This is a genomic window from Corallococcus aberystwythensis, assembly GCF_003612165.1.
GTDB classification, from domain to species: domain Bacteria; phylum Myxococcota; class Myxococcia; order Myxococcales; family Myxococcaceae; genus Corallococcus; species Corallococcus aberystwythensis.
In genome coordinates, this window is the sequence record NZ_RAWK01000023.1 from 1 (window position 1) to 50,973 (window position 50,973).

The following is a 50,973-nucleotide window of genomic DNA, read 5'->3' on the forward strand; positions in this document are numbered from 1 at the left end:
TCATGTCGGCGCACAGCCAGCGTTGATCACGTCCGACGCTGACTGGCAACCTTCTGAAGTTGGGTCCAACTCGGGTGTTTGATCCACCAGGTTGATTTTCGGGCCGGAGATCAGGGACAGCCCCTAGCAGCGGACAGGTGACGAGCAACGAGCCGGGAGCGTGCGCGTTGCCCGTCACGACCCGGGCCTCGGACACCTCTGTCTCCAGCACCGCGTCCACGCGCGGCAGGAAGTCACGCAGCGCGACGGCCGCGAAGCCGATGTCCGTGAGGGGCCCGGGGCACAGCGCCTCGGCGAGTTCCTCGGGCCGCAGCGGAGCCTCCCCCTTGAACACACCGGCGAGTGAGTCGACCGAGGGTTCGCCGTGATGGGAGAGCGCTTCGAGAACGGCACCTTCGAGTCCGGCGAGCGTGGCTTCCGCCCGGGCGAGGAACTCACTCTTGGAGAGGGTCATGTGCGCGCATCCTATCCACCCACCGTGCTCCCGTAACGCGCGGCGCGACCTCGGAGGCCCGGATGCCACGCTTGAGCAGCTCCTTCGCCCGCGCGATGCGCAGGTGCGTGAAGTACTCGTCATCGTCTGGCGAGACTTCGCTGGCCCGGAAGCGCTTGCCCTCGGGCGTGACGAGGAACCAGCCGGTGGCGACCGCGGGGTCGTCCGCGGGGGGCGAGACAAGAACCTCTTCGCCGAGCAGGGCCGCGACCCGGGCGGCCACGTCCAGCGAAGTGGGCTTGAGGGCTTCGCCGGTGCGTGAAGCATCGACGTAGAGGGTCACGTCCGTGCGGAAGCCGGAGGACCGGAGCACGGTCGCGACCAGCACCACCGCGTCGGCGGGGCCGTCGACATCGAAGCGCGCCACCGCTTCGGGAGGGAGGCCAAGCGCGCGGACGATGCTCCCGAGGAGTCGCTGCTCCTCCACGGCGCCACGAATGATGAATCCAAGAACCTGTCTTTCCGGTTGCATGACTCTCGCTCTCAACCCGCTTTGTGTGCCTTGAGTGCGGCAGCCCTGTCGCTCGGCGACGTGCCCATCTTGTCCAGGATCTCCTTACTTCTTCCGTGCGGCCTTCGCCGGGCCGTTCAGCGCCACCGCGGCCTTCACGAGCGCCTTGAACGCGCGCGCGTCGACCTTCTCCCCTTCCGCGATGTCGATGGCCCGGCGCGTGTTGCCCTCCAGGCTGGAGTTGAAGAGGCCCTTGGGGTCCGGAACGCTGGCCCCCTTCATGAAGGTGAGCTTCACGGCCTTCTTGTATGACTCGCCGGTGCAGACAATCCCGCCGTGCGACCAGACCGGGGTGCCCATCCACTTCCACTCCTCGGTCATCTCCGGGTCGGCCTCCAGGATGAGCGCCCGCATGCGGGCCAGGGTCTCCCCGCGCCAGTCCCCCAGGTCGAGGATCCGCTGGTCGATGAGCTTGGAAGCCGCCGCTCCGGTGGCCTGATCACCGCTAGGCATGGGCGGCCTCGAGCGGACGGGCCAGGGGGCGGGCCTCCAGCTGACGCCAGAGGACATACGAAATCCCCCAGAGCACGCTCGTGCCCGCCGCGAAGCCCCACGCCTCCGGGCCAGCCTTCACGGCGAAGTGGGCGATGAGCGCGGAGGCCAGGTTGAAGGCGAAGCCCGCGTAGGCCCACTCCTTGAGCCGCGCCGGCACCGGCGCCAGCAGCGCAGCCACGCCCAGCAGCTTCGCCCAGGCGAGCTCCACCCGGAAGTAGCCGGGGAAGCCCAGGTGGGTGAACCCCTCCGCCGCCTCCGGCAGGCTCAGCTGCGCGTAGGCGGTGAAGCCGATCTGAAAACAGAACAGCGCGGTGACACTCCAGAAGCCGATGACGATTCCCTTGGTGCGGGGCATGTTCAGGTCCGGGGGGTAGAGGGGAAGTGGGGAGGTTCGACGCCAAACTGCTGCGCGTACTCGGCGTTCAGCCGCTGCCAGCCTTCGAACTGCATGGCGTCGGGACCGACGATGCGCCCCAGGCGCTCACCGGCGAGCAGCTGATCCAACACGTCGAAGCAGATGTGCCAGCCCGCGGCACCCATCGAGATGAAGCCCCGGTGGATGTTGTGCCAGAGCGTGAGCCGGGTGCCGCCGCTCTGCAGCGGCTCCAGCTCCCAGCGCATGTCGTTCCCGCCCCAGCCGTACTCGAGCAGCTTCGGCGCTTCCGCCCGCTTCACCTGCGACTCGGCGACGTGCTCCTTCGGCGCTCCCACGGTGGTGAGCTTCACGGCGCCAACGGAAGCCAGGTTCCGGTCGGGATCAAACGGCGCCCACTCGCGCAGATGCGCGGGGTCGGTGATTGCCTCCCAGACCTTCGCGGGCGGATGGCGCAGGTCGCGGACGAGCACGAGCGTCCACTTCTCCCCTTCCTTGTGGATCCTGGCTCCCGCCGCGGGGCCCGGCGTGTACTTCGCACGGTGGCTGCTCATCGCTTCTTTCCTTTCGTGGGTGTCTCGGGTGTCTTGTCCATCCGGTCGAGGTGGCGCTCGAGCGCGTCGACGTGGGCCGTCCAGAAGCGCCGGAAGGGCGTCAGCCACTCGTCGACCTCCATCAGCGGCTCCGGCCGCAGCCGGTAGACGCGCCGCTGGGCTTCGACGCGCGCCTCCACGAAGCCGGCCTCACGCAGCACGCGCAGGTGCTTGGACACGGAGGACTGCGGCATCCGCAGCTGGGTCTCGAGCTCGCCGACGGAGCACTCGGACGCCGCCAGAAGACTGAGGATGCTCCGGCGGTTCGGCTCCGCGATGATGGCGAACGTTGATTCCATGCGGTTCATATACCTATTGCTTCATATGCCCGTCAAGTCATATACAAGCCCCATGAGCAAGCCCATGCCCTCCTCCAAGCCGCATCCCTCCGACAGCCACGACCTGATCCGCGTCCAGGGGGCCCGGGAGAACAACCTGAAGGATGTGAACGTCGAGCTCCCCAAGCGGCGGCTGACGGTGTTCACCGGCGTATCGGGTTCGGGCAAGTCGTCGCTGGTGTTCGGCACCATCGCGGCGGAGTCGCAGCGGTTGATCAACGAGACCTACAGCACGTTCGTGCAGGGCTTCATGCCGTCGCTGGGGCGGCCCGAGGTCGACGTCCTGGAGGGGCTGACCCCCGCGATCATCGTCGACCAGGAGCGGATGGGCGCCAACTCCCGCTCCACGGTCGGCACGGCGACGGACGCCAACGCGATGCTGCGGGTGCTCTTCAGCCGCCTCGGCAAGCCGCACATCGGTTCGTCCAACGCCTTCTCCTTCAACGTCCCTTCGGTCCGCGGGGTCGGGCAGATCTCCATCGAGAAGGGCAACGCCGCCAAGAAGACGGAGAAGCGCGAGTTCACGGTCACCGGCGGCATGTGCCCGCGCTGCGAGGGCATGGGACAGGTCAACGACATCGACCTGTCGCAGCTGTACGACGACAGCAAGTCGCTCAACGAGGGGGCGCTCACCATCCCGGGCTACACGGCGGACGGCTGGTACGTGCGCATCTTCTCGGAGTCGGGCTTCCTGGACCCGAACAAGCCCATCCGCGACTACACGAAGAAGGAGCGTCAGGACTTCCTCTACAAGGAACCCACCAAGCTGAAGATTGAAAAGATGAACCTCACCTACGAGGGGCTCATCCCGCGCATCCAGAAGTCGTTCCTGTCCAAGGACGTGGAGGCGATGCAGCCGCACATCCGTGCCTTCGTGGAGCGGGCGGTGACGTTCACCTCCTGTCCGGAGTGCGGTGGCACCCGGCTCAACGAGGCCGCCCGGTCCTCCAAGATCAAGAAGATCAACATCGCCGAAGCCTGTGCGATGCAGATCAACGACCTGGCCGAGTGGGTGCGCGGGCTGGACGAGCCGTCCGTCGCGCCGCTGCTGGCGACGCTGCGGCAGACGCTCGACTCGTTCGTGGAGATTGGCCTGGGCTATCTGAGCCTCGACCGGCCGTCGGGGACGCTGTCGGGCGGCGAGGCCCAGCGCACGCAGATGATCCGCCACCTGGGGTCGGCGCTCACCGACGTGACCTACGTGTTCGACGAGCCGACGGTCGGGCTGCACCCGCACGACATCCAGCGGATGAACCGCCTGCTGCTGCGGCTGCGCGACAAGGGCAACACCGTGCTGGTCGTCGAGCACAAGCCGGAGGCGATTGAGATCGCGGACCACGTCGTCGACATCGGCCCCGGCGCGGGCACGGCCGGTGGCCAGGTGGTGTTCCAGGGCACCGTCGACGGACTGCGGGCCAGCGGCACGCTCACCGGGAAGCACCTGGACGACCGGGCGTCCTTGAAGCCGACGGTGCGCAAGCCGACGGGAACGCTGAAGGTGCGCGGCGCCAGCAGCCACAACCTGCGGAAGGTGGATGTCGACATCCCGATGGGTGTGCTGGTGGTGGTGACCGGCGTGGCCGGGTCGGGAAAGAGCTCGCTCATCCACGGCTCGGTGTCCGGCCGGGACGGCGTGGTGACGGTGGACCAGAGCGCGATCAAGGGCTCGCGGCGGAGCAACCCCGCGACGTACACCGACCTGCTGGAGCCGGTCCGCAAGGCATTCGCGAAGGCCAACGGCGTGAAGCCCGCCCTGTTCAGCGCCAACTCCGAGGGCGCCTGCCCCACCTGCAACGGCGCCGGCGTCATCTACACCGACCTGGCGATGATGGCCGGCGTCTCCACGGTCTGCGAGGACTGCGAGGGCCGGCGGTTCCAGGCGGCGGTGCTGGACTACCGGCTCGGCGGGCTCAACATCGCCGAGGTGCTGGACCTGCCCGTCTCGGACGCGGTTACCTTCTTCAGCAAGGGTGAGGCGAAGACGCCGGCCGCGCACGCCATCCTGCAGCGCATGATGGACGTGGGCATCGGCTACCTGCGGCTGGGGCAGCCTCTCACCACGCTGTCGGGTGGCGAGCGGCAGCGGCTGAAGCTCGCGACGCACATGGCCGAGGACGGCGGTGTCTACGTGCTCGACGAGCCGACCACCGGACTGCACCTGGCCGACGTGGAGCAGCTGCTCGGGCTGCTGGACCGGCTGGTGGACTCCGGCAAGTCGGTCATCGTCATCGAGCACCACCAGGCGGTCATGGCGCACGCGGACTGGATCATCGACCTGGGGCCGGGCGCGGGCCACGACGGCGGGCGCATCGTGTTCGAGGGCACCCCGGCCCAGCTGGTCGCGAAGCCTTCAACCCTGACCGGCAAGCACCTGGCGGCGTACGTCGGCTAGACACTGAGCAACGGCCCCCTCCTCTGCCTGGCGGGGGTCCCTCGCACCGTGGCGCGTGCTGCCGGCCGCGGCATGCCTTCGCGGCCCTGCGTGCCGAGACGACGGGACGGCCTGTGCTCTCCCGCTCGAAGGCGATGGCGTACTTGCAGGTGCGAGTCCCCACTCCGAGCTTGAGATGCGCGAGCAAAGGGAGACGGGCGATGGAGATCAAACCCCAGGCCATGGCGATACCCAGGTCGACGGACCACCTGGAGAAGGGGAAGTACGGTCCCATCTTCCCGAAGACCCCCGCCTGTTTTGGCTTCACGATTGTCGCCAACGTCAAGCCGGGGCGCGCCGATACGCTGCGCGGCCATGGCCAGAGCCTGGCCGAAGCGCTCAAGGGCACCCCGGACCTTCTGGCGCCGCTCAAGCTCCACTACCTCCGCTGGGTGCTCTTCGATAACGACACCCGGTTCATGTACCAGGGCATCTTCGACACCGATTTCGACAAATACACCGAGGACGCGGTCGTTCTCTTCACGAAGTCCGGCATCAATACCGCCTTCGAGAACCTCGAGGGTTTTCCCATGGACTGGAAGACCAACGCGCCTGCGTTCGTCAAGTTCATCCGGGACCACCAGTGCAACAGCTTTCTGGAATACGGCGAGTATCCGTACTTCACGAGCGATGAGATCAAGAAGGCCCTGAAGCTCAAGGCCTCGTTCACCGAGATGCTCGAGCAGATGCAGTAGGGACCCGCCATGAGCCAGCCATCCGGGCGGACCTACAACCAGAACCACGCGCCGAGGAAATACTCGAAGGGCCATCGGCGGGTCAGCGTCTACACGTCCTGGAGCTACCCCGGAGAAGCCAATCGCAGCCCTGAAGAGATGGACAATCGGTTCTCGACGATGACCGAGGTCCGCCGGGTGCTCTGGCCCGGCTACGAGTCCCCGCAGTGGGCGGATCCGTTGAGGTTCCAGCAGGGAATCGCGGGCTCGCTGGAGCTCTTCTTCTGGGCGTGGGTGAAGTTCCAGGAGGTCATCGAAGAGGTCACCGGGAACAAGGTCCCCATGTTCCAGCGGGTCGACCAGGCGGGCTTCCCCCTGCCGCTCGATGAGCGGGTCCTCGCGGATGCGGACACGCTGCTCGTCTTCGGTCTGGATCACAACGTCACCGAACAGGTGGCCGCCCCGGAGGAGATCGAGGCGGTCCGCGCCTTCCTCGAGCGCGAAGGCACCTGTCTGGTGATGGGCCCGCACCACGACGTCGGGCACTCACCGGACCTGGACGAGCGCGCCCTGGAATACGCCCACCATGGCGACGCGCTGGTGCCGCGTCAGCAACGCTTCGGCGGCTATACGCGCTCATTGATGAAGGGACTGGGAATCCCCGTGGAGAATCGCTGGGGGCTCCGTCCCGCCGTCGTTGAAGGAACGAACCGGAGCGCTCCACTGACGGTGATGGCGGACCTGGACACGCGCGGCTGGCTGACCGGGGTCCAGAGCTTCAACTTCCACATGCACCTGCCGCACTACGCGGTCACCCCGGAGGACTCCCGTTCGGCTCGCGTCCTGGCGAAGCAGCCCATCGACCGGACCCGGCCCCATCCGTTCACGAACGCGGGAAACACCGAGTTCAACGCGCTGGTGTGGATACCGCCGGGCGACGGCAGGGCTGGCGACGTGCTGGTGGCTGACTCCACCAACTTCAGCACCTTGTTCGGAGCGGACGAGAGCCTCGTGCGCTTCTGGAAGAACCTCGCCACGGCCCATTGAGATGCTCGAACTTGACGACATCCAGAGCGGAGTGCTGCGGCCCCGGCCATCTCCGTACGTCGCGACCTACATCCTCTTGCGCATCGACGAGCGGAGCGCGGGACGGGAGTTGATGAGGCGGCTCGGCGCGGCGGTGACCACGGCCGGCAGTCCAAGCAGCCCGCTTCCCGACTGCGGGCTCGGCGTCGCGCTCACGGTTCACGGGCTCGAGGCGCTGGGTGTACCGCGGGACTCCCTGGACAGCTTCGCGTGGGAGTTCCGGCAGGGCATGGCCGCCCGGGCGAAGGCCCTGTACGACGACGGTGAGAGCAGCCCCGAACACTGGGAACCTCCGCTGGGGACGAGCGATGTCCACGTCGTGTTGACGGCGCTGTCACCGGATCAAGCCCGGCTCGAAGCCGCGCTGGACCGCGCGTACACGGCCCTGCGGGAGCTGGGTGGCATCCAGGCCATCTGGCGTCAAGACTGCCACGCACCGAGCACGGGCAAGGAGCCGTTCGGGTTCCGGGACGGCATCAGCCATCCGGCCGTCGAGGGGAGCGGCATCCCCGGGAGCAATCCCCATGAGGCGCCGCTCAAGTCAGGCGAATTCGTCCTCGGCTACCCGGATGAGACGGGCGGCGTATCCCCGATGCCCCGGCCTGACGTCCTGGGGCGCAATGGAACGTACGTCGCCTTCCGCAAGCTTCATCAGCGGGTGGCCGCGTTCAGGCAGTACCTGAAGAACGCCGCGAACAGCCCGGAGGACGAGGAGGTCCTGGCAGCGAAGATGATGGGGAGGTGGCGGAGCGGCGCGCCGCTGGCGCTGTGCCCCTTCCACAACGCGCCCGGCCTGGGCGCCGATGCGTCGCGCAACAATGACTTCCACTATTCAGATGACCCGACCGGATACAAGACGCCTCGCGGGTCGCACATCCGGAGAACGAACCCCCGCGACGCGCCTGTCGCTGGCGTGGTCAGGCTCCATCGGATGATCCGGCGCGGAACCGCCTACGGCCCCGAGCTGCCCGACGGAGTCCTCGATGACGATGGCGTCGATCGAGGGTTGATGTTCGCCTTCATCGGCGCGCACCTCGGACGGCAGTTCGAGTTCGTGCAGGCGGAGTGGGTCAACGGCGGTGAGTTCCTGGGGCTGGGCGATGCGAAGGACCCGATCGCCGGCTCGCACGACGAAGCAGGTGTTTTCTCCTTCCCGAAGCGGCCCATCCCCAGGCGTCTGCAGGGCCTTGCGCGGTTCGTCGTCACGCGCGGAGGCGAGTACTGCTTCATGCCCGGGCTGCGCGCGCTGCGGTGGTTGGCGGAGTTGCGAACATGAACGGCGCTGCGAACATGGATGTGGTGGTCATCGGTGCCGGCCCCGCGGGGCTGCTCGCGGCGCTCCGCGCTGGCGACCTGGGCGCCCGGACCGCCCTGGTCACCCGCGACGAGTTCGGCGGCATGGCGGCCCACGACGGACCGGTTCCGGTGAGGACGCTGGCGCACGCGGCGCGGTTGCTCCGCGACGCACGGCAGCTGGGGCGCTATGGCATCGAGGTGTCCGAGCCCGTGCTGGACTACCCGCGGCTGCTTGAGCGCGTGCGCGAGGTGACCGGCGACGTCCGCACCCACGCGGCCCTGCGCGAGCAGGTCGCCATGGCGGGGGTCACCGTGCACGAGCATGCCGGCGACGCGCACTTCGTGGACCCACACACCTTGGAGACCCAGCACGGGCCGCGGCTTCGAGCGGAGAAGGTCATCCTCTGCTCCGGAGGCGTGAGCCGGCGCCTTCCCATCCCGGGATTCGAGCTCACGAAGACCCACAGCGATGCGTGGAGCCTGACCAGCGTTCCACCAACGATGGTGGTCGTCGGTGGTGGTGCCACGGGAGCCCAGGTGGCGTCGGTCTTCGCCGCGTTCGGGACACGGGTGCAGCTCTTCGAGGCGGGAGCACGCATCCTGCCGACCGAGGACGAAGACGTGTCCGCCGCCGTCGCGGAGTCCTTCCGTCAGAGCGGCATGGGGGTGCGCGAGTCCTTCGGCACGATTGAGCGGTTCGAAGCGACGCCAGGGGGCGTGCGGATGGTCTTCTCCAGGGACGGCGTGCGAGACAGCGTCGAGGCTGCGCTCGTCGTCGTCGCCGTGGGCTGGAGGGCCGACACCTCCGCGCTCAACCTCGCGGCCGCGGGCGTCGAGACCGACCCGCGAGGCTTCGTCCGCGTGGATACCCAGCTGCGCACCTCCGCGCCGCACATCTTCGCCGCCGGAGACGTGACCGGGCGCCTGATGCTGGTTCCCCAGGCGTTGCAGGACGGCTTCGTCGCGGGCTCCAACGCGGCACGAGCCCCGAGCATCTCCGTCGCGGACGAGGTGAGTCCGATGGGCAGCTTCACCGATCCCGAGTACGCGCAAGCGGGCCTGACCGAAGCGAAGGCACGCCAGGCGCACGACGTCGTGGTGGCGGTGGTGCGCTTCGACTCGACGACGCGGACCCTCATCGATGGCCGAACGACCGGGTTCTGCAAGCTCATCGTCGACCGCGCCACGCGGAAGCTCCTCGGTTGCCACGTGGTGGGTGAGCGGGCGGTCGACCTGGTCCAGACCGCGGCGATCGCCATCGCGGCGGGGATGCGGGTGGAGGAACTGGCTCGGGTCCCGCTCTCGTTCCCCACCTATACCGGCGTCCTGGGGCGTGCGGCGGCCATCGCGGCCCGCCAGCTCCAGGTCGACGTGGACCGGGCCCGCCTCGCGGAGCTGCTTTGACTCAGCGTGGGCGTACGGCCAGCACGAACGGGCGCAGCCGGTGCCCGTCGGGGTCCTCGACCACGAACGTGAAGCCGAACGGCATGTCCTTGGGCTGCTGGAGCACCTTCAGCCCGAGCCCGGTCCATGCCTCGTAGGTCTGGAGCACCGCCTCACGGCTGGTCTCGCTGAAGGCGATCTCGATTCCCCCGGGTGTCACGGGCCTGGGCTCGATGTCGCTCGCCGCCCACAGGCCGACCTTGATGCCATTGGGCAGGACGTACAGGACGAACGACTCCGAGTTCTCCACGGGCTTGCAACCCAGGAGCTGGGTGTAGAGCCGGGCGCTCTCCTGGGGGCTGCGGACGGGAAGCAACAGGTAGTTCAAGGTTCGCATCGGGTGCTCCTCCAGTTGGGGACACCCGAGAGGTAGCTCCTGGCAGTGTCAGTTCCTGGCAGGAGCCGGCTTCTTCTGCCGCTTCCGCCACTCCTCGACCAGGGTGTGCCGCCTGCCTGGATAGCGGGCGTCGGAGGGTTCGACGCGGGTGATGCGGTCGATGCGGAATGCCCGGAAGTCCGCGCGCAATTCGCACCAGGCGGCCAGGATCATCACCCGGTCGAAGAAGCCGATGAGGAGCGGCCACACCGTGCGCCGCGTTCCGGCTCCGGCTTCGTCCTGATAGGTGAGCGTGACCTTGCGCTCGGTGCGGATCGCCTCACGGAGCGCGGAGAGGTCGACGGTGAGGGGCTCCTCCACGACCGGCACTGTCAGCATCACTTCATCGATTTGATCTCGCATCGCCGTGGGCAGCACCGCGCGGATCTTCGCGACCACGTCCTCGGCGGCGGTGCGCAGTCGCGAGTCTCCGCGCGCGGCCACCCACCGCGCACCGAGCACGACGGCTTCAAGCTCCTCCACGGAGAACATCATCGGCGGCAGCGTGAACCCCGGCCGCAGCACGTAGCCAAGCCCGGGTTCGCCCTGGATCTCCGCCCCCTGCTCCTGCAGCAGCGCGATGTCGCGATACAGCGTGCGGATCGAGATTCCGAGCGTCTTGGAAAGCTCCTGACCGCTGACCGGCGTGCGCCGGCGACGCAGGAACTGCATGAGCTCCAGCAAGCGGGAGGCGCGCGGCATGGCGCCATGCTGCCTCGTGGCCGGTGCAGACGGAAATCCTTCACAGGGAGCGTGAGCCGCGGGAATGGTTGGGCGTGGCGCCGTCCCATCTCAGCGGAGGGCATTCTCCAGTTCCTCGCGGCTGAAGTCCCTCGAGAGGTTGTTCGGGTCCCAGAGGGCGGCCAGCTCGACGATGGCCGGCAGCAGGGCCTGGATGCGGTCCTTGAGCCTGGCGCGCACGTGCTCCTTGAACCGCTGGTTCTTCATGCGGGCCAGCTCGCGCACCTCTTCCGGGACGCGGTTGACCAGGTCGTCGAGGGGGCGCAGGCCCTGTTCGAGCGCGCTGTCGGCCTCGCTCTGGAGGTTGTCCGGCAGGGCCTTGAGCTTGCCGGCGGCGTCCTTGCGGGTGATTTCCTCGAGGTGCTGACGGAAGAGGTAGGACTCCGCGAGCTGCTCGAGGGTCTCGCTGCCCAGGGACTGGATGAAGATGCCCTTGAACTTGTCCCGGAACTTGTTGTCGAGCTCCTCGGTGAGCCTCCAGTCGGTGTCGATGGCCGAGCACACCTTGTCCTTGAAGCTGGAGGCCTCGCTTCGCTGGGCCGAGCTGGGCACGCGTGAGGCCCAGTCGGAGAGGTAGCCCTTGGCCTGATCGAGCATGACCTTGGCCTTCCCCAGGTCGTTCTTGTCACGGTACGTGTCGACCTCCGCCCGCGTCGCGTTGAAGAGCAGCAGGACGCTGCCCTTCTCCGCCTGCACCAGGCTTTGGTAGGCCGACACCAGGTTGCGGTAGTGGCCCTTCTGCACCTGGTAGACTTCGGAGCCACCCTGCACGGCGTCCAGCAGGTTGCGGTCGATTTCGTCGGGGATGTCGACATCGAACCGCGAGGCGATGAGCTTGGCCAGGTCCACGCCCTTGCCACCCAGGAGCTCGTCATCGAGCTTGAGGGCCACGCCGAGCGCCTTCGCGGTGGCGCGCGAGACGCCCTCGGTGGTGCGCTTGAGCACGCCCGGGGCGAGCTCGTCGACGATGGACTGCGCCATCCGTGAGACTTGCTGCACCACCTGACGCTGGTCGTTCTCGAAGGTGACGTCCTTGGACAGCAGGAAGGTCCACTTGTCCCACAGCTCGCCCAGCATCTTGTTGAGCAGGTCCTGGTGGACGAGCAGGTCGTCGTGGAGCTGGGGCGTCTGCACCTTGGCCAGGGAGTCGAAGAAGGCCATCTCGTGCTCCAGCGCCTGGTACCAGAAGAGCTGGAGGGCGGGCGAGAGCATGTTGTCCTTGGCGGCATCGCCAAAGGCGCGGCTGATGTCGGCCGTGGCCGTGGCGCAGCGCTCCTGCCACTTGCGCTGCGTCCCCAGATTGCCGGCGCTGGTGCGCTCGCTGGCGTCGAGCATGGCCGAGAGGGCTTGATCGGCCGCGTTTCCAACCTTCACGATGGCGTCGCTCAAGGCGCGCTTCACCGTGTCGGGGGCGCCCTCCGAGGCGCGGTTCAACTGTTCGTTGAGTTCAGAGACGCGGCTTGAGTACCAGCCCATGGAGTGCTCCTTACAGGCTCTGCTCGCTGGTGATGCGCCAGGGGCCACCGTTGCGGCGTTGGACCGTCCAGCGCCGGCGCACGTCGACTGAGTTGAAGGTGCGGGTCTGGCCCTCGAAGAGGCCGACGTGGTCCAGCTCCAACTCGACCTCCTCGACGCGCGGCAGGCCCGGGGCCTCGTCGCCCCGGATGACGACCCGCACCTCGCCAATCCAGCGCACCCGCACGTCGAGCACCTTGTCGAGGATGAGGCGCCGCGCGCGCACCCAATCGCTGTCGCGGCCGTTCCAGGTCCAGACCGGGTAGTAGATGGGCCGGTCGGCGTCTGGCACGGCGCGCCAGTCCGCGAAGAGGCCGTTCCAGGTCTCCTGGTCACCGCGCTTCACGGCCGAAATCATCGCGGTGAGGACCTCGCGCGGGCTCGCGTCGCCGGCCGGAGCGCCGAAGCTCTCCTGGCTGAGCGTCTCCTCTCCGGCGAAGCGCGGTCCGCCCTCGCTCGGGTCGCTGACATCGACGCAGACCACGCCGCCGACCAGAGCGGCGACGGGCTCCACCTCCAGGCCAGCGGCGGTGCGGCCCGAGCCCGCGAGCAGGCGGGGATCCGGAAGGATGCGGCCGAGCACGGCGATGTCGAGCCTCACCGACGGGGCAACGCGCTTCTGGTAGCGCTGCATGGCGGAGAAGACCTTGTTCATGGCCGGGGTGTTGGCGGGGCAGAAGACCCAGGCGCCGGACTGGTTCCAGGCCAGGTAGCCCTTGCCCATGTCGACCAGCCACTCCCGTTGCGTCAGCGTCGGCAGTGAGACCAACTTGCCGGTCACCGCCGAGCGGTCACCCCGGAAGGGGTCGACGACGGGGAAGGCGCCGAGCGTCTCCCCTGCACGCGCCTCCAGCAGGGCCTTCCACGCCGCCGCGGCCTGGAGGCCGATGGCCTTCACCTGCTCCTCGCCCCGGGTGCGGAACTCAAGGGCATCCGCCGGGAGCGTGACGAGGTCTCCTTCGAGACAGGCACGCACCGTCTCCCAGTCCTCGCGCATCGCCGTCGCTAAGGGGCCGGGATGATGCTCGACGAGGGAGTCGACGCGGGCCTTGTGTCGGAGGTGATTCGCGAGCTCCGCGCGCGTCCCTCGTGAGGTGCGCCAGACGCCGAAGGTGCTGTCGAGCAGGCGCTCCCAGTCGAAGACGCGCTTCTCGAGCCATGACATCCAGGTCTCGTCGAAGCCGTCGCGACCCATGCGCTCGGGTCCTCCCGGTCCGATGATCTGCCGCGTCGTATCGGCGATGCTCCAGGTGCGTTCATGGAGCAGGGCGCCGCTGAACTCGTGCTCCTCCCAGCCCTCGCCGGGCTCGCGCCGGCGAACGATTCGCACCTGGACCTTGTCACCCTCTTTTCGCCCCTGTTTGTCCCAGGTCTGGTTCTCGGCGTACTGGCCGAGCATGAAGGGCACGGTGCGCTGCGTGGTGGCCAGGTCGGGTGGCTTGACGACGGGCTGACCATCGATGGCGATGACCCGGTCGCCCACGCGCAGTCCCGAACCGCGGAAGCCGCTGTCCCAGGAGATCCACGAGACGTGGAGATGGGGCGTCAGGGCGTCGAAGCGCGCGTCGAGCTTGAGGCCGCTGCGCAGACCATCTTGGAGGTATTCCTTCTCGGCGCCACGTGGGTTCATGAAGGCGTCCCTGCCATGAATCCCCGCCCCCTGCGGAGATGAGGCGTCGTTCTCTACCTCGCGGGCCTCGGCGCTTCAAGGAAGGGGGACGCCGGAGCACCTTCGCCCGCGTCTCGACATCGGTGTCCGAGACGACTGGCTTGCTCGTCCACGTGGGGACTGATGCCTCGCGGTCACCGTGAGTGATGCGCATGACGCGCCGCCGGGCCTTCTCTCGTGCTTGATGTCGTCCGCGACAAACGGTGGCGCACCTTCGTGGAGGTGCTGGAGGTCGAAGGATCTTCGAGGGCGCGTGCGAGGCAGGTGCTCGAGCACCTCAAAGCGGTTTGAGGCTCCCGCGTCTCACCCGGTGACGGCCCTGCGCACCGCCGGGCGTTGGGAGTGACGCCGGACGTACTCCACCAGCCGCGGATGCCCATCAAGCAGCATCAAATGGTTCGCGAGGTGGAGGATGGACGCCATCACCACGTCGGCGGCGGTGAACGTCTCGCCCACGAGGAACTCACGGCCACCGAGTCCCCTCTGGATGACGTCGAGCACGGCCGTGAGCCGCGCCCTGTGCTTCTCGACCGCTGCGTCCGAGGGCTCGCGCTCCGCTGGCGCCTGCGCGTCCCGGTAGAACTCCATCACCACGGAGTCGAGGGTCGTCTCGGCGAAGACCATCCATTTGTAATAGGGACCGCGCTCCGCTGAACCCACCGGCGGCGCGAATGGCTTCTCCGGGAAGCGGTCGCCCAGATGGAGACAGCTGGAAAGGGAGTCCAGCAGCGTGACCTCTCCATCCACCAGGGCGGGGAGTTCGCCCAGCGGATGCACCGCCAGATAGGCCGGCGCGGTGTCCTCCTGCCGGGCGAGGTCGACCCTGACCAGTTCGTAGGGCACGCCGAGTTCCTCCAGCAGCCAGCGGGGACGGACCGCTCGGGTCCTGGGGGCGAAGTAGAGCTTCATGGATCACAAGATGCGGCGGCTGGGGCTTTCGGACAATGCGGCCTCCGCCGAACTCATTGTCAGGCTAGGCTTGACGGTCATGATTCCTCCCGCCGACATGGTCCTCTTCGTCCTGGTCGTTCGTGAGGAGAGCTTCACCCGGGCAGCCCTCAAGCTCGGCATCACCAAGCAGACCGTCAGCGAGCGCATTCGCCAGTTGGAGGAGAGGCTCGGAGTGCGGCTGCTGGAACGGACCACACGGCGCCTGCGGGTCACCGGGGCCGGCGCGACGTACTACGAGCGCTGCGCCGCCATCGCCGCGCAGATTGACGAAGCGAACAGCGAGGTGCAGCAGGGGCAGGCGGATCCCATCGGCCTGCTCCGGGTGTCCTCTCCCGTGCTCTACGGCCGGCGGTACCTGACGCCGGTGATCTCGAAGTACCTCGGCCGCTACCCCCAGGCGCGGGTGGAGCTGGTCCTCGCGGACCGCCGGCCTCATCTCATCGAAGAGGGCTTCGACGTCGCCATCCACATCGGCCCGCTCAATGACTCGTCCCTCGTGGCGCGGAAGCTGGGAGAGGGAGCGGTCCGCTTCGTGGCGAGCCCCCGCTTCCTGGCGAAGCACGGCACGCCGGACGCCCGGGAGCTCCGCTCCGCACGCTGCATTGGCTTCAGTGCGTTCGAGACGTGGGAGGCCGAGGGGGTGAAGTCCCGGATTGATCCGGTCCTGATGGTGAATGACAGCGAGCTCGCGTGCGAGGCGGCCATCGCGGGCGTCGGCATCGCGCGCGTCCCGGACATCCTCTGCCAGGAGGCCGTCCGCGACGGCCGGCTCAAGGTCCTCTTCGGTCCCCGGCCCGCGATGCTGCGAGCCATCCACGCCGTCTACCCAAGCCGGCTGAACCTTCCGAACAAGGTCCGGCTATTCGTGGATGCGCTGGCGACGCTGGCCGAGCCGGCTCCGCAGCGGCCCCGCAGCCGGAAGCGGAAGTAGCGCGCACCCGCGGCTTCATCGCAGGTGCTGGAACTTCTCGCGGTGGCTGCGGGCGACGCGCAGCTCCGCGCCGGAGGTGAGCACCACGATGAGGTCCCTGCGGCCCTCGCTGCGCAGCTCGCGGATGCGGCGCGCGTTGACGATGGCGGAGCGGTGGATGCGCATGAAGCGCTCCGGCTCCAGGCGGGCCTCCAGGCTCTGCATCGTCTCGCGGTGGAGGTACGCCTTCCCGCCCGCGTGGATCTGCACGTAGTAGTCGGCGGCCTCGATGTATTCGATTTCGTCCACGTCCAGGAACACCACGCGGCCCGCGTCGCGGATGGCCAGCCTTCGCACCCACGGGTCTGACGGCGTGGGCGTGGGCGCCGGAACGGGCGTGCCGTCTCGCTCGCCGTAGGTGGACAGCACGGACATCAGGCGCTGGCCCAGGTCGGACATCCGCGCCAGGCGGATCTGCGCCTTGGCCCGGCCGATGGCGTCGTGGAAGCGGTCGTCGCGGAAGGGCTTGAGGAGGTAGTCGAGCGCGTGGATGTCGAAGGCGCGCAGCGCGTACTGGTCATACGCGGTGACGAAGATGACGGCGGGCACTTCCGCGGGGCTCAGCCGGGCGAGCACCTCGAAGCCGTTGAGTTCCGGCATCTGCACGTCCAGCAGGACCAGGTCCGGCCGCTGCTCGCGGATGAGCCGCACGGCCTCCGGTCCGTTGCCGGCCTCCCCTACCACGCGGACCTCGGAGTCCGTGGCCAGCAGCAGGCGCAGGCCCTCGCGTGCCAGGGGCTCGTCATCCACGACGAGCGTGCGAATGGCGGCGGCCGCGTTCATGCCCGGAGCGCCTCCGGCGAAGCAGCGGCCTGGAAGGGCAGCTCCAGCCGGGCGCGCACGCCGCCTCCCGCGCGGTTCTCCAGCGTGAAGACATGGCGGTCGCCATAGAGCTGGTGCAGGCGGGCGCGCACGTTGGCCACGCCGATGCGGCCGTCCTGGCGGTCCCACCCCGGAGCAAGCCCGGGACCGTCGTCGAGCACCTCCAGCACCAGCCGCGCCCCCTCACGCGAGGCGCGCAGCTCCACGCGCCCCGCGCCGGAGCGGGTGGCGATGCCGTGCTTGATGGCGTTCTCCACCAGGGGCTGGAGGATGAGGCTGGGCACGAGCGCGCCCAGCGTGGCCGGGTCGATGGCGCGGACCACCTGGAGCCGGTCCTGGAAGCGGGTCTGCTCGATGTCGAGGTAGTGCTCCAGGAAGTCCACGTCCTCGTGGAAGGGGACGTGCTGGCGGCCCGTGGTGTGGAGGGCCATGCGCAAGAGCTCGCTGACGCCGGTGAGCATGCGGATGGAGCCGGCGGTGTCCTGCTTGCGCACGAGCACGGAGATGGCGTTGAGCGTGTTGAAGAGGAAGTGCGGGTGGAGCTGGGCGCGCAACGCATCGAGCTGCGCGTGCGCCAGGCGCGTCTCCAGCTGGGACTGGACCAGCTCTCCCTCACGGTAGCGGCGGTGGTAGTCGACGGCGTAGCCGATGGCGAGGATGCCGCCGTAGATGAGCAGGGACAGGACGCTGTACTTGGCCATCATCAAGGGCAGCATCCGCCCCCAGGAGCCCTGGAGCCATGTCTCTCCCGCGGCCCGGGCAGCGAAGTAGATGATGCTGACGTAGGGGACCATGACCGCGACAAGGCCCGCCAGGAGGACCGCGAGACTCCGGGGCCAGACGCCGCGCTCCAGGCGGAAGCGCCCTCCGAGCGCGAGGACGAACGGAGTAGCGAGCGCCCAGTACTGCCATTGCGGCACCTGCACCAGCAGCGCCCGGCTGAGCGGGTAGCCCGGGGCCTGTGCCTGGGCATAGACCCAGGTGTGGAGCGCGGTGACGAGGCCCGGCACGGCATAGACAAGCATCAGCACCGGCAGGCGGCGCAGCAGCGGGAAAAGCTCGGACGCGTGAGGAGGACGGGATTCCACGGCCCGTGGAGTCTACGTCCGAACCCGGGCCACTTCCGGACGGGTGCAGCCAAAGGGCTCCGGCGTGCAGCGAACGGGCCGCCCGCGCATTCAATGCTCACCGCTTCCGGGTGGGCCTCGCTCCCCGCCCTCGTGGCGTCTCGCCGGCGTACCGCTTGTATACGCGGCGAAACGCGGCCGCGTCGGCGTAGCCCACCCGTGCGGAGACCTCGTCGACCGACTCCCGGGTCGTCTCCAGGAGGTGGGAGGCGTGAGCCACGCGGACCCGCTGCACGAACTCGAGCGGCGTCATGCCCAGGCCAGCCTGGACCCGCCGCGCGAGTGTCCGCGTGGAGGTGGCGGCGGCGTGGGCGAGCTCGTCCAGCGTCAGCTGCCGGCCGAGGTTCGCCGCGACGAAGCGCTCGACCGCGCGCAGCGCCGGATCCGCGACGCGCAGATGCTCCATCACCATGTACCTGGATTGTGAAACGCGCTCGTCGAGCACGAGATAGCGGGCCACCAGGTGCGCGAGCGAGGGGCTCGCGACGCGAGCGACGATGGCCAACATCAAGTCCGCGTGCGCGAAGGCCGAGCCCGCGGTGAGGATGCCTTCGCTCTCGACGACCATCCGGTCCGCGCGGACGGTGACTTCAGGGAACCGGCGCGCGAACGCGGGCACGAGCCACCAGGTCGTGGTCGCGCTCCGTCCCGCGAGGAGCCCCGCCGCGGCGAGGACGAAGGTCGCGGAGCAGGATGCCGCGACCATCGCCCCTTTCGCCGCCGCGCGCGCAAGGAGCTCGATGCCGCGCGCGGTGTCGGCGCGGGAGAGCAGGTGTTCGATGGCGCGTTCGCTGGCCGCGGAGAGTCCGGGCACCAGCAGCACGTCTCCCGCCTTCACGCGCCGGAGGCTGAGCGCGCCGTCCACGGAGACGGGGCGCCCCGTGCCCGAGCGGACCGGACGGCCGTCGAGCGACACCACGCGCTGACGCAGCGGCTCCGCGCGCCCGGGCCCCGGGGAGAGGCCTGCCTCCACGAGCCGCGTGGCCGTGGCGACCACGTCGAGTCCGACGCCCAGCGGGCCTTCCGCCACGCCATCCAGGACGACATGGGTGATCACCCTGGCAAGAGTAGACCGAAGCTTGTCAATCCCGCCACTGGCCTGGACGGTGGGTTTTTCCGCATCGTCCAGGCATGCGAGCTTCCGCCCCTGAGTCCACCGTCGACGACCCGCTCGATGACTTCGAGCGACGGTCCATCACCCTCGATTCGGTCATGCGCCCGGTCTACGTCGCCGGTCGCGGTCCCGCGGTCATCGTCATGGCCGAGATGCCGGGCATCAGCCCTCACGTCGCGCGCTTCGCCCGGTGGGTGCGAGACGCAGGCTTCACGGTCTACATGCCGTCGTTGTTCGGAAGGGATGGTGCCTATCCGCAGGCGGAAGCAGGGCTGGCCGTGATGAAGCGCGCGTGCGTGAGCGCGGAGTTCCGCGCGTTCGCGGCGAATGAATCAAGCCCCGTGACGCAGTGGCTGCGTGCGCTCGCACGCCTCGCGCACGAGGAATGCGGAGGCCCTGGCGTCGGCGCCATCGGGATGTGTTTCACCGGCAACTTCGCGCTCAGCATGATGCTCGAGCCCGCGGTGCTGGCGCCCGTCCTCTGCCAGCCCTCGCTACCGCTCGAAGCCCCGGGCGCGATTCAAATCGCCCCCGGTGAAGCCGCGACCGTGAAGGAGCGGCTCCATCGCGAGGACCTGACGGTGCTCGCATACCGCTTCGAGGGAGACCGCTTCTGCACGGCACAGCGCTTCGCGGCCTACGCCGAAGCGCTGGGGCCGCGCTTCCTCCCGAAGGTGCTGCCCGCTTCGGCCGCGAACTCCAGGCCTCCACCGTTCTTCGAACGGGTCGTCGGTGGGGCCCACAGCGTCGTGACGGCGCACCTCATCGACGCGGCCGGAGAGCCGACCCTCGCGGCTCGCGACGAGATCCTGGCCTTCTTCGCCAGGAGGCTTCATCCGGATTGAGCGCCGGTGGCCTCACCGCGGCCCGGGCCGCGCTACATTGCAGGCCGCCAATGTCGTCCCGGTCCCGAATCGCCCATCGCGCCCCTGCCCTGGCGTGGCTCACGGTCCTGGCCCTGCTGCTCTCCAGCCGGGCCGCGCTCGCGGACAACCCGCCGTTGACCGGCTCGAACTACGCCATCGACGTGTTCCAGGGGCCCGTGCTGGCGCCGGTGCGGGTGTCGGGCCTGGCCGGCGCGTACGCGCCCATCGCCGAGGGCGTCGAGGGCATCGCCGTCAACACGGCGGCTCCGGCCGTGCGCTCGCTCTACTCGAGCGACCACGTCGACTACGACCTGTCGCTGGGCTTCACCTTCCCCAGCTCGGTGCGCAACACCGACTTCGACAACAACGGCTCGGTGGGTTTCACCTTCAAGGACTTCGTCTTCCCCCAACTGGGAGGCCTCATCCAATGGGGGCCCTGGGGATTCGGAGGCCTTGCGTCCGTGCAGACCTATACGCTGGGCCAGGACGCGAACGGGCAGACCCTGCTCCTGAACACCAGCCGCTTCCAGATCCAGCTCGCGCGCGGTTTCCTCGACGGCGAGCTGTCGGTGGGACTCGGCCTGCGCGCCGTCTCCCTGGACATCGACTCCGACGCGGCGCCGGAGGCGGGCCTCGCCTCCATGAGCGGCATCAGCGCGGAGGCCGGTGCCCTCTGGACGCCCATGGCCCTGCCGCTGCGCGCGGCGTTGACGTTCCGGGCCCCCGTCCAGGGCCGGCTCACGCCCGACAGCCCGGTCACCGCCGACGCGGAGGGCAACGTGAAGGTGGCCGACCTCTACCTGCCCTCCGTCATCAAGCTCCCCTGGGAGATTGAAGCGGGCGTCGCCTGGCAGTTCGGCGGCCGCCCCCTTCAGATGCCGTGGGGACCGGACCGCGCCGCGCGCTACCAGGCCCTGCCGCGCGCGAAGCTGCTGCTGACCGGCTCGGTGCTCGTCAGCGGCGCCTCTTCGAACGCCATCGGCTTCGAGTCCTTTCTTTCCCAGCAGCTCGAGCGCTCCGGACGCCGGCTCGTCATCTCCCCCCGCGTCGGCGCGGAGTGGGAGCCCATCGAGAACCGGCTCCAGCTCCGCGCGGGCAGCTACCTGGAGCCCAGCCGCTTCGAGGCCGTCGGGCCCCGCCTGCATGGCACCGCGGGCGCGGAGCTGCGGCTGTTCCAATGGTCCGTCTTCGGCCTGATGTCACCCGGCACGTCGTGGCGCATCAGCGGCTTCGCCGACGTGTCCCGCCTCTACTTCGGCTGGGGCTTCGGCGTGGGCACCTGGCATTAGCCCTCTGGCGTTTCGAGCGGCACCGCCGGTCCAATCCAGAGAATGTCCCGGAAGGACAGGAGCCGCTCGCGGTACGAGCCGATGGGCGCGCGCGGGTGGAGGAGGATGCCCTCCTCGGTGACTTCGAGCAGGGCCCCGAGGGCGTACCACGTCCCGTATTGCGTCTGGCGCAGCATCACCCCCTTGCCGAGATACGGCTTGAGGTTGTCGCGGCAGATGGCGGGGCCGTGGGTGAACACGGGGTCGGCCTTGTAATGATCCAGGGGCCAGGTGGGGGCCTGGTATTGCTTCAGGAAGCCCCACTTCCCGTGCCGGGCGTCTCTTGCTTCCAGCGTCTCGCCTTCGGGCACCGGGACGATCCGCTCCTCGAACGGCGCCTCCGCCTGGGGCGTGACGAGCGAGGGCCCCCCGTCCTCCCACCGCGCATGCGGGGTCCCGACGGCCCAGCGCCAGGGCCAGGCATGGCGTCCCCCCACGGAGAACATCAGCCGGGGCTCGAGCGCCTTGCGCGAGCCCGGGGGACACACCACGGTGCCGTCCGGCTGCACTCGCGTGAAGTCCCAGCCGTGCCGGGTCGGGATGAACCGTGCGTCGTCGTCCTCCGGCCAGGGATTCCAGTCGCTCGGGGGCGGCACGCGGCCCGGCTCCAATTCCAACGAGGACTGGAAGCGCGGCTGTCCGGTGTTCACGTCCCAGAAGGCGATGTCATGGTGCCCCGTTCCCACGAGCGTGTCGTCCGCGCCCCAGGCCAGTCCGTCGATGCCGCGGGCGCCCTCGAGCCTCCGGATCATCTTGGACGAGCGCCCCACCTTCCACAGCTCGATCTTCCCTCCCTCATGCATCAGGCATGCGCCCATGGAGCCATCCGGAGACCAGGCCCAGCGGCCCAGGTCGCCGCTCCGGGAAGGCAGCCCGAACAGACGGCGCTTCAGGTCCAGCTCGCACAGGAGCTTGCCGGCCTCGAAGACGACGACCCGGGGGTATGCATGGTCGTTGACGAGCACGGCCAGACGCCTGCCGTCGCGCGACCAGACGTATTCATCGACCGCGCGAATGGGCTCGTCGGCGATCTCGCTCAGGACGGACACCGTCTGGCCCGTGTGTCCATTGGCGAGCCGGGGCGGCTCCTCGCTGGAGGCCAGGTGGGCACCGTCCGGCGAGAACGCCACGGGCAGCCTCAGGTCATCGCAACGGTACTGGAGGTCGCCGCTGCGCACGTCGAGGGTGGAGGCGGATGGATGGTGTTCCTGCTCCAGGTGGGGGCCCGGTTCGTTCACGAACTCCGATTTGCAATAGCCATGGATGCGGGAGCCATCCGGGCTCCACCGCACCCAGGTATGCGGGCTCGATTTCGAAGGCTTTCCGTCCAACCGGGCCGGGCACCAGCGAATCCCTTCACTGTCCTCGTTGACCCGGGTCCCCTCCTTGAATGGAACGATGCAGCCCAGCGCGCCGTCCGGCCCGGGGGTGGAGATGAACAGGCGTGTTTCATCCGGAGACCAGCACCAGGCGGGCAGGTGCCCGGTGTTCGCCGCATGTGCGGGATGGAGCACGGACCACGACGGCGGTGAGCCCCAGCGCCGGGTGACGTCGGCGGTGAAGGAAGGCAGCATTCCGGTGAAGGCCCGCAGCACGCCGATGACGACCTTGTCCAGGACGACGCCGAGCCACGCCCCCGACGGCGACCACTGGAGACAGGAGGGCTCCCGCGTCGAGCCGACCAGCGTGCGCTCGAACCCGACCGCGTCGACCACGCGCCCCGTCGCCAGCTCCCAGATGCGCACATCTCCACCGTGCGATTCCTCGAGGCGGTTGCTGGCGATGGCCAGATGGCGTCCATCCGGACTGAGCGCGAAGCAGCGCTGCATGCCGGTGTAGCGCGGGGTCTCCACGAGCCGTGCCCCCGTGGCCAGGACCTTGTCGGAGAAGCGCCGGTGGAGCTCCGTGATGCCCTGCTCGCGCTCGAGCCGGAGGAGCCGCTCCCGCAGCGGCGCAAGGTCCCTGCTGGCCTCGAAGCCGCCGAAGTCGGCCTGCTCCACCAGCGTTTCGAGCTCCGCGTCGGAGCAGTGGGCCACTTGAGAGAGGTTCACGAAGGGTCCTGTCATCGGGCTGGAATCACTCCTTCCCGAGAGGATACCGCCCACGCGGCGAATATGCGGGCTGTAGCCTCGGCTCGCGCCCCCCCCTGCCGCCTGGAGCGCCATCGCGCTCGACGCGGCCTTCCTGCGCGTGCACCCGGAGGCGCTCTTCCAGTGCGCCTACGACCGCCTGCGCGGGTTCGGCGCGCCCGACGCCGCGCCGAACTCCCCGCCAGGCCCCTTCCCAGGGCCCTACTCCAGCTCCACGGTGAGCGGCCGGGGGCTGTTCCCCGCCACGCCATCGCCAACCTGGCCCGCGAGGTTGGCCCCCCAGGCCCAGACGGTCCCGTCCCCCGCCACCGCGAGGGTATGGTCGGCGCCCGCCGCGAGGGCCAGGACGCCGGAGAGCGAGGGAACCTGTCCGCGCGACTGGCTCTCGGACCCCTCTCCCAGCCCCAGCTGTCCGGAGCGGTTGAGGCCAAAGGTGACGAGGGGGGCGCCCTGCACGGCGGCCAGCGAATGGGTCCCGCCCGCGGCGATGCGCTGGACGCCCGCCAGCCCCACCACCTGCACGGGGGACCGGCGGGGTGCGCCGGACGTGGATTCCCCCAGCTGGCTCACCCCGTTGTACCCCCATCCCCAGACGGTGCCGTCCTCGCGCAGGGCCAGGGAGTGCTCCCGCCCGGCGGCCACGGCGACGACGCCCGTCAGTCCCGGCACCCGCGCCGGCGTGGCATGCCCGGTGTTCGTGCCATCCCCGAGCTGTCCCCAGTCATTGCGCCCCCACGCCCAGACCGTGCCGTCCTGGTGCAGGGCCAGCGCGTGTTGACCGCCCGCGGAGAGGGCGGTGACCTGCGTCAGCCCCGGTACCTGCGCCGGGGTCCCGCGCTTGGAGGGCGCCCCTTCGCCAAGCTGCCCGTCGGCGTTGTCGCCCCAGGCCCAGACGGTGCCGTCCTCGCGCAGGGCCAGCGAGGAATACCAGCCCGCGGACACGGCCTTGAAGCCGGTCAGCCCCGCGACGGGCCGGGGCGTGTCCCAGTCGTCCAGGAAGGACTCATTTCCCAGCTGCCCGTAGAAGTTGTCCCCCCACGCCATGACGGTGCCATTGGCCAGCACCGCCAGCGAGTGCTTCAGCCCTGCGGCGATGCCCGTGGCACCGGTGAGCAGGGCCCGGACCGGCGTCGAGCTGCCGCCGTGCGCCGTGCCAATCCCCAGCTTGCCGTTCTCGTTGCTCCCCCAGGCCCAGACCGTGCCATCCGCGCGCAGGACCAGGGAATGCGTGTCGCCCGCCGCCACGCCACGGGCCTCCGTCAGCCCCGGCACCTGCACGGGCGCCAGGCGATTCACGGCGTCCGGATGGGTCCCCAGCTGCGTGTACCGGTTGTCGCCCCAGACCCGCAGGCTCCCGTCCGCGAGCACGGCCAGGGCGTGGTAGGTGCCCGCCGCCACGCCCGTCACCTCCGCCAGACCGGGCACCGTCGCCGGGGCCGCATGGCGGGTGTACGTCCCATCCCCGAGCTGGCCATTGTCGTTGCTGCCCCAGGCCCGGACGGTGCCATCCTCCAGCAGGGCCAGCGCGAAGAAGGTCCCCGCGGACACGGCGACCACGTTGGCCATCCCGGGCACCCGGACCGGAATGTCCGTGGCCCGCCGGTCCTCGTTTCCCAGGACGCCGTCCACGTTGGAGCCCCACGAGGACACGGTGCCATCCGCGTGCACGGCGAGCGACAGGGAGCCGCCCGCGGAGACGGAGACCGCGTCCGTCATCCTGTACACCGGGGCCGGGGCGTAGCTGTGGGTCCCCGGGCCTTCCTGCCCCGTGCCGAGCTCGCCATAGGTGCCGTCCCCCCAGGCCCGGACCGTGCCATCCGCGAGCACGGCCAGCGCGTGCTTCGAGCCAGCGGCGATACGGGTGGCCCGGGGCAAGCCCGGCACCTGCACGGGCAGATGGCGATCCAGGGTCGTGCCGTCGCCGAGCTGCCCTTCGGCGTTGTCGCCCCAGGCCCAGACGGTGCCATCCGTGCGCAGGGCCAGCGTGAAATCAGAGCTCGCGGCGACGGCGATGATGTCCGTCAGTCCCTGCACCCGCACCGGCGTGGCGCGCGCAGAGGTCGTTCCAATCCCGAGCTGCCCCTGGTCATTGTCTCCCCACGCCCAGACGGTGCCGTCCTGGCGCACGGCCAGGAAGTGACTGTTTCCCGCGGCCACGGTCAGGACGTCAGCCAGCCCCGCCACCTGGCGAGGTTTGACGTCGCTGCCCGGGGAGAGATACCCGAAGGTCCCCCACGTCCAGACCGTGCCATCACGGCGAGCCACCACCGAGGTGACCGTGCCGGCCGCGACGACGGGCAACGAGGGGCACGCGACGACGGAGAGCGCGAAGCTGCGGGTGGTGGCGGGCGCCACGTCGTTGGTGATGGTCACCGTCACCTTGACGCGCGTTCCGGCGGGCAGACACGCCGGGCCCTTCCACTTCACGTCGCTGGCCGTCGCGGTGCTCTGGGGTGCCTCGAGGATGCCGTCGCTGGCCTCCCAGGCAAAGCCAAGGGTCCGCTGCGCGTCGTCCGTCGCGGCGACGTGGAACGACACCGTCTCGCTGGCCAGCACGTTGAGGGCGGACTGCGTGCTCTCCACCACCTCGGGGGACCCAGGCGGCGGTGGCGGCGGGGGCGGCGGCTCCGGGTCCGAACCACAGCCGGTGGCCAGGACCGTCAGCACGGCCAGCAATGCAAGGTTGAAACAAGGGAGTGCCCGGAGGCGACGGGAAGGAAAGCCAATCATGCGCGCTGTCTAGCATGGGCTGTCCACGGCTGGCATCTGGCGGGCCTCATCACGCTTTCGTGTATTCTGAGAACCCGTGCCCAATCGCTCTCCCATCACTGCCATCTGCCTTGGCATTGGCCTGTCGCTGGCCGCGTGCCGGGCCCCCTCCCCCACACCGGAAGGTCCTTCCATGCCCTGGGTGAGCATCCCCGCCTCCGATGCGCGGCTTCAGTACGTGGGCCGCACGTATCGCGCCGGCACCGGGGTCGTCTTCTCCCATCCTGGCGTGACGGTTCGCGCGAGCTTCTGGGGAGACGCCGTGCGGATGCGGCTGGACGACGCGGGCCTGGGTGGCGATGTGGGGACCAACCACTTCGATGTCTCGCTGGACGGAGCACCTCCCACGCAGCTCGCGGTGCATCCCGGCCAGGGGACCTACCCCCTCGCCAGCGGCCTTCCCGTGGGCCTGCACACGGTGGAGCTCTTCAAGCGCACCGAGTCGCTCGTGGGCGCCAGCACGCTCGTGGCGCTGGAGGTCCATGGCGAGCTTCGGGAGCCGCCCCCGCGCACGGGACTCCGGATGGAGTTCATCGGAGACTCCATCACCTGCGGCTATGGCACCGGCGTCACCTTCATGCCGGAGTCGTCCTCCTCCAAGGTGCCCACCTTCACGTCGAAGCATCAGAATCCCAGACGCGCCTATGGCTGGCTCACGGCGCGGCACCTGGGCGCGGAGGCCGTGTTCGTCTGCTATTCAGGCCACGGCGTGTACCGCAACCTGGACCTGTCCACGTCCGGGTTGATCCCCGCCCTCTACGAGCAGGCCGTTCCCGACCATCCCGCCGCGTGGGATTTCTCGAGCGGCCCGCCGGATGTGATTGTCCTCAACGCCGGCACCAATGACACGTTCGCGGGCGCGGGCACCGCCGCGTTCCTCCCGGACGAAGCGGCCTTCAAGGCGGCGTACCGGACCTTCCTTGAACGGCTCCGCACGCTGCATCCCCGCGCGCACATCATCTGCACGCTGGGCAGCATGACGGACGGCTTCAAGCGGAGGGAACAGCAGGGCGTGGTGACGTCCGCGCACGTTGGCGACTGGATCTCCGCGCTGGTGGCGGAGCGTCAGAGCCAGGGTGATGCCCGCATCCACCGCCATGTGATGGCCATGCAGAACCCCTTCGCTGACGGCGTGGGCGAGGACTGGCATCCGTCCGCCGCCACGCACCAGAAGATGGCGGAGGCGCTGAGCCGGTTCATCCAGGACGTCGTGCGGCCCTGAGCCGGGATGTGTAGAAACAAAGACATCATCACGTTCTGACGGTCGGCACGAGGGTGCCAGCCCTCGGTGTGCCGCCTTGTCATTGCAGTACGCGGAGCGCGTGTCGAAGGTTGCGAGGAACCCGAGGAGGCCTCCGAGAGACACCGGGGCCGCCAGGCGGGTCCCTCCTTCCCCAAGGCACGCATGAGTCCACTCCTCATCCTCTTCGCCGCGCTGGCCCAGACGCCCACGCCTCCTGACGACGCGGCGGACGCTCCCTCTCCGGCTTCCGTGGAAGCCGAAGCAGACTGCGAGGACGAGGACGAGGACGAGGGGCCCTGGACGGGTTCGTTCGGGCTGGGTGCGTCCTTCTTCACCGGCAACAGCCGCGCCTTCACCCTCACGGGCGATGCCCTGGCGGAGTACGACTCACCGGTGTGGGCGCTCACCCTGGAGGCGGATGGCGCCTATGGCAACGCGGCCGCCGAGGACGAGGGGGAGCGGGAGGTCACCGCCAAGAACCTGGGCGGATGGGCACGCGGTGATTACCGCTTCACGCGGCTGCTCAGCGCCTACGCCTTCCTGGGCGCGGAGACCGACCATCCCGCGAGCCTGGAGCTGCGCACCGAGGCGGAGCTGGGCGCGGGCTTCACCGTCCTGGAGCGCAAGGAGGAGTCGAACGAGCTGCTCCTGCGCGCCTATCTGGGCGGGAGCGTCGCCCGGGACCGCCGGTTCCAGTACGTCCCCACGCGCGAGAGCCTGCCGGACGTGACCCTGTGGTCGCCCGCGGTGGGCCTGACGTTCCGCTACGACATCAACGAGCGGGTGCACCTGCGCGAGGACGCCATCCTGCTTCCGGATGTCTTTGGCGAAACCCGCGTGCTCCTGGACTCCACCTCGAAGCTGTCCGTGGACCTGACGGAACGCTTCGCGCTCACCACGTTCTTCGAACTGCAACACGACAGCAGACCCGCGGCGGGAAAAGTCCAGACGGACACCTCGCTCTCGCTGGGGGCGGAGCTGGAGCTCTAAGGGATTGGAAAGGAGCAGCACTCCCATGGCCAAAGCGGCTCATTTCGACGACATCGACGTCCCAGGCGAGACGAAGAAGAAACGGAGCGCGCCGCCGAAGAAGAAGGGCATGGAGCGGGTGCTCGACACCATCGAGCGGGTGGGCAACAAGGTGCCCCACCCCGCGATCATCTTCGTCGCGCTGATTGGCATCGTGATGGTGCTCTCCCATGTCTTCTACCTGGTGGGCGCCAGCGTCACCTACGAGACCATCAACCCGGAGACCCACCAGGTCGAGCAGACGACCAGCGCCGCGAAGAGCCTGCTGACGGGCGAGGGCCTGCGCTTCATGTTCGCGGGCGTCGTCCAGCACTTCATGGACTTCAACGCGGTGGGCGTCATCATCGTCGCCATGCTCGGCGTCGGCGTGGCGGACGCGGCGGGCCTGGTGGGCGCGCTCATCCGCAAGCTGGTGGCCGTCGCTCCCGCCCGGGCCCTCACGTACATCCTGGTGTTCGTGGGCATCCTGTCGAGCATCGCGGCGGACGCGGGCTACCTGGTGCTGATTCCCCTGGCGGCGGCGGCCTACCTCACCGTGGGCAGGCATCCCCTGGCGGGGCTGGCGGCGTCCTTCGCCGGTGTCGCCGCGGTCTTCACCGTGAACATCCTGATCAAACCGCTGGACGGCATCCTGACGGAGATCACCAACGACGCCATCCACATCATGGCGCCGGACCGCTCCATCGACCTGACGGCGAACTTCTGGTTCTCCGTCGCCTCGGTGGTCATGCTGACCATCATCGTGTCGCTCATCAGCGACAAGCTCATCGAACCCCGGCTGGGCCCCTACACGGGAGAGAAGCCGGCCACGACGGGCGCGAAGCTGTCCCCGGAGGAGTCGCGGGGGCTGAAGTTCGCGTTCTGGGGACTCGTCGGCGTCCTGGTGTTCTTCGGCTTGCTGGCGCTGCCCCCGGGCGCTCCGCTGCGCAACCCGGAGACGGGCGCGCTCGTGGGGGACTCGCCCTTCATGAACGGCCTCATCGTAGCCATCACCATCCTGTTCCTGGTGACGGGAGCCGCCTATGGCATCGGCGCCAAGACGCTGAAGAACAGCGTGGACGTCATCAAGGCCATGGAGAAGGCCGTCGCGGGGCTGGGCGGCCTCATCTTCCTGCTCTTCATCATCAGCCAGTTCATCGCCCTCTTCACCTACACGAACATGGCGACGCTCGCGGCCGTGAAGGTGGGTGATGCGCTGGAGCACGCGGGCCTGGGGGCGCTGCCGCTGCTCATCGGGTTCGTCCTGGTCGTCGCCGTGCTCGACCTCATCATGACGGGCGCCATCCCGAAGTGGGCCATCTTCGCGCCCGTGTTCGTGCCGCTGCTGATGCGGCTGAACGTGGACCCGGAGGCGGTGCTCGCCGCCTACCGCGTGGGCGACGGCCCGTTCAATGCCATCTCACCGCTGAACGCCTACTTCGCCCTGATTGTCACCTTCGCCCAGAAGTACCAGAAGGACGCGGGCGTGGGGACGGTGGTGGCCTTGATGCTGCCGTATGTCATCGTGGTCTTCGCCGTGTGGATTGCCTTGCTGGTGGCCTGGCAGGTGCTGGGGTTGCCCTGGGGGCTCGGGTAGGCACGGGAGGCAGTGGAACGCCTCGCCGTGCGGGAGGCGTTCCACCGCCACCAGGGCTCACCGCCGCGCGTCGCGCTGTGCCTGGGTCCGGCGGCCCCGGCCGGAAGCATGGGCCTGACGCTTGAGGGAGGCAAAGCGCTCCTGCTTCACGGCGCCTCCCTGCTTTTGGCGGGAGGCCCGCGGGCTGGCGACGGAGGCCTTCGCGGTGCGTCCGGCGGCGCGCGTCCGTCGTGCGGGCTTGCGTCCCCCCGTGGCCGCGCGGGTCGCACGCCGTGAGGTGGGACTGCTCGCGGCGCGGGTCCGGACCTGCGCCTTGCGCTCGAGCAGGGCGAGCCGCTTCTCGAAGCGCTCCAGGGTGAGCGCGAAGTACTCGGCCTTCTGGAGGGTGTTGCGGTTGCCTTCCGCACGGCGGGAACGGGAGGGCTGCTCCTTGCGAAGCGCCTCCCTGCGCTGCCGCTGCGCCGCGTCCTGGTACTTCTCCATCAGGCGGCGCGCCCGCAGGATGCGCCCGCGCAGCTCCCGTGGCGTGAGTTCGGCCAGGTTGCGTGGAGCGCTGGACAGGACGAGCTGGGCTTCGCGTTCAGTGAGCAATGACATCCGCTTCGACGGCAGTGTGCGCATGGACTTCCCCCCTCATGGGATGGCGTGGCGGAACAACATCCACACCCTCCATCCGCCGGCAAACCGCTCCCGGAGGCAGGGGCGAGTGGCCTGGTGGATGTTGCACCCTCCTGAGTCCATGCCCAGTTCCTCCATCAGGAGGCTTCCATGTTGACTTCGTTTCATTCGCGCGCGCAGGCCGAGTTCCATCCCGCTCCCTCCATTGAGCCCCCGGAGGAGACGAAGCTCGCTGTGTCGTCCTCCCTCCCCGCCGAGGCCGGCTGCATCGGCGCGTTCGTGGGCTCCGACGCAGGGGTGAAGGACGCCAGCTTCGACCCCGCGCTCCTGAAGGCGTCGGGCTTCGAGGGCAAGGCCGGTCAGACGCTGGTCATCCCCCGCGTGGAGGGTCCGCCGCTCGTGGCCATCGGCGTGGGCCCGCTTGCGCAGCTGGACGCCAGCAAGCTCCGGGATGCCGCCGCCGCGTTCGCGCGGAGCGCGGGCAACCAGACGCACCTCGCGCTCAGGCTGCCGGACACGGGGACCGTCCCGCTGGACGTCGCCGCGCAGGCCCTGACCGAAGGCGTCCTGCTCGCGCGCTACCGCTACCGGCCCTACAAGCGGAACTCGGAGCAGGAGCCGCCGCTCGGGGCCCTGACGCTCGTGGCGGATGCGGGGAACGCCGCCAGGGTGGAACAGGGGATGGCGCGCGGAGGCGTCCACTCCCGCGCCACGGCGTTCGCGCGAGACCTCGCCAATGCCCCCGCCACCCTGCTGACCGCCGCGCGCATGGCGAAGGTCGCCGAGTCCCTGGCCGAGCGCTGCGGACTGAAGGTCGAGGTCTTCGACGGAGAGGCCCTGGCCGGGCTGGGCTGCGGAGGCCTGCTGGGCGTCAACGCGGGCAGCACGGAGCCGCCCCGGATGATCAAGCTGACATACACGCCCGGGGAGGGCCGGCAGGGCCCCGTCACGGGGGTGGGCCGTGTCGCGCTGGTGGGCAAGGGCATCATGTTCGACTCGGGCGGCCTGGGCCTGAAGCCCAACGACCTGGTCCACGCCACCATGAAGGGCGACATGTCCGGCGCGGGCGCCATCCTCGCGGCGATGACCGCGCTGAAGTCCCTGGGCTGCAAGGCGGAGGTGACGGCTTATCTGATGTGCACCGACAACATGCCCTCGGGCACCGCCATGAAGCTGGGGGACGTGCTCACGGTCCGCGGCGGCAAGACCGTGGAGGTCATCAACACCGACGCGGAGGGCCGCCTGGTGATGTCGGACGGGCTCGTCCTCGCCACCGAGCAGACGCCCCGGCCTGACGCCATCGTGGACATCGCCACGCTCACCGGGGCGTGCCAGCGCGCGCTCGGGGTGCTGAGCGCGGGGGTCATCGGCAACGACCAGTCCCTCGTCGAGCAGGTGAAGGGCGCGGGGGAGCGGACCGGCGACACCGTGTGGCAGCTGCCGCTGGACCGGCGCCTGCGCCCGGAGCTGGAGTCGGAGGTCGCGGACATGAAGAACGTGGGCGGCGACAACGCCGGGGCCATCACCGCGGCCCTCTTCCTGGAGGAGTTCGTGGACGGGCTGCCCTGGGCGCACATCGACATGGCGGGGACGGCGCGGGCCGAGCGCGACAACGCGTGGCGCAGCAAGGGAGCCACGGGCTACGGCACCCGCCTGCTCATCGACTTCCTCATGGGCTTCAAGGCCCCACGCCAGACCCGCAACTGACGCCGCTTCAGTCCGGCAGCCAGTCCGCGCGCCCCCGCTCCACGCGCGTGCGGCGCTCACCCTGGAAGGAGGCCCGGACGCGCTCCGCCTGGGTGAGCAGGCGGTGGAAGCGGTCCCGCTCCGGAGAGCCCTGGACCTCCGCCAGCACCCGGGCGAGGAGCGCGTGCGCCGCGGCGCGGTCCTGCGCGTCGCGCGCGACCAGCCCCACGGTGAGGGCGATCTGGAGCACCTCCTCGAGCACCTCCGGGTCGCCCCCCGCGTAATGCAGGGGGCCATCCACGGCGAGGAAGAGGTAGTCGCGCAGCCGCAGGGCCACGAGCGAGACGCGGGCGCTGCCATCGGGGTCGACGACGTTCCAGTCTCCCTGGGGCAGGCCCGCCAGCCGGCGCATCACCGAGCGGATCTGCTGGAGCGCCTGCCGGGCCGTGTACGCGTCGTTCGAGGACGAGGACAGGGCCCGGTTCGCGACGTCGGCGAGGATGCGGAGCCCGAAGGACGGGTCGCAGTCCGGCTCGCGCGCCGGGGTGATGCTCAACGTGGAGGCGAGGCCGTGGAGCACGTGGGCGCCCACGGGTCCCCCTGCGTCCGCCACCACCCAGCCGGCGACCTCCTCCTGGTCGATGTACTCGCCCACGGCGATGCAGACGCGGACCCGCACACCCCACTTGCGCGCGAGCCGCGTGAGGTCCTGGAGGTCGACCTCCGCGAGGTAGCCCGACGCGGCGGCCAGCAGCGAGGTGGCGTCCGCCGGCAGCCGCAGCGTCGCCGCCGGGTCCAGCGGGAGGTGCTTCAGCCGGGCCTGGATGCGGCGCTCCGTCGCGGACACGATGAGGTGCTGGACGAGCCCGAGGACGCGCTCCACCCGCAGGAAGCGGAAGGTGCGGGCCAGGAAGACGATGAGCAGGCAGAGCGCCACGAGCAGCAGGACGATGGCCCCCGACAGGACGGGCCGGGGCCTGACGCCGGTGTCCTCGATGACGCCCAGCTCCCGGACCGCCGTGAGGATGAAGCTGGTGGAGAGGGCGAAGAAGGGAACGGCGCGGCGGAGCGGCGCGCTCCTCAGGTAGATGGGGACCAGCCGGGGCGAGTATTGGTTCGCGGCGGACTGGATGACCGGCGCGTTCAGGGACAGGGCGATGGTGAGGACGGTGATCTGCAACCCGAGCAGCGCCCCCAGGGCGCTCCGGGTGTCATCCACGTCCCCGCGCCAGGCATGCCCGAACAAGGCCGGTGCGCTGTCCGTCTGCACGCGGGCGAGCGCGATCCCCAGCATCCCCCCGACGACGACCGAGCCACCCAGCAGCAGCCAGTAGGGCTCGCGAAGGACCTTGCGCAGGCGGCGGATGAACATGCGGACTCGCGCTGGGGGCGGGAAGGCCGCCTAGTGCGTGCGCTCCTCGTCCGGGGCCGCCATCGCCTGGCCCCGCGTCAACCGCTCCGCGGAGAGCAGCTCGTCCAGCTGCTCGCGCGTCAGCAGCCCTGCCTCCACCACCAGGTCCGCGATGCTGGCGTTCGTGGCCAGGGCCTCCCGCGCCAGCCGCGTCGCCGGGGCGTAGCCGATGTGCGGCATGAGGGCGGTGATGACGCCCACGAAGGAGTCCACCTGGCGCGCGAGCCGCTCCTTGTTGGCGGTGATGCCCCTCACGCAGTTCACGCGCAGCGTCGCCATGGCGGCGGTCATGTACTTGAGGTTCTCGAAGAGGACGTGGGCCATGACCGGCCCGAAGGCGTTGAGCTGGAGCTGTCCCGCCTCCGCCGCCATGGTCAGCGTCACGTCTCCCCCGGCGATGACGAACGCCACCTCGTTCACGACCTCCGGGATGACCGGGTTCACCTTGCCCGGCATGATGCTGGAGCCCGCCTGCCGGGGCGGGAGGGTGAGTTCGTTGAAGCCCGCCTGGGGGCCGGAGCCGAGCAGCCGCAGGTCGTTGCAGATCTTCGAGAGCTTCATCGCGCTGCGCTTGAGGGTGCCGGACACCTCCATGAAGATGCCCACGTCGGTGGTCGCTTCAATCAGGTCGGGCGCGGTGACGATGGGGCGTCCGGTGATGTCCGCCAGGTGCCTGCGGGCGGCTTCCGCGAAGCGCGGGTCCGCCGCGATGCCGGTGCCAATCGCCGTCGCCCCCAGGTTGATCTCCCCCAGGCGGCGGGCGACGCCCGTCAGGCTCGCGTGCTCCTCGGCCAGCGTGACGGCGAAGCCTTCGAACTCCTGCTGGAGCGTCATTGGCACGGCGTCCTGCAGCTGCGTGCGCCCAATCTTCACGATGCCCGCGAACTCCTGCCCCTTGTCGCGGAACGCCTGCTCCAGGGCCAGGAGCTCCATGAGCAGCCGCTCGATGGACAGGATCAACCCGACCTTGAGCGCCGTCGGGTAGGTGTCGTTGGTGCTCTGGCTCCGGTTGACGTGGTCGTTCGGGTCCAGGTGCGCGTAGTGGCCCCGGGCGTGGCCGGCCAGCTCCAGGCCCCGGTTGGCGATGACCTCGTTGAAGTTCATGTTCGTGGAGGTGCCGGCGCCGCCCTGCATGACGTCCACGATGAACTGGTCGTGCAGCCTGCCGGCCTTGATCTCCTCGCAGACCCGGTCGATGAGCGCGGCCCGCGCCGCATCCAGCACCCCCACCTCCGCGTTCGCGCGCGCGGCGGCCTGCTTCACACAGGCGTAGCCGTAGAGCAGGTCGGGATACACGGAGATGGGGCGCCCGCTGATGGCGAAGTTGTCCAGCGCCCGGCAGACGTTGATGCCCCAGTAGGCCTCCGCCGGAATCTGGCGGGAGCCCAGGCTGTCCGTCTCCGTCCGGGGCGGTGCGCCGGTGGGCGTCACCGTCTGGATGCTCTTCTGGAACGTCTCTTCCGCGCGTGGGTCGGCCATCCGCGGAAAGGTACGGACGCGGGAGGCCCGGTGGGACGGGCCCTCCGGGGAGGAGCGCTGTCCACCGGGCGTCCCTGGCGCCCCTACGTCACTGCACGGGCGCGCACTTCGCGGGGCCGAGCGTGGCCCCGAAGTACGGCGTATAGAGGTCCGGCGCGAGCGTGAAGTTGCAGGTGTTCACCACGTCCGGGGACAGGTTCTGGTGCTCCTGCATGTAGCGCGCGACGTAGTCACGGACGCCGTCCGCGGAGGACCACAGCAGGCGGCCCTCCTTGAACATGCTGTACCCGCCGCCGCCACCGCCGCGGTAGTTGTTCACGGCGATGCGGAAGACCTGGTCGTCCCGCACGTCCTGCCCCTGGAAGCGCAGGTGCGTGAGCCGGGAGCCCGCGGGCTTCGTGAGGTCGTAGCCGTAGTCGATGCGCGAGTAGAGGTCCCAGTTGTAGTCCGCGACGACGGGCGTGGTGGCCTTCGCGTCCGCGGGCTTCGCGGGCAGGTTCGCCGCGTCCAGCTGCTTGAAGTACAGCGTGTTCATCTCCAGCGCGCGCCGGAGGATGGAGCCGTTGATCTCCATCACGTAGAGCGTGTTGTCGTAGATGTAGACGCTGTAGGCGTCACGCAGGGTGACGTCCCCCTTGGGCAGCGCGACGTCGTTGCTGAACAGCGCGGTCGCGGACAGGTCCACCGGGAAGCCGGCCTCTTCGGAAGCCTCCTCCTGCACGGTGTTGAGCAGGTCCGCCAGGGCGCTGTCCACGTAGCGTCCCGCGAAGCCGCCCGTGAAGGCCGCGGTGGTGCTGCCAATCTTCTGGTTCACGTAGGCCACGGTGGTGTCGTGGTAGCTCTGGGTGAGCCCCTTGACGGTCGCGTCCTCCGCCACCGTCTCGTCCACCGCGTGGAGCTGCGAGTCGTGCGTGTCCACGCCCCAGTGTCCGTCCTTCCAGGTGACGTTGAGCTGCACGTGGGCCAGGTGGCTGCCCCAGCGGTTGGGCTGCGTGAGGAGGACCTCGCCGCCGTCCTGGTTCTTCAGCAGCATCTTGGGGATGGGCTGGTGGGTGTGGCCGGTGAGGAGCACGTCCACGTCCGCCACCTGCTGGGCAATCTGCACGGCCTCGTTCTCACCGGGGAGGTTGCCGCGGTCGGTCCACTTCGTGGCGTCCGCGTAGTCCGCGAGCCACGACTCGGGGCTGGTGGCGCTGCCGGTGGGCTGCTTGTCCGGGCCGCTGTGGATGGCCACCACCACCACGTCCGCGCCGGCCTGCTTCATCTTCGGCACGTAGGCCTTCGCGGTCTCCAGCGGGTCATCGAAGCGCAGCCCGGCGATGTTGTCCTTGCGCTCCCACGTCGCCACGCCCGGCGTCACCAGGCCGAGGATGCCGACCTTCACGCCGCACACCGTGGTCAGCACATACGGGGTGAAGACCTCGGAGCCGTCCGCGACCTTGCGCACGTTGGCGCCGAGGACGGGGAAGTTCGCCTCGGCCTTGAACTTGTTGAGGACGTCCATGCCGTAGTTGAACTCATGGTTGCCCAGGGCCATGGCGGCGTAGCCCAGCTCGTTCATGGCGGTGGCCATGGGGTGCTTGGGCGCGTTGTCCACCAGGGCGTAGTAGGTGCCGAGCGGCGAGCCCTGGATGGTGTCACCGGTGTCGACGAGCAGCGTGCAGTCCGGGTTCTTCGCCCGCTCCTGCTTGACGAGCGTGGCCACCCGGGAGAGGCCGCGCTTCGCGTCCGGCTTCCCGGTGAAGTAGTCCCACGGGAAGATGTTGGTGTGCAGGTCGCTCGTCTGCAGCAGCGTCAGCGTGCGCGGAGAGGTGTCCACCGGGGGCGGGGGCGGCTCCACGGGCGGATCATCGTTGGAATCACAGGCGGTCAGCAGCGAGCTGGCGCCCAGCAGACAGAACGTGCCGGTGCGCAGCGCGCGCATCAGGAAAGGGAATCGGTTCAAGAGGCCTCGACCTTGAGCCAGGCCGGAAGGGAATCCTCCGGCGGGAAGGGGCGCACCCTACAGGGTCGATCTGACGTTTGCAGGCCCGCCTCGGGTTCCAAGGAAATGACAGCTCAATCTCCGGACGCGGGCTCCAGGTTGGCCACCACGCGGTGCAGGAGCGCCATGAACGTGGCGCGCTCGCGTTCGCTGAGGCCCGCGGTCGCCTGCTCCGCGACCTCCGTCAGTTGCTCCTTCGCCCGCGGCAGGCGCTCCCGGGCCTTCGCTGACAGCGATATCTGGCTTGCGCGCTTGTCGTCCGGGTGCGGCTCCCGCTGGATGAGCCCGTCGCGCTCCATCCGCGTGAGGAGCGCGGCCATGGTGGGCTGCTCGACGCGGGCGTACTCCGCGAGCTGCTTCTGCAGGAGCGGCCCTTGCTCCTCAAGCGCGATCACCACCGGCATGTAGGCCATGCCGAAGTCGAGCGGCCGCAAACGCTGCTCGAATTGGCGCATCAGCAGGCGGGACGCATGGTTGATCCAGAAGGTCGGCGCGGCCTCCGGGTCCCACGAGGGAGCGGGCCTGGCGCTCATTGGAGGTCTCCCGCGCCGTCCTCCGCCCCCTCGTCGGCGGTCGGATAGGCGGAGACGGCCAGCGCGATGCCCTGGTCCGCGAACCACCGGACGTCGTCGGGTGGGAAGTGGATGGAGCTGGTGAAGTGCAGGGCGCTGCCGACGAACAGCCCGAAGTCCACGACACAGGGGACGGCCAGGTTGCGCAGCTCCGTGAGCAGGGGGGCCAGCACCTCCAGCTGCCGGCGGGCCGCGGCGACGGGCCCGTGCAGCGTGCCCTCCCCGTCCTCCACCAGCGTGAGGTTGAAGCCAGACGTCGAGTGCCTGCCCTGGCGCTGCTGCTGCTCCCCCTGAAGCCAGACGGCATCCGGGTGGCAGTCCGGGTAGCGGTCCAGGACGGATGCCACATCGAACTCCGGGGCCTGGGCCCGTAGGACTGCCACCGTCATGACACCGCTCCGTTCCGCTGCTGCTTCCGCATGTCCCCGAGCATCGCGGTTCTCATCGCCGAACGGGCGGCCTTTTCGTCAGTCTGTCAGGTCCGACGCACGACCCGGATGGCCCCCGCCTGCTGCCCTCCCCGCGCGATTGCATCCGGGGTACCGGGACCTACCTTTTCCTGGACCCCACCCCAGACCCAGAGGCAATCCATGATTTCGACAGAGAGCGCGCGGACGAGCGAAGCCCCCAGGACCGGATGGGGAAGCAGTACCCGGAAGGAACCGGGCTTGCTCATCGAGGACCACGCGCTCCTCGGCGACCTGTACACGGCCGCGCTCGTTGCCAAGGACGGCTCCATCGACTTTCTCTGCCTCCCGGATTTCGACTCGGACGCGTGCTTCACGTCCCTGCTGGGCACGCCCGACAACGGCCGGTGGAAGCTCGCGCCGAAGGCGCCCGTGCGCGAGGTGCGGCGCCGCTACCGTGGAAAGACGCTCATCCTGGAGACGGAGTTCGTGACGGACGAGGGCACGGTGCGCGTCGTGGACTTCATGCCCATCCGGAAGGGAACCCCGCACGTGGTGCGGTGGGTGGAGGGCGTCCGTGGCACGGTGGCGATGCGCTCCGAGCTGCGCCCCCGGTTCGCCAACGGCTACACCGTCCCGCTCGTCAGCAGGAAGGACGGAGCCGCCACCGCCATCGCCGGTCCGGATGCGGTGTACTTCCGAGGCGGCACCGGCAAGGAGCCGCCTCCCTTCGAGTCGGAGTTCACGGTGCAGGCCGGCCAGCGGGTCCCCTTCGTGCTCTCCTGGGCCCGGCCCTACGATGACGTCCCCGCGGCGCTCGACCCGGAGGCCGCCCTGAGTGAGACGCAGACGTATTGGGAGGACTGGGCCTCGCGGCTGCACCTGCCCCCCCACTACGACGACGTGGTCGCCCGCTCCCTGCTCACCCTCAAGGCGTGCAGCTTCCAACCGTCGGGAGCGCTGGTCGCCGCGCCCACGTTCGGCCTCCCGGAGACCCCGGGCGGTGAGCGCAACTGGGACTACCGGTTCTGCTGGATCCGCGACTCGGTCCTCACGCTGAACGCGCTCATGCGCGCCAAGCTGCTGGACGAAGCGGATGCATTCGGCCACTGGCTGGAGCACGCGGTGGGCGGCGCTCCGGACCAGCTCCAGATCATGTACGGCATCCGGGGCGAGCGCCGCCTCACCGAGGTCACGCTGGACTGGCTGAAAGGCTACGAAGGGGCCCGTCCCGTGCGAATCGGCAACGGGGCCTACTCACAGTTCCAGCTCGACGTGCTCGGCGAGTTCGCCGCGGTCCTCTACATCCATGCGGAGCAGGCGGGCAAGCTGACGGAGCGTGGACAGAAGGCGCTCCACAGCCTCGCGACCCGCGTGTCGGAGGTCTGGACCGAGCCGGACCACGGCATCTGGGAGATGCGCGGCCCGACGCACTCGTTCACCGCCTCCAAGGTGTCGGCGTGGATCGTCATCGATTGCTGGGTGCGCGCCATCGAGAAGTACGGCCTGAAGGAGGACAAGGCGCCGTGGGTGAAGCTGCGGCAGACCATCCACGACGAGGTGTGCAGCAAGGGCTACGACGCAAAGCGGGGGACGTTCACGCAGTACTACGGCTCGAAGGGCGTGGACGCGAGCCTGCTCTTCATCCCGCTCAGCGGGTTCCTCCCGCCGGAGGACCCCCGCATCGCCGGGACGGTGAAAGCCATCGAGGAGGAGTTGATGCCGGACGGGCTGGTGCTGCGCTACCGGACGGAGGCGAGCGTGGACGGACTCTCCGGTGAGGAGGGCGCCTTCCTCGCGTGCTCCTTCTGGCTCGCGAACACCTACCACATGCTGGGACGGACCGAGGACGCGCGGAAGCTCTTCGAGAAGCTGGTGGGGCTCTGCAACGACGTGGGCCTGCTCGCCGAGGAGTACCTGCCCGGCCAACGCAGGATGATTGGCAACTTCCCACAGGCGTTCAGCCACCTGGCGCTCGTGAACAGCGCCTACTTCCTCGCCGAGGGAAACAAGGCGGCGATGTATTCGTAAGGCGCGGTCCCTTTCGTGGCGCCGCCCCGGCCCGCCCCTGGCTTTGTCAGGTTGCGCGGGCCGGGGCGTCTCCAGGAGCGCGGACGCTCCGGCGTCCCGGCCGCGGCTGCTGACCCGAGGTCTCGAATCCATCGCTCACGTCCCCCGGGTTGAACTTCCGCCCGGGTCAGATTCCGAGAAGGTCATGCAGCCGAAATTGAACCGGCTCCTGCGCGCACTCGCGCGCGAGGGGCTGGATGTTGCTTACGACGGTCGTGTCTACACGGTCCGCCTCCAGGCGGATCCCCATGCGCCCCCCGCGGAGGTCCTGCTTCCCCCGGACCTGCCCGTGGAGGGCAAGGCGCTCCAACAGCTCGCGGCGCTCGCCGCGCTCCACCATCCCGCCGGAGGCCGCGTGAAGCAGGTGCGCGCGACGCCGGACTTCCATCCCGGAGACTCCGGGGTGGCCATCGGGTCGGTGGTCCACACGGAGGGCCTGGTGGTGCCCGGCGCCGTGGGCACGGACATCAACTGCGGCATGCGCCTGCATGTCGCGGACATCCCCGTGGACGCCTTCCTCGCCCGCCGCGACGCCTTCGTCGAGCGGATGAAGGGGCACTGCTTCTTCGGCACGCGCGACGTCGCCCAGGGCTCGCGCGCGCTGGAGGCGCTCTTGCGCGACGGCCTGCCCGGCTGGCTCGTGGAGACGCAGGAGCAGCCGCTGGGCATGTCCGCCCGGATGGACCTGGGCCAGCTGGACCGCGAGTCCTCTCGCGTCTACCTGGGCGGTGCGCTGGAGGGGGACCCGGCGTGGGCGCCCACCGGGCTGCGGCGGGAGGGCGTGGTGCGCGACCCCGGGCTGGCCACCATTGGCGGCGGCAACCACTTCGTCGAGGTGCAGCGCGTGGAGGCCGTGGTGGACCGCGCGCGGGCGTGGGCCTGGGGCGTGCGCGAGGGGCAGCTCGCGTTCATGGTGCACTCCGGTTCGCGGGACATGGGCAAGCACGTGGGGCGCACCTGGCAGGAGCGGGCGCGGGCCGCGTGGCCCACGGGAGCCCCGCACCCGGCGAGCGGCATCTTCCCGCTCGCGGATCCGCTGAAGGTGCGCGAGTACCTGAAGGCCGAGGCCACGGCGGCCAACTACGCCTTCCTCAACCGGCTGCTGCTCGCGGAATTGGTGCGGCAGACGCTGCGGGAGCTGTTCGGGGACGTGGAGGCGCCGCTCGTCTACGACGTGCCGCACAACATCACCCTGCCCTGGGAAGGCGGCTGGCTGGCGCGCAAGGGGGCCTGCCCGGCGGAGGCGGACCAGCCGGTCATCATCCCCGGCTCCATGGGCGCGGCGTCCTACCTGATGCGGGGGCTGGGCAACGCGAAGGCGCTGGCGTCGGCGTCGCATGGGGCGGGGCGGGCGCACTCGCGCTTCTCCATGTCGCGCGGGGGCGCGAAGCACCGCGAGGAGGACCTGGGCCTCACCGGGGTGGACTGCATCGCGCTGCGGGCCGAGCGCCGCATCGAGGAGGCCCCCGCCGCATACAAGCCCATTGGCCCGGTCATCGCCTCGCAGGTGGACGCGGATATCATCCGGGAGGTGGCCCGGCTGAAGCCACTGATGACGTTCAAGGCCTGATGGACAGCTCACCCCCGCCATGGGCCAGCTCGCCACGGGCTGGGAGCCATTGGCGTCAGGGGCGTTTCGACTGTCATTGAAGCCCGGTACTCCTGGACGCGTCTTCCACCCGCGTCCAGGAGTCACCCATGTTGAATCGTTTCGTGTCCTACGCCGTGCCGGCGGCCGCGCTGTTGCTGGGAGCCTGCGGCGGCCCGGAAACCCTCGATTCGCCGGAGGTCCCGGCGGAGTCGTCCGTGGCCACCACGGAGCAGGGCCTGTCCACCCTCACCATCAACGACTTCCCGCTGTCCTTCTATGTCCCGCCCAAGACGGGCGGCGACGCGGACTTCGCCGGTCACGGGCCGCGGATGGCCCTCAACTTCGAGCTCGAGGTGCGCAACACCAACGAGCTGTGGATCGGCATGTTCATCTGGGGCGACGAGACGGGCGGACGAGACACCCATGTCTTCGGGGGCCAGTGGTACCACATCGCCACCACCGCGACGCCCATCGTGAGCGTCTCGCCGTCTCCGGTGCCCGTCTCGGACTACTGGATGGGCGCCGAGTTCACCTGGACGTATACGGACACCGGGCACTCGCTGGACGCCTGGGGTTTCCCGCAGCTCGCCTCGAACACGCGCATCGTGCAGAACATCACCTGCGTGGGTGACACCTCGGGCAACGAGGCGGGCACGAAGACGGGGTGCTCGGCCGTCCTGCATGACCTGACCATCACCTTCTGACGCCACGCGTGACGCGGGGCGTCCGGCTTGAGGGGGCCGGACGCCCCTGAGATTGGCTCGCGCGGCCATCGCCATCCCGTTAGCTTGCGCGCCCATGTACTTCGAGACCTTTTCCCAGATGAAGAAGCAGCTCGGGCAGTTGGGCAAGTGGTTGGAGACGGCCGCGGCCCACGCCAAGGCGAAGTCCTTCGACCCGAACCTCTACCTGGGCTTCCGGCTGGCCCCGGACCAGCTCCCGTTCGTGCGGCAGGTGCAGATCGGCTGTGACGCCGTGAAGCTGGCGGCCTCGCGCTTGAGCGGCAAGCCCGCGCCGTCCCACCCGGACACGGAGCAGACGCTGGAGGAGCTCAGCGCTCGCGTCCAGTCCACCCTCGCGTACCTGGACACGTTCACGGGGAAGGACTTCGAGGGCGCGGCCGGACGCGTCGTCACCCATCCCCGGTGGGAGGGTCAGGTGATGAACGGCGCCGACTACTTCCTGGAGAACGCGCTCCCGAACTTCTACTTCCACGTCACCCACGCGTACGCGCTCCTGCGTCACAACGGCGTCAACCTGGGCAAGATGGACTACCTGGGGTCGCAGAGCCTTCGCGCTCCCTGAGCCTTCCGGACGCTGGCGCTTCCGCGAGCGCCAGCGCCCACAGCGGGAAGACGCGCAGGTAGGCGTCGTAGTGGATGGCGCAGGTGCGGCTGAACACCCCGGCCAGGGGCTCTGGGGGCCACTGGCCCTGCGCGTCCTGTGTCGCCTGGAGCCACGCCACGCCCCGGCGCGTGGCCTCCGCTCCTGCTTCACCCGCGGCCACCAGGGACATCACGGCCCAGGACGTCGTCACCGCATGGCCCGACCGCCCCTCCACCCAGCGGCGCTCGCGGCAGCCCTGGATGGTTTCACTCCAGGAGCCGTCCGCGCGCTGGCGGGCCTTGAGGAACGTGACGGCCCTGCGCAGCGCGGGGTCTCCGGCCCCTGCACCGGCGGCCACCAGGCCCGTCACACCGAACCACGTGCCATAGCTGAAGCACACGCCCCAGGCCCCCTCCCAGCCTCCGTCCGGGCGCTGCTGGCGGCGAAGGAAGCGCGCGCCCCGCGCGATGGCCCGGTCCACGGGGGCCTCCGGCCGCGCCTTCCGCCACGCGGCCAGCGCCTGCACGCAGGCCGACGTGCACTCCACGTAGCTGGGGTCCACCATGATGCCGGCGAACACGTCCGACGGGTTGAACCGCTCCAGCCAGCGAGGCCCCCGCTGCCGCTCGTAGGTGGCCCAGCCCCCGTCGCGGTTCTGCAAGGACAGGAGGAACGCCACGGCCCCCTCCAGGCGCGCCTCCGGCACCCGGTTGAACCCGAGCGGCTGCAACAACAGGCACGCCTTCAGCGCCTCCGCCGTGCAATCACTGATGGGCCAGCCGTGCGCCCGCGTGCTGAAGGGCCACCCTCCCCGGCTGGGATGGCGGTGGTGGCGCGCGGCGTCTGGCGAGTCCTCCAGCACCTGCTGTGCCTCCAGGAAGCGGCCCGCGCGCTCCAGCGTGTCCCGCGCCCCGGCCGTCTCGCCAGAGGCCACCAGCGCCTGCACCGCGAAGGCGGTGTCCCAGAGCTGGGAGGAGTTGTAGCCGTTGAACGTGACGCCCTCCGGGGTGTGCTGGAGGTAGTCCGTCAGGCGCTCCAGGTGGGCGCGCACCTCCGGCCCCTCCGGCCGCGCCACGTGCCACACCACCATGTCGAGCACCTTGTTGATGGGCCCGATGCAGACGAAGTGCGTCGCTTCGTCCTCGCCTTGAATCAGCGCCAGGGATTCGTCCAGCGCGCGAGCCCGCAGCCGCTTCGGGTGGAGCCGCTCATACAGGCCCAGCAGGCGGTGCACGGCGCGCAATCCCAGACCGTGGGGGCTGTAGGCGTCAGTCCCGGCTACCCGCCCGCGCGCCGCCTTCCAGTCCACGTCCGCGTAGGGCTGGGGATACAGCTCGCGCCGAAGCTCGGCCAGCAGAGGTGTCTCCTTCGCGCGGGCCCGGCGGCCGTAGAGCCAGCCCATGGGCAGGTACACCATGCGGCAGTGACACCAGAGCCGCGATGGGTGGAAGGGCAGCGCTCGTGGCAGCAGCCAGAGCTCTGGAGGCACGGGCGCCAGGCCCTCGTAGTCGTAGAGCCCCAGCAGGGCGAGGACGAACTTCCCCCAGGACGCGCTGCCCAGTGGCCCGCCCCGGGGAAGGAACCACGCCCGCGCGCGCATGAGGTCCGGGTCGTCCGCGCCAACGCCCATCAGCCGCTGCGCGACGTAGTTGAGCACCGACGTGAAGACGAGGCTGGGCGACTCCACGTCCAGCCCCCAGCCCCCATCCGCGTTCTGACGCGCGCGCAGGTACGCGACCATCCCGTCCCGGACGGGTGCATCCGGCGAGCGCCCCATCACATACAGCCCGGCCACGTACACGGCTCCCAGGAAGAGCGGGCCGCTGTAGTCGCCCTTCCAGGAGCCATCCGCCTCCTGCGTCCGGGCCAGCACGTCGCGGGCCCGCCGCATCAGGGCCTGGCCTCCATGCCGCCCCCGGATGCGCGTGAGCCGTTCGCGTGGAGCGCCCGCAGCGCTTCATCCGAACCCACCCGCTCCTGCGCGAGCCGCATCAGCATCGCCACCGTGTCCCGGTGGATCTTCACGGGCTCGGGTTCGAACACGGCGGGGTTGCCCTCCAGCACGTCGAGCGTCGCGACCGCGAAGAAGAGCGGGTAGAGGCAGAACAGCCGCAGGCCGGGCTCCTCGGGAGGAAGGGCCAGGGAGTATTCGAGCGCGACCTCCAGCTCCCGGCGTGCCACCGCCACCAGTTCGTCCATCAGCGCCACCGCTCGCGAGCGGAGACCGGGCAGGGTCAGCGTGGCGGGCGTGAGGCCATGCGCGGCCATGCGGTCCCTGGGCAGCCAGCAGCTTCCCCGGTCCAGGTCTTCACGCACGTCCTTGAGGATGTTGGTGAGCTGCAGGGCCCGGCCAAAGGCAGGCGCCCGCGGCGTGAGCCTTTCATGGCGCCAGGCAACCCGGGGTGAGCTGGCGATGAAGAGCCCGGTCAGCATCTCCCCCACGACGCCGGCCACGTAATAGCAATACATGAACGTCGCCTGGAGGTCGGGCAGCCCCATGACCTGCCCGCTTCCCCCGTGCATGCGTTGCATCTGGTTCATCCCACCGGTCATCGTGCGCACGCACCGCGCGATGGGCGGGTGGACCCAGGAGGGAAGCGAGGCCAGGGTTTCGAGCACCCTCGGCGTCTCCAACACCAGCTCGGCCTCCGCGGCGGGCGCTTCGTCCCGCAGGGCGAGCCGCGCCCTTCGCGCGAAGGAGCGGGCACGGGCCTCCCAGCCCGGCTCCAGCGACGCCAGGGCTCCCAGTTCGTCGAGCAGTGCCCCCGGGTGCGCCCCGGAGGCCTCGTCCTCCAGCGTGTCCGCGATGCGGCACAGCAGGTAGGCCACCGTCACCGCCAGGTCCAGGGGCTCCGGCAGCAGCGGGATGTTGAGCGCGAACGTCCGGGAAACCCGGGGCAGCTGCGTGCGACAGAACGACGCTCCCTCTACCTTCATGCCTGCCTCCTCTGCGTGCGATACCGCGCTTCAATGGCTAAGTACTCAATGCCAGACATGGTGTCTGGGAACCCAAACGGGGGCCACGTGGAGGACACCGAGGTGGTGATAGCCGGAGGTGGGCCCGCGGGCTGCGCGGTGGCGGCGGCGCTCGCGGAGCTGGGGCTGTCCGTGTTGCTGCTGGACGCGGGCGTGGACCGGCACAAGCAGCTCGCGGGCGAACTGCTCCATCCCGCCGGGGTGAGGGACCTGCGCGCGCTGGGCTTCGGGAACGTCGTGGAGGGCTGGACGGCGCAGCCCGTGCGCGGCTTCGCGGTGCGCTTCCATGCCCCTGCCCGCACCCTCGTCCTGCCCTACGGTCGCGGTGTCACCGGGCTGTCGTTGGAACACGCAGCCCTCACCCTGCCGCTCTTTGAGTCGGTGTCGCGCAGGCGCGGCGTCACCGTGCGCACCCGGGCCCGCGTGACGGCCGTGGAGCACAACTGCGAGCAGGGCGTGCGCCTGCGCTACACCCACGGGGGCACCGAGCACACCGTGCGCGCCCGGGTGCTCGTGGCCGCGGACGGACGCGCGTCGCCCGTGCGGCGGATGCTGGGCATCGCCGAGCACCACAAGCGCCTGTCCACCATGCTGGGCGTCACCGTGGACAGCGACTGCCTCACGCATCCGGACCACGGCCACCAGTTCGTGGGGGGCGCCGTGCACGCGCTGGCCTACGCCATCCAGCCCGGCGTGGCGCGCGTGATGGTGGACCTGCCCCTGGGCAGCACCGTCCAGACGCTGCGGGACCGGCCGGAGTTGCTGCTCGCCCTGCCCTCGCGTCTGAGGGAGGCCGTCTGGCGGGCGCTGGAAGAGCGGCCCGCGCTGCGCATGGCCTCCAACGACGACTGGCTGGCGGAGACCGTCTGGATGGGCAGCGCCGTGCTCGTGGGCGATGCCTCCGCGTGCTGCCACCCGCTCACGGCGAGCGGCATGGCGTCCTGCTTCCACGACGCCCGCGCCCTCCAGGAGTCGCTGCACCGCCATCCGGGCCACATCGCCCGCGCGCTGGAGCACTACGCGCACGCGCGGCGGCCGGCGCAGCGCACCCGCGTCGCGCTCGCCTCCGCGCTCTACAGCGCCTTCGCCGGGCAGGATGAGGGCATGCGGGCGCTGCGCATGGGGCTGTTGCACTACTGGGAGCACAGCCCTCGCGGCGCGCGCGCCTCCATGGCCCTGCTGTCGTCGGAGGAGCCCCGCATGCGGGTGATGGCCCGCGAGTACCTGCGCGTCGTGGCGCATGCCTTCGCCGCGATGCTCTCGCCCCGCGGCCCCGGAGGGAGCCTCCGGTCCGCCGCGCCGCTGTTGCGCTCGGCCGGTCCGCCCTTGCGCGGCACCGTGGCGAGCGCGGTGGAACAGATGAGGAGCTGGCTGCATCGTCGCGTCCGCCGTCCCGTCTACACGCTGGCCCGGGCCGGCTGGGCCTCCCCCAGGCGCGCCTTCGCATCCAACCGGTAGCCCCGGCCGCGCCAGTCCACCTGGCGCGACAGCCGCCCGGACAGCGCGACGCCGGCCCCCAGCAACGGAAGCACCGCCGGCACCCAGTAGTGCCGGGGCGCGACGGCCGGCCCGTGACAGGCCCGCTGGAGCCGCAGCTGGCTCCACGCGGAGAAGCCGATGGGCAGCGCCGCCAGGACCGCGCCCCCCCACGCCCTTCGCGCCACCGCCGCCGTCAGGGCCCCCCACGACAGCCAGCTCACCGCGCCGCGCACCCAGAGGGGCCGCGCGAAGGTCCCGGGGAGGCCCGTCTCCGAGAAGAGGAGCCACCGCCGGAAGATGCGCAGGAAGGCGCCCAGCTCCAGGTGCCCCGTGACGACGCGCAGGGGCGCGTGGATGACGCGGTTCTTCCACCCGGCGGTGTGCAGCTGGCGCCCCAGGTACATGTCATCCACGAGCTGCCCGGCGGCGCAGCCCACGCCCCCGATGGCCGTCAGCGCCTCGCGGCGGAAGACCATCAGCTGCCCCATGATGAAGGGCAGCGCGCCATCCGGTTCCGCCGTGCATGCGACGGACGCGCCGTACCACGCGTTCACCAGCAGCCCGTAGCCCACGTCGCCCGCGAGGGGCGCATCCGCCGCCGCGTAGATGGGCGCGAACGTGGCGCCCGTCTGGGCATCCTCCAGCAGCGCCCCCACCAGCGCCGTGAGCACGCCGGGCGTGGGCCGCGTGTCCGAATCACTGAAGGCCAGCAGCTGGCACCGGGAGCGGGCCACGCCCACCTGCATCGCGTTGAGCTTGCCCGTCATCCCCTCCGGAGGCTCGCCCGCGACCACCAGCTCCACCCGCTTCGCGCGCGTCGGGTGCGCGGCCACCTCTTCGCGGGTGGGGAGGAACGCCGGGTCGTCCTCGCTGTCGAAGACGAAGAGCACCTCCCACTCACCGGGATAGTCCAGGTCCAGCAGCGCTCGCACGTTCGCGCGCGCTTCCACGTCCAGGCCCCGGATGGGGCGGATGACCGTCACCGAAGGCGGCTCGAAGCGCCTCGTGGGTGGCACCGGACGCCGTCGCAGGCCGGCCATCAGCTCCCGGTGCCCGTGCACGAGCACGCCCAGCGCCGCCGCCGTCCATCCCATGTTCCGCGCGTTCATGGCCGCACCTCCGTCCCCTGCGCCCGCGGAGGCGAGCGCCTCCAGTGGCCGGGCCCCCACCAGTTCAGGTCCCCCATCAGGCGCATCATCGCGGGGACGATGAGCACCCGGACCAGCGTCGCATCCAGCGCGACCGCGATGGCCATGCCCAGCCCCATCGCCTTCACCACCACGACCGAGGCCAGCGTGAAGGCCGCGAACACCGCCACCATGATGGCCGCCGCGCTGGTGATGAGGCCGCCGGTCCGCTCCAGTCCTTCCGCGACCGCGTGGGTGTTGTCGCCCGTGCGCAGATACTCCTCGCGGATGCGGCTGAGCAGCAGCACCTCGTAGTCCATGGACAGACCGAACAGGGCGCAGAACAACAGGATGGGCAGCGACGGTTCGATGGGCCCGGGCTCGAAGCGCAGCAGCCGGTGCAGGTGTCCCTCCTGGAAGATGAACACCAGGGCCCCGAACGAACCGGCCAGCGACAGCAGGTTCATCAACAGCGCCTTCAGCGGCAGCAGCACGGAGCGCAGGAGCACGAAGAGGACGATGCACGTCATCCCCATCACGAAGCCCACCGCCGCGGGCGTGTGGTGCTTCACGAAGGCCGCCGCGTCCACGTCCGTCGCCGTCTGCCCTCCCACCACCCACCGGCCGTCGCCCACCGCGCGGTCCTCGCGCAGCGCGCGGACCAGGTTCCTCGCCTCCAGGCTGCTGGGCGCCGAGGACGTCAGCACCTGCATCACCGCCACGTTGCCGGTGAGGTACGCGGCGCGCGCGGCCTGGAGCTCCGGCGGAAGGAATTGGGGAGGCGCGGCGGCCATCCGCTGGACGGCCGCGCGGTCCATGCCGGGGACCAGGTCCACCGCGCTCTCCACGCCGACCACGCCGGGCATCGCGGCGATGCGCCGGCTGGCGTCGTGGAGGGCGCCCGCGCGCTCTGGCGTGAGGGGACTGCCTCCGGGGAACTCCACCGCCACCAGCACCCGGGTGGCGGCCTCGCGGGGAAAGAGACGGGCCAGGGTCTCCGCGCCCTGGCGGGCTTCGGTGCCTTCGGGCAGCGCGGTGATGTCCGTGGCCGCCAATTGCAGACGCCGGAAGGGCAGGCCCATGGCCAGCAGGAGCGTCAGGGTCGGGAGCAGCACCCACCAGGGATGCCGCATCACCCAGGTGGCCAGCGCATGCCAGACGCCGCCGCGTCCCGCCGTGCGCGCGAAGGGCAGCCGTCCCTTGTCCACGCGAGGCCCCAGCCAGGCCAGGAGCGCGGGCAGCACGGTGAGCGCGAAGAGGACCGCGAAGGCCACCACCAGGGCACCGCCCAGCCCCATGGCGCTCAGGTACGAGCCCCGGAAGAAGAGCAGCCCTCCCAGCCCCACCGTGACGGCCAGCCCCGAGAACGCCACCGCCCGCCCGGCGGTGTCCAGCGTGCGCGTCAGCGCCTGCTCCGTGTCGAGCCCCTGGGCGAGCTCCGCGCGGAAGCGGCTCACGATGAAGAGCGAGTAGTCGATGGCCACGCCCAGCCCGATGAGCGACACGACGTTGAGCGTGTACTGGGCCATGTCCGTGACGTGCGACAGCAGCAGCACGCCCGCCACGCCGCAGAGCACCGCCAGCCCGCCCACCACCAGGGGCAGCATGGCCGCCACCACCGTGCGGAACACCCACAGCAGGACCACCAGCGCCAGCGGGAACGAGAGCAACTCCGCGCGCAAGAGGTCGTGCTCTAGCAGTTCATTGAGCGCGACCACGAAGGCCACCTTGCCCGTGAGCGTCGTCTGGAGGCGCGAGTCGTCCAGCGCCGCGCGCACCGTGGGGAACGCGGCGGTGGCCTCGCGCTCGCCGCCCTTGAGCCGCACCAGCGCCAGCAGGTCGTGGCCCGTCCCCGCCACGAAGCGGGCGCGAAAGGCCTCGGGGGCGCCAATGGGCGACACCACCGATGCGACCTCCGGCAGCCGCTCCACGCGCGACAGGACGGACGTCACCGCCTGGGCGAAGCGCGGCTCATCGGTCGTCCATGCATCGTGGTGGAAGATGACCGCCAGGGTCTGGTCGTTCGACCCGGCGGCGGCACCTCGCGCGAGCGCCTCGGCCCGCGCGGATTCGATGCCCTCGATGGTCCCGGTGGTGAGGTGCCCGCCCTGGAGCAGCGCCCACACCGCCGCGGCCAGGAGCAGGAGCGTGCCCACCAGCACCCGGCCCCGGTGCCGGAACACCCCCACCGCCAGCCGGGCGAACACGGAGCGCTTGCCCTGTCACTTATACACATCTCCGAGCCCACGAGACATGCGCAGCCCTCGTATGCCGTCTTGTGATTGAAAAACAAATACTTTCCCCTTCTGGCATCACACGTTACAAACC

The 50,973-nt window shown here is 70.0% G+C and carries 42 protein-coding genes and 1 pseudogene; 17 read left to right on the forward strand and 26 right to left on the reverse strand.

The genetic code is table 11. The features are described from left to right. The 6 genes and pseudogenes from D7W81_RS05760 to D7W81_RS05790 form a co-directional block, all read right to left on the reverse strand. Nucleotides 1-454, reverse strand: a pseudogene (locus D7W81_RS05760) (hypothetical protein); the annotation flags it as partial. Continuing rightward, complete coding sequence (locus tag D7W81_RS05770) at nucleotides 435-965, reverse strand: hypothetical protein (protein WP_244226986.1); 531 nt, start codon at nucleotides 963-965, stop codon at nucleotides 435-437. The gene D7W81_RS05770 and the pseudogene D7W81_RS05760, both read right to left, overlap by 20 nt. 84 nt (nucleotides 966-1,049) lie before the next feature. Further along, nucleotides 1,050-1,457, reverse strand: a complete 408-nt coding sequence (locus D7W81_RS05775; protein ID WP_120554310.1) for a DUF1801 domain-containing protein — start codon at nucleotides 1,455-1,457, stop codon at nucleotides 1,050-1,052. Further along, nucleotides 1,450-1,854 (reverse strand): DoxX family protein, encoded by a 405-nt coding sequence (locus tag D7W81_RS05780; protein ID WP_120554311.1) that lies wholly within the window; start codon nucleotides 1,852-1,854, stop codon nucleotides 1,450-1,452. Before D7W81_RS05780 ends, D7W81_RS05775 begins: the two co-directional genes overlap by 8 nt. Before the next feature lie 2 nt (nucleotides 1,855-1,856). Then, nucleotides 1,857-2,426 carry an SRPBCC family protein gene (locus tag D7W81_RS05785; protein WP_120554312.1) on the reverse strand — a complete coding sequence of 190 codons (570 nt, stop codon included), beginning with the start codon at nucleotides 2,424-2,426 and terminating at the stop codon, nucleotides 1,857-1,859. Continuing rightward, nucleotides 2,423-2,773, reverse strand: a complete 351-nt coding sequence (locus D7W81_RS05790; protein ID WP_244226989.1) for an ArsR/SmtB family transcription factor — start codon at nucleotides 2,771-2,773, stop codon at nucleotides 2,423-2,425. Before D7W81_RS05790 ends, D7W81_RS05785 begins: the two co-directional genes overlap by 4 nt. Before the next feature lie 55 nt (nucleotides 2,774-2,828). On the opposite strand from D7W81_RS05790, the gene D7W81_RS05795 reads away from it, so the two are divergent. The 5 genes from D7W81_RS05795 to D7W81_RS05815 all read left to right on the forward strand — a co-directional run bounded on the left by D7W81_RS05795 (nucleotide 2,829) and on the right by D7W81_RS05815 (nucleotide 9,694). Beyond that, nucleotides 2,829-5,195, forward strand: a complete 2,367-nt coding sequence (locus tag D7W81_RS05795; RefSeq protein ID WP_120554313.1) for an ATP-binding cassette domain-containing protein — start codon at nucleotides 2,829-2,831, stop codon at nucleotides 5,193-5,195. A gap of 221 nt (nucleotides 5,196-5,416) precedes the next feature. Next, nucleotides 5,417-5,929, forward strand: a complete 513-nt coding sequence (locus tag D7W81_RS05800) for a hypothetical protein (protein WP_244226990.1) — start codon at nucleotides 5,417-5,419, stop codon at nucleotides 5,927-5,929. Nucleotides 5,930-5,938: 9 nt separating this feature from the next. Next, nucleotides 5,939-6,955 (forward strand): hypothetical protein, encoded by a 1,017-nt coding sequence (locus D7W81_RS05805; protein WP_208721184.1) that lies wholly within the window; start codon nucleotides 5,939-5,941, stop codon nucleotides 6,953-6,955. Nucleotide 6,956: 1 nt separating this feature from the next. Beyond that, nucleotides 6,957-8,270 (forward strand): Dyp-type peroxidase, encoded by a 1,314-nt coding sequence (locus D7W81_RS05810; protein WP_120554316.1) that lies wholly within the window; start codon nucleotides 6,957-6,959, stop codon nucleotides 8,268-8,270. Then, entirely contained in the window at nucleotides 8,267-9,694 is a 1,428-nt protein-coding gene (locus tag D7W81_RS05815; RefSeq protein ID WP_120554317.1) for a dihydrolipoyl dehydrogenase family protein, read from the forward strand. The genes D7W81_RS05810 and D7W81_RS05815 overlap by 4 nt, the downstream gene beginning before the upstream one ends. Before the next feature lies 1 nt (nucleotide 9,695). Here the strand turns inward: D7W81_RS05815 and D7W81_RS05820 are convergent, their stop codons facing one another. From D7W81_RS05820 to D7W81_RS05840, 5 genes are all read right to left on the reverse strand, one after another. Then, nucleotides 9,696-10,070, reverse strand: coding sequence for a VOC family protein (locus D7W81_RS05820; RefSeq protein WP_120554318.1), 375 nt, complete (start codon nucleotides 10,068-10,070; stop codon nucleotides 9,696-9,698). 48 nt (nucleotides 10,071-10,118) lie between these two features. Then, entirely contained in the window at nucleotides 10,119-10,811 is a 693-nt protein-coding gene (locus tag D7W81_RS05825) for a helix-turn-helix transcriptional regulator (protein ID WP_120554319.1), read from the reverse strand. 90 nt (nucleotides 10,812-10,901) lie between these two features. Continuing rightward, a complete protein-coding gene (locus tag D7W81_RS05830; RefSeq protein WP_120554320.1) occupies nucleotides 10,902-12,326 on the reverse strand; it encodes a hypothetical protein in 1,425 nt (474 codons plus the stop codon). Nucleotides 12,327-12,336: 10 nt separating this feature from the next. Further along, on the reverse strand, nucleotides 12,337-13,995 hold the full coding sequence (locus D7W81_RS05835; protein WP_120554321.1) for a hypothetical protein: 1,659 nt from the start codon (nucleotides 13,993-13,995) through the stop codon (nucleotides 12,337-12,339). Between the two features lie 342 nt (nucleotides 13,996-14,337). After that, nucleotides 14,338-14,943 carry a glutathione S-transferase family protein gene (locus tag D7W81_RS05840; protein WP_120554322.1) on the reverse strand — a complete coding sequence of 202 codons (606 nt, stop codon included), beginning with the start codon at nucleotides 14,941-14,943 and terminating at the stop codon, nucleotides 14,338-14,340. A gap of 79 nt (nucleotides 14,944-15,022) precedes the next feature. Between D7W81_RS05840 and D7W81_RS05845 the strand changes: the two genes are divergently transcribed. Then, nucleotides 15,023-15,916, forward strand: coding sequence for a LysR family transcriptional regulator (locus D7W81_RS05845; RefSeq protein ID WP_120554323.1), 894 nt, complete (start codon nucleotides 15,023-15,025; stop codon nucleotides 15,914-15,916). 15 nt (nucleotides 15,917-15,931) lie between these two features. Here the strand turns inward: D7W81_RS05845 and D7W81_RS05850 are convergent, their stop codons facing one another. From D7W81_RS05850 to D7W81_RS05860, 3 genes are all read right to left on the reverse strand, one after another. Beyond that, a complete protein-coding gene (locus D7W81_RS05850; RefSeq protein WP_120554324.1) occupies nucleotides 15,932-16,738 on the reverse strand; it encodes a LytR/AlgR family response regulator transcription factor in 807 nt (268 codons plus the stop codon). Then, nucleotides 16,735-17,865, reverse strand: a complete 1,131-nt coding sequence (locus D7W81_RS05855; RefSeq protein WP_120554325.1) for a sensor histidine kinase — start codon at nucleotides 17,863-17,865, stop codon at nucleotides 16,735-16,737. Before D7W81_RS05855 ends, D7W81_RS05850 begins: the two co-directional genes overlap by 4 nt. A 97-nt stretch (nucleotides 17,866-17,962) precedes the next feature. Next, nucleotides 17,963-18,961 (reverse strand): GlxA family transcriptional regulator, encoded by a 999-nt coding sequence (locus tag D7W81_RS05860; RefSeq protein WP_244226991.1) that lies wholly within the window; start codon nucleotides 18,959-18,961, stop codon nucleotides 17,963-17,965. A gap of 74 nt (nucleotides 18,962-19,035) precedes the next feature. Here D7W81_RS05860 and D7W81_RS05865 point away from each other — a divergent pair, with 74 nt between their 5' ends. Both D7W81_RS05865 and D7W81_RS05870 read left to right on the forward strand, forming a co-directional pair. Next, nucleotides 19,036-19,863 (forward strand): dienelactone hydrolase family protein, encoded by an 828-nt coding sequence (locus D7W81_RS05865; protein WP_120554327.1) that lies wholly within the window; start codon nucleotides 19,036-19,038, stop codon nucleotides 19,861-19,863. 50 nt (nucleotides 19,864-19,913) lie between these two features. Then, nucleotides 19,914-21,173 carry a hypothetical protein gene (locus D7W81_RS05870; RefSeq protein WP_120554328.1) on the forward strand — a complete coding sequence of 420 codons (1,260 nt, stop codon included), beginning with the start codon at nucleotides 19,914-19,916 and terminating at the stop codon, nucleotides 21,171-21,173. On the opposite strand, the gene D7W81_RS05875 is transcribed toward D7W81_RS05870, so the two are convergent. Further along, nucleotides 21,170-23,278 carry a WD40 repeat domain-containing protein gene (locus D7W81_RS05875; RefSeq protein WP_120554329.1) on the reverse strand — a complete coding sequence of 703 codons (2,109 nt, stop codon included), beginning with the start codon at nucleotides 23,276-23,278 and terminating at the stop codon, nucleotides 21,170-21,172. The two genes, D7W81_RS05870 and D7W81_RS05875, sit on opposite strands and share 4 nt — an antisense overlap. A gap of 225 nt (nucleotides 23,279-23,503) precedes the next feature. After that, nucleotides 23,504-25,969 (reverse strand): RCC1 domain-containing protein, encoded by a 2,466-nt coding sequence (locus D7W81_RS05880; protein WP_147445353.1) that lies wholly within the window; start codon nucleotides 25,967-25,969, stop codon nucleotides 23,504-23,506. 235 nt (nucleotides 25,970-26,204) lie between these two features. Between D7W81_RS05880 and D7W81_RS05885 the strand changes: the two genes are divergently transcribed. From D7W81_RS05885 to D7W81_RS05895, 3 genes are all read left to right on the forward strand, one after another. Beyond that, the gene (locus D7W81_RS05885) at nucleotides 26,205-27,293 is read left to right on the forward strand and encodes an SGNH/GDSL hydrolase family protein (protein ID WP_208721185.1); all 1,089 of its coding nucleotides are present in this window, start codon (nucleotides 26,205-26,207) and stop codon (nucleotides 27,291-27,293) included. A 183-nt stretch (nucleotides 27,294-27,476) separates the two neighbouring features. Beyond that, on the forward strand, nucleotides 27,477-28,304 hold the full coding sequence (locus D7W81_RS05890; RefSeq protein WP_120554332.1) for a DUF481 domain-containing protein: 828 nt from the start codon (nucleotides 27,477-27,479) through the stop codon (nucleotides 28,302-28,304). A 25-nt stretch (nucleotides 28,305-28,329) separates the two neighbouring features. Then, the gene (locus tag D7W81_RS05895) at nucleotides 28,330-29,919 is read left to right on the forward strand and encodes an AbgT family transporter (RefSeq protein ID WP_120554333.1); all 1,590 of its coding nucleotides are present in this window, start codon (nucleotides 28,330-28,332) and stop codon (nucleotides 29,917-29,919) included. A gap of 57 nt (nucleotides 29,920-29,976) precedes the next feature. Here D7W81_RS05895 and D7W81_RS05900 read toward each other — a convergent pair whose 3' ends face one another. Next, nucleotides 29,977-30,540, reverse strand: a complete 564-nt coding sequence (locus D7W81_RS05900) for a hypothetical protein (RefSeq protein ID WP_120554334.1) — start codon at nucleotides 30,538-30,540, stop codon at nucleotides 29,977-29,979. 147 nt (nucleotides 30,541-30,687) lie between these two features. Between D7W81_RS05900 and D7W81_RS05905 the strand changes: the two genes are divergently transcribed. Further along, on the forward strand, nucleotides 30,688-32,244 hold the full coding sequence (locus D7W81_RS05905; RefSeq protein ID WP_120554335.1) for a leucyl aminopeptidase: 1,557 nt from the start codon (nucleotides 30,688-30,690) through the stop codon (nucleotides 32,242-32,244). Nucleotides 32,245-32,251: 7 nt separating this feature from the next. On the opposite strand, the gene D7W81_RS05910 is transcribed toward D7W81_RS05905, so the two are convergent. The 5 genes from D7W81_RS05910 to D7W81_RS05930 all read right to left on the reverse strand — a co-directional run bounded on the left by D7W81_RS05910 (nucleotide 32,252) and on the right by D7W81_RS05930 (nucleotide 38,058). Beyond that, nucleotides 32,252-33,595 carry a DUF2254 family protein gene (locus tag D7W81_RS05910; protein WP_120554336.1) on the reverse strand — a complete coding sequence of 448 codons (1,344 nt, stop codon included), beginning with the start codon at nucleotides 33,593-33,595 and terminating at the stop codon, nucleotides 32,252-32,254. 30 nt (nucleotides 33,596-33,625) lie between these two features. Then, nucleotides 33,626-35,113 (reverse strand): aspartate ammonia-lyase, encoded by a 1,488-nt coding sequence (locus tag D7W81_RS05915; protein ID WP_120554337.1) that lies wholly within the window; start codon nucleotides 35,111-35,113, stop codon nucleotides 33,626-33,628. A gap of 88 nt (nucleotides 35,114-35,201) precedes the next feature. Further along, the gene (locus D7W81_RS05920) at nucleotides 35,202-37,037 is read right to left on the reverse strand and encodes a bifunctional metallophosphatase/5'-nucleotidase (protein ID WP_120554338.1); all 1,836 of its coding nucleotides are present in this window, start codon (nucleotides 37,035-37,037) and stop codon (nucleotides 35,202-35,204) included. A 134-nt stretch (nucleotides 37,038-37,171) separates the two neighbouring features. Further along, complete coding sequence (locus D7W81_RS05925; RefSeq protein ID WP_120554339.1) at nucleotides 37,172-37,630, reverse strand: MarR family winged helix-turn-helix transcriptional regulator; 459 nt, start codon at nucleotides 37,628-37,630, stop codon at nucleotides 37,172-37,174. Beyond that, a complete protein-coding gene (locus D7W81_RS05930; protein ID WP_120554340.1) occupies nucleotides 37,627-38,058 on the reverse strand; it encodes a hypothetical protein in 432 nt (143 codons plus the stop codon). The genes D7W81_RS05925 and D7W81_RS05930 overlap by 4 nt, the downstream gene beginning before the upstream one ends. Before the next feature lie 279 nt (nucleotides 38,059-38,337). On the opposite strand from D7W81_RS05930, the gene D7W81_RS05935 reads away from it, so the two are divergent. The 4 genes from D7W81_RS05935 to D7W81_RS05950 all read left to right on the forward strand — a co-directional run bounded on the left by D7W81_RS05935 (nucleotide 38,338) and on the right by D7W81_RS05950 (nucleotide 43,042). Then, the gene (locus D7W81_RS05935; protein WP_244226995.1) at nucleotides 38,338-40,107 is read left to right on the forward strand and encodes a glycoside hydrolase family 15 protein; all 1,770 of its coding nucleotides are present in this window, start codon (nucleotides 38,338-38,340) and stop codon (nucleotides 40,105-40,107) included. Between the two features lie 184 nt (nucleotides 40,108-40,291). Further along, nucleotides 40,292-41,716 (forward strand): RtcB family protein, encoded by a 1,425-nt coding sequence (locus D7W81_RS05940; protein ID WP_120554342.1) that lies wholly within the window; start codon nucleotides 40,292-40,294, stop codon nucleotides 41,714-41,716. Nucleotides 41,717-41,844: 128 nt separating this feature from the next. Next, nucleotides 41,845-42,441, forward strand: coding sequence for a hypothetical protein (locus D7W81_RS05945; RefSeq protein ID WP_120554343.1), 597 nt, complete (start codon nucleotides 41,845-41,847; stop codon nucleotides 42,439-42,441). Between the two features lie 118 nt (nucleotides 42,442-42,559). Then, nucleotides 42,560-43,042 carry a DUF1993 domain-containing protein gene (locus D7W81_RS05950; protein WP_244226997.1) on the forward strand — a complete coding sequence of 161 codons (483 nt, stop codon included), beginning with the start codon at nucleotides 42,560-42,562 and terminating at the stop codon, nucleotides 43,040-43,042. On the opposite strand, the gene D7W81_RS05955 is transcribed toward D7W81_RS05950, so the two are convergent. Further along, a complete protein-coding gene (locus tag D7W81_RS05955) occupies nucleotides 42,990-44,954 on the reverse strand; it encodes a 2,3-oxidosqualene cyclase (RefSeq protein ID WP_120554345.1) in 1,965 nt (654 codons plus the stop codon). The two genes, D7W81_RS05950 and D7W81_RS05955, sit on opposite strands and share 53 nt — an antisense overlap. Next, the gene (locus D7W81_RS05960; protein WP_120554346.1) at nucleotides 44,954-46,000 is read right to left on the reverse strand and encodes a phytoene/squalene synthase family protein; all 1,047 of its coding nucleotides are present in this window, start codon (nucleotides 45,998-46,000) and stop codon (nucleotides 44,954-44,956) included. Before D7W81_RS05960 ends, D7W81_RS05955 begins: the two co-directional genes overlap by 1 nt. 102 nt (nucleotides 46,001-46,102) lie before the next feature. On the opposite strand from D7W81_RS05960, the gene D7W81_RS05965 reads away from it, so the two are divergent. Then, the gene (locus D7W81_RS05965; protein WP_158621460.1) at nucleotides 46,103-47,497 is read left to right on the forward strand and encodes an FAD-dependent oxidoreductase; all 1,395 of its coding nucleotides are present in this window, start codon (nucleotides 46,103-46,105) and stop codon (nucleotides 47,495-47,497) included. Here D7W81_RS05965 and D7W81_RS05970 read toward each other — a convergent pair. Both D7W81_RS05970 and D7W81_RS05975 read right to left on the reverse strand, forming a co-directional pair. Continuing rightward, entirely contained in the window at nucleotides 47,437-48,627 is a 1,191-nt protein-coding gene (locus D7W81_RS05970) for a glycosyltransferase family 2 protein (RefSeq protein ID WP_147445354.1), read from the reverse strand. The genes D7W81_RS05965 and D7W81_RS05970 overlap by 61 nt on opposite strands. Further along, nucleotides 48,624-50,852: an MMPL family transporter gene (locus D7W81_RS05975; protein WP_120554349.1), complete on the reverse strand. Its 2,229-nt coding sequence runs from the start codon at nucleotides 50,850-50,852 to the stop codon at nucleotides 48,624-48,626. Before D7W81_RS05975 ends, D7W81_RS05970 begins: the two co-directional genes overlap by 4 nt. Nucleotides 50,853-50,973 lie beyond the last annotated feature (121 nt).

What these genes read in the sequence shown, in the direction of transcription:
- D7W81_RS05865 (WP_120554327.1), top strand. Translation starts at nt 19,036, where the DNA reads ATGCGAGCTTCCGCCCCTGAGTCCACCGTCGACGACCCGCTCGATGAC.
- D7W81_RS05950 (WP_244226997.1), top strand. Translation starts at nt 42,560, where the DNA reads ATGAAGAAGCAGCTCGGGCAGTTGGGCAAGTGGTTGGAGACGGCCGCG.
- D7W81_RS05845 (WP_120554323.1), top strand. Translation starts at nt 15,023, where the DNA reads ATGATTCCTCCCGCCGACATGGTCCTCTTCGTCCTGGTCGTTCGTGAG.
- D7W81_RS05815 (WP_120554317.1), top strand. Translation starts at nt 8,267, where the DNA reads ATGAACGGCGCTGCGAACATGGATGTGGTGGTCATCGGTGCCGGCCCC.
- D7W81_RS05900 (WP_120554334.1), bottom strand. Translation starts at nt 30,540, where the DNA reads ATGCGCACACTGCCGTCGAAGCGGATGTCATTGCTCACTGAACGCGAA.
- D7W81_RS05835 (WP_120554321.1), bottom strand. Translation starts at nt 13,995, where the DNA reads ATGAACCCACGTGGCGCCGAGAAGGAATACCTCCAAGATGGTCTGCGC.
- D7W81_RS05875 (WP_120554329.1), bottom strand. Translation starts at nt 23,278, where the DNA reads ATGACAGGACCCTTCGTGAACCTCTCTCAAGTGGCCCACTGCTCCGAC.
- D7W81_RS05820 (WP_120554318.1), bottom strand. Translation starts at nt 10,070, where the DNA reads ATGCGAACCTTGAACTACCTGTTGCTTCCCGTCCGCAGCCCCCAGGAG.
- D7W81_RS05800 (WP_244226990.1), top strand. Translation starts at nt 5,417, where the DNA reads ATGGCGATACCCAGGTCGACGGACCACCTGGAGAAGGGGAAGTACGGT.
- D7W81_RS05925 (WP_120554339.1), bottom strand. Translation starts at nt 37,630, where the DNA reads ATGAGCGCCAGGCCCGCTCCCTCGTGGGACCCGGAGGCCGCGCCGACC.
- D7W81_RS05960 (WP_120554346.1), bottom strand. Translation starts at nt 46,000, where the DNA reads ATGAAGGTAGAGGGAGCGTCGTTCTGTCGCACGCAGCTGCCCCGGGTT.
- D7W81_RS05905 (WP_120554335.1), top strand. Translation starts at nt 30,688, where the DNA reads ATGTTGACTTCGTTTCATTCGCGCGCGCAGGCCGAGTTCCATCCCGCT.
- D7W81_RS05955 (WP_120554345.1), bottom strand. Translation starts at nt 44,954, where the DNA reads ATGCGGCGGGCCCGCGACGTGCTGGCCCGGACGCAGGAGGCGGATGGC.
- D7W81_RS05840 (WP_120554322.1), bottom strand. Translation starts at nt 14,943, where the DNA reads ATGAAGCTCTACTTCGCCCCCAGGACCCGAGCGGTCCGTCCCCGCTGG.
- D7W81_RS05890 (WP_120554332.1), top strand. Translation starts at nt 27,477, where the DNA reads ATGAGTCCACTCCTCATCCTCTTCGCCGCGCTGGCCCAGACGCCCACG.
- D7W81_RS05805 (WP_208721184.1), top strand. Translation starts at nt 5,939, where the DNA reads ATGAGCCAGCCATCCGGGCGGACCTACAACCAGAACCACGCGCCGAGG.
- D7W81_RS05915 (WP_120554337.1), bottom strand. Translation starts at nt 35,113, where the DNA reads ATGGCCGACCCACGCGCGGAAGAGACGTTCCAGAAGAGCATCCAGACG.
- D7W81_RS05885 (WP_208721185.1), top strand. Translation starts at nt 26,205, where the DNA reads ATGCCCTGGGTGAGCATCCCCGCCTCCGATGCGCGGCTTCAGTACGTG.
- D7W81_RS05795 (WP_120554313.1), top strand. Translation starts at nt 2,829, where the DNA reads ATGCCCTCCTCCAAGCCGCATCCCTCCGACAGCCACGACCTGATCCGC.
- D7W81_RS05970 (WP_147445354.1), bottom strand. Translation starts at nt 48,627, where the DNA reads ATGAACGCGCGGAACATGGGATGGACGGCGGCGGCGCTGGGCGTGCTC.
- D7W81_RS05850 (WP_120554324.1), bottom strand. Translation starts at nt 16,738, where the DNA reads ATGAACGCGGCCGCCGCCATTCGCACGCTCGTCGTGGATGACGAGCCC.
- D7W81_RS05870 (WP_120554328.1), top strand. Translation starts at nt 19,914, where the DNA reads ATGTCGTCCCGGTCCCGAATCGCCCATCGCGCCCCTGCCCTGGCGTGG.
- D7W81_RS05830 (WP_120554320.1), bottom strand. Translation starts at nt 12,326, where the DNA reads ATGGGCTGGTACTCAAGCCGCGTCTCTGAACTCAACGAACAGTTGAAC.
- D7W81_RS05930 (WP_120554340.1), bottom strand. Translation starts at nt 38,058, where the DNA reads ATGACGGTGGCAGTCCTACGGGCCCAGGCCCCGGAGTTCGATGTGGCA.
- D7W81_RS05910 (WP_120554336.1), bottom strand. Translation starts at nt 33,595, where the DNA reads ATGTTCATCCGCCGCCTGCGCAAGGTCCTTCGCGAGCCCTACTGGCTG.
- D7W81_RS05810 (WP_120554316.1), top strand. Translation starts at nt 6,957, where the DNA reads ATGCTCGAACTTGACGACATCCAGAGCGGAGTGCTGCGGCCCCGGCCA.
- D7W81_RS05790 (WP_244226989.1), bottom strand. Translation starts at nt 2,773, where the DNA reads ATGAACCGCATGGAATCAACGTTCGCCATCATCGCGGAGCCGAACCGC.
- D7W81_RS05920 (WP_120554338.1), bottom strand. Translation starts at nt 37,037, where the DNA reads ATGCGCGCGCTGCGCACCGGCACGTTCTGTCTGCTGGGCGCCAGCTCG.
- D7W81_RS05825 (WP_120554319.1), bottom strand. Translation starts at nt 10,811, where the DNA reads ATGCCGCGCGCCTCCCGCTTGCTGGAGCTCATGCAGTTCCTGCGTCGC.
- D7W81_RS05775 (WP_120554310.1), bottom strand. Translation starts at nt 1,457, where the DNA reads ATGCCTAGCGGTGATCAGGCCACCGGAGCGGCGGCTTCCAAGCTCATC.
- D7W81_RS05770 (WP_244226986.1), bottom strand. Translation starts at nt 965, where the DNA reads ATGCAACCGGAAAGACAGGTTCTTGGATTCATCATTCGTGGCGCCGTG.
- D7W81_RS05945 (WP_120554343.1), top strand. Translation starts at nt 41,845, where the DNA reads ATGTTGAATCGTTTCGTGTCCTACGCCGTGCCGGCGGCCGCGCTGTTG.
- D7W81_RS05895 (WP_120554333.1), top strand. Translation starts at nt 28,330, where the DNA reads ATGGCCAAAGCGGCTCATTTCGACGACATCGACGTCCCAGGCGAGACG.
- D7W81_RS05785 (WP_120554312.1), bottom strand. Translation starts at nt 2,426, where the DNA reads ATGAGCAGCCACCGTGCGAAGTACACGCCGGGCCCCGCGGCGGGAGCC.
- D7W81_RS05780 (WP_120554311.1), bottom strand. Translation starts at nt 1,854, where the DNA reads ATGCCCCGCACCAAGGGAATCGTCATCGGCTTCTGGAGTGTCACCGCG.
- D7W81_RS05940 (WP_120554342.1), top strand. Translation starts at nt 40,292, where the DNA reads ATGCAGCCGAAATTGAACCGGCTCCTGCGCGCACTCGCGCGCGAGGGG.